The 57671-nt window shown below is 55.7% G+C and carries 40 protein-coding genes (1 of these 40 running past the window's edge); 30 read left to right on the forward strand and 10 right to left on the reverse strand.

Going from position 1 to position 57671, the window contains the following annotated elements; genetic code table 11:
* Nucleotides 1-181: 181 nt before the first annotated feature.
* Nucleotides 182-1099 (reverse strand): DsbA family protein, encoded by a 918-nt coding sequence (locus ACFFT4_RS14400; RefSeq protein WP_378048702.1) that lies wholly within the window; start codon nt 1097-1099, stop codon nt 182-184.
* A 134-nt stretch (nt 1100-1233) separates the two neighbouring features.
* Between ACFFT4_RS14400 and ACFFT4_RS14405 the strand changes: the two genes are divergently transcribed.
* The 5 genes from ACFFT4_RS14405 to ACFFT4_RS14425 all read left to right on the forward strand — a co-directional run bounded on the left by ACFFT4_RS14405 (nt 1234) and on the right by ACFFT4_RS14425 (nt 4975).
* Nucleotides 1234-1824, forward strand: coding sequence for a TetR/AcrR family transcriptional regulator (locus tag ACFFT4_RS14405; protein WP_378048704.1), 591 nt, complete (start codon nt 1234-1236; stop codon nt 1822-1824).
* 396 nt (nt 1825-2220) lie between these two features.
* Nucleotides 2221-3495, forward strand: coding sequence for a stalk domain-containing protein (locus ACFFT4_RS14410; protein WP_378048706.1), 1275 nt, complete (start codon nt 2221-2223; stop codon nt 3493-3495).
* Nucleotides 3496-3679: 184 nt separating this feature from the next.
* The gene (locus tag ACFFT4_RS14415) at nt 3680-3943 is read left to right on the forward strand and encodes a cyclic nucleotide-binding domain-containing protein (RefSeq protein ID WP_378048708.1); all 264 of its coding nucleotides are present in this window, start codon (nt 3680-3682) and stop codon (nt 3941-3943) included.
* Nucleotides 3913-4371 (forward strand): Crp/Fnr family transcriptional regulator, encoded by a 459-nt coding sequence (locus ACFFT4_RS14420; RefSeq protein WP_378048710.1) that lies wholly within the window; start codon nt 3913-3915, stop codon nt 4369-4371. The genes ACFFT4_RS14415 and ACFFT4_RS14420 overlap by 31 nt, the downstream gene beginning before the upstream one ends.
* 49 nt (nt 4372-4420) lie before the next feature.
* On the forward strand, nt 4421-4975 hold the full coding sequence (locus ACFFT4_RS14425; protein ID WP_378048712.1) for a peroxiredoxin-like family protein: 555 nt from the start codon (nt 4421-4423) through the stop codon (nt 4973-4975).
* 109 nt (nt 4976-5084) lie between these two features.
* On the opposite strand, the gene ACFFT4_RS14430 is transcribed toward ACFFT4_RS14425, so the two are convergent.
* Nucleotides 5085-5477, reverse strand: coding sequence for a hypothetical protein (locus ACFFT4_RS14430; protein ID WP_378048714.1), 393 nt, complete (start codon nt 5475-5477; stop codon nt 5085-5087).
* The gene (locus ACFFT4_RS14435) at nt 5474-6277 is read right to left on the reverse strand and encodes a DUF3891 family protein (protein WP_378048716.1); all 804 of its coding nucleotides are present in this window, start codon (nt 6275-6277) and stop codon (nt 5474-5476) included. Before ACFFT4_RS14435 ends, ACFFT4_RS14430 begins: the two co-directional genes overlap by 4 nt.
* Nucleotides 6278-6384: 107 nt before the next feature.
* Here ACFFT4_RS14435 and ACFFT4_RS14440 point away from each other — a divergent pair, with 107 nt between their 5' ends.
* The 20 genes from ACFFT4_RS14440 (at nt 6385) to ACFFT4_RS14535 (ending at nt 43024) form a co-directional block, all read left to right on the forward strand.
* Nucleotides 6385-8349, forward strand: a complete 1965-nt coding sequence (locus tag ACFFT4_RS14440) for a LuxR C-terminal-related transcriptional regulator (RefSeq protein ID WP_378048717.1) — start codon at nt 6385-6387, stop codon at nt 8347-8349.
* 221 nt (nt 8350-8570) lie between these two features.
* Entirely contained in the window at nt 8571-18053 is a 9483-nt protein-coding gene (locus ACFFT4_RS14445) for an S-layer homology domain-containing protein (RefSeq protein WP_378048719.1), read from the forward strand.
* A 181-nt stretch (nt 18054-18234) separates the two neighbouring features.
* Complete coding sequence (locus ACFFT4_RS14450) at nt 18235-19230, forward strand: ABC transporter substrate-binding protein (RefSeq protein ID WP_378048721.1); 996 nt, start codon at nt 18235-18237, stop codon at nt 19228-19230.
* Nucleotides 19231-19252: 22 nt separating this feature from the next.
* Nucleotides 19253-20587, forward strand: a complete 1335-nt coding sequence (locus ACFFT4_RS14455; RefSeq protein WP_378048723.1) for an NtaA/DmoA family FMN-dependent monooxygenase — start codon at nt 19253-19255, stop codon at nt 20585-20587.
* Between the two features lie 2 nt (nt 20588-20589).
* Nucleotides 20590-22266: a helix-turn-helix domain-containing protein gene (locus ACFFT4_RS14460; protein WP_378048725.1), complete on the forward strand. Its 1677-nt coding sequence runs from the start codon at nt 20590-20592 to the stop codon at nt 22264-22266.
* 86 nt (nt 22267-22352) lie between these two features.
* Nucleotides 22353-24113, forward strand: a complete 1761-nt coding sequence (locus ACFFT4_RS14465) for a Rieske (2Fe-2S) protein (RefSeq protein WP_378048727.1) — start codon at nt 22353-22355, stop codon at nt 24111-24113.
* Nucleotides 24114-24352: 239 nt separating this feature from the next.
* Nucleotides 24353-26584, forward strand: a complete 2232-nt coding sequence (locus tag ACFFT4_RS14470; protein WP_378048729.1) for a hypothetical protein — start codon at nt 24353-24355, stop codon at nt 26582-26584.
* Between the two features lie 22 nt (nt 26585-26606).
* Complete coding sequence (locus ACFFT4_RS14475; RefSeq protein ID WP_378048731.1) at nt 26607-27776, forward strand: HEAT repeat domain-containing protein; 1170 nt, start codon at nt 26607-26609, stop codon at nt 27774-27776.
* Between the two features lie 80 nt (nt 27777-27856).
* Nucleotides 27857-29257 carry a glycosyltransferase family 2 protein gene (locus ACFFT4_RS14480; RefSeq protein WP_378048892.1) on the forward strand — a complete coding sequence of 467 codons (1401 nt, stop codon included), beginning with the start codon at nt 27857-27859 and terminating at the stop codon, nt 29255-29257.
* Between the two features lie 11 nt (nt 29258-29268).
* Nucleotides 29269-30072 (forward strand): response regulator, encoded by an 804-nt coding sequence (locus ACFFT4_RS14485; protein WP_378048732.1) that lies wholly within the window; start codon nt 29269-29271, stop codon nt 30070-30072.
* A 27-nt stretch (nt 30073-30099) separates the two neighbouring features.
* Nucleotides 30100-31452, forward strand: coding sequence for a nucleotide sugar dehydrogenase (locus tag ACFFT4_RS14490; protein WP_378048734.1), 1353 nt, complete (start codon nt 30100-30102; stop codon nt 31450-31452).
* Nucleotides 31439-32368 (forward strand): hypothetical protein, encoded by a 930-nt coding sequence (locus ACFFT4_RS14495; RefSeq protein ID WP_378048736.1) that lies wholly within the window; start codon nt 31439-31441, stop codon nt 32366-32368. Before ACFFT4_RS14490 ends, ACFFT4_RS14495 begins: the two co-directional genes overlap by 14 nt.
* Before the next feature lie 16 nt (nt 32369-32384).
* The gene (gene glmM / locus ACFFT4_RS14500; protein ID WP_378048894.1) at nt 32385-33740 is read left to right on the forward strand and encodes a phosphoglucosamine mutase; all 1356 of its coding nucleotides are present in this window, start codon (nt 32385-32387) and stop codon (nt 33738-33740) included.
* A 3-nt stretch (nt 33741-33743) separates the two neighbouring features.
* Nucleotides 33744-34967 carry a copper amine oxidase N-terminal domain-containing protein gene (locus tag ACFFT4_RS14505; protein ID WP_378048738.1) on the forward strand — a complete coding sequence of 408 codons (1224 nt, stop codon included), beginning with the start codon at nt 33744-33746 and terminating at the stop codon, nt 34965-34967.
* Between the two features lie 223 nt (nt 34968-35190).
* Nucleotides 35191-36996, forward strand: coding sequence for a sensor histidine kinase (locus tag ACFFT4_RS14510; protein ID WP_378048740.1), 1806 nt, complete (start codon nt 35191-35193; stop codon nt 36994-36996).
* Nucleotides 36989-38071, forward strand: a complete 1083-nt coding sequence (locus tag ACFFT4_RS14515) for a response regulator (RefSeq protein WP_378048742.1) — start codon at nt 36989-36991, stop codon at nt 38069-38071. Before ACFFT4_RS14510 ends, ACFFT4_RS14515 begins: the two co-directional genes overlap by 8 nt.
* 114 nt (nt 38072-38185) lie before the next feature.
* Entirely contained in the window at nt 38186-39517 is a 1332-nt protein-coding gene (locus ACFFT4_RS14520) for an ABC transporter substrate-binding protein (RefSeq protein WP_378048744.1), read from the forward strand.
* Nucleotides 39518-39561: 44 nt separating this feature from the next.
* A complete protein-coding gene (locus tag ACFFT4_RS14525) occupies nt 39562-40446 on the forward strand; it encodes a carbohydrate ABC transporter permease (RefSeq protein ID WP_378048746.1) in 885 nt (294 codons plus the stop codon).
* Nucleotides 40443-41276, forward strand: a complete 834-nt coding sequence (locus tag ACFFT4_RS14530) for a carbohydrate ABC transporter permease (RefSeq protein ID WP_378048747.1) — start codon at nt 40443-40445, stop codon at nt 41274-41276. Before ACFFT4_RS14525 ends, ACFFT4_RS14530 begins: the two co-directional genes overlap by 4 nt.
* A gap of 32 nt (nt 41277-41308) precedes the next feature.
* Nucleotides 41309-43024 carry a glycoside hydrolase family 5 protein gene (locus ACFFT4_RS14535; protein WP_378048749.1) on the forward strand — a complete coding sequence of 572 codons (1716 nt, stop codon included), beginning with the start codon at nt 41309-41311 and terminating at the stop codon, nt 43022-43024.
* A gap of 102 nt (nt 43025-43126) precedes the next feature.
* Here the strand turns inward: ACFFT4_RS14535 and ACFFT4_RS14540 are convergent, their stop codons facing one another.
* Together ACFFT4_RS14540 and ACFFT4_RS14545 are read right to left on the reverse strand one after the other, a co-directional pair.
* Nucleotides 43127-44548, reverse strand: coding sequence for a sensor histidine kinase (locus ACFFT4_RS14540; RefSeq protein WP_378048751.1), 1422 nt, complete (start codon nt 44546-44548; stop codon nt 43127-43129).
* On the reverse strand, nt 44545-45231 hold the full coding sequence (locus tag ACFFT4_RS14545) for a response regulator transcription factor (protein ID WP_378048752.1): 687 nt from the start codon (nt 45229-45231) through the stop codon (nt 44545-44547). The genes ACFFT4_RS14540 and ACFFT4_RS14545 overlap by 4 nt, the downstream gene beginning before the upstream one ends.
* A 211-nt stretch (nt 45232-45442) precedes the next feature.
* Between ACFFT4_RS14545 and ACFFT4_RS14550 the strand changes: the two genes are divergently transcribed.
* The 5 genes from ACFFT4_RS14550 to ACFFT4_RS14570 all read left to right on the forward strand — a co-directional run bounded on the left by ACFFT4_RS14550 (nt 45443) and on the right by ACFFT4_RS14570 (nt 54262).
* A complete protein-coding gene (locus tag ACFFT4_RS14550) occupies nt 45443-50017 on the forward strand; it encodes a X2-like carbohydrate binding domain-containing protein (protein ID WP_378048754.1) in 4575 nt (1524 codons plus the stop codon).
* Nucleotides 50018-50080: 63 nt separating this feature from the next.
* Complete coding sequence (locus ACFFT4_RS14555; protein WP_378048756.1) at nt 50081-52714, forward strand: IQM protein middle domain-containing protein; 2634 nt, start codon at nt 50081-50083, stop codon at nt 52712-52714.
* Between the two features lie 233 nt (nt 52715-52947).
* The gene (locus ACFFT4_RS14560) at nt 52948-53274 is read left to right on the forward strand and encodes a PadR family transcriptional regulator (protein WP_378048758.1); all 327 of its coding nucleotides are present in this window, start codon (nt 52948-52950) and stop codon (nt 53272-53274) included.
* A gap of 35 nt (nt 53275-53309) precedes the next feature.
* A complete protein-coding gene (locus ACFFT4_RS14565) occupies nt 53310-53636 on the forward strand; it encodes a permease prefix domain 1-containing protein (protein WP_378048760.1) in 327 nt (108 codons plus the stop codon).
* Nucleotides 53558-54262, forward strand: a complete 705-nt coding sequence (locus ACFFT4_RS14570; RefSeq protein ID WP_378048762.1) for a hypothetical protein — start codon at nt 53558-53560, stop codon at nt 54260-54262. The genes ACFFT4_RS14565 and ACFFT4_RS14570 overlap by 79 nt, the downstream gene beginning before the upstream one ends.
* Here the strand turns inward: ACFFT4_RS14570 and ACFFT4_RS14575 are convergent.
* The 5 genes from ACFFT4_RS14575 to ACFFT4_RS14595 all read right to left on the reverse strand — a co-directional run.
* A complete protein-coding gene (locus tag ACFFT4_RS14575) occupies nt 54259-55704 on the reverse strand; it encodes a hypothetical protein (RefSeq protein WP_378048763.1) in 1446 nt (481 codons plus the stop codon). The genes ACFFT4_RS14570 and ACFFT4_RS14575 overlap by 4 nt on opposite strands.
* Nucleotides 55705-55752: 48 nt before the next feature.
* Nucleotides 55753-55890, reverse strand: coding sequence for an Rpn/YhgA-type helix-turn-helix domain-containing protein (locus ACFFT4_RS14580; protein WP_378048765.1), 138 nt, complete (start codon nt 55888-55890; stop codon nt 55753-55755).
* A 10-nt stretch (nt 55891-55900) separates the two neighbouring features.
* Nucleotides 55901-56425 (reverse strand): Rpn family recombination-promoting nuclease/putative transposase, encoded by a 525-nt coding sequence (locus ACFFT4_RS14585; protein ID WP_378048767.1) that lies wholly within the window; start codon nt 56423-56425, stop codon nt 55901-55903.
* 195 nt (nt 56426-56620) lie between these two features.
* Complete coding sequence (locus tag ACFFT4_RS14590) at nt 56621-57166, reverse strand: DinB family protein (RefSeq protein WP_378048769.1); 546 nt, start codon at nt 57164-57166, stop codon at nt 56621-56623.
* A gap of 73 nt (nt 57167-57239) precedes the next feature.
* A protein-coding gene (locus ACFFT4_RS14595) for a helix-turn-helix transcriptional regulator (RefSeq protein WP_378048770.1) crosses the window boundary here: on the reverse strand, nt 57240-57671 show its final stretch. 516 nt of this gene lie beyond the right edge of the window; 432 of the gene's 948 nt are visible here — the last part of the coding sequence; the start codon falls outside the window, past its right edge; it ends in the stop codon at nt 57240-57242.

A 57671-nucleotide genomic window follows, 5' to 3' on the forward strand; every position in this document is an offset into this window, starting at 1 on the left:
TGCTTTGGAGAGGCTTAAACGAGCTGCATACGGTACTCAAGCACCGTCGATATACCTCGTTTTAGCCCCTCCCATTTATTGGATTCACTGTGGGTCAAGCATAGTTCTCCAGGAGGTACATCCCCCTTCTTTGTCTATCGATCATCTTATGCCACTCTGCTTAGGGAACAGCCCCGTTGTATTAGTCCATTTTCACCGCTGTAAAATAGCTTTCGCCCAGAAGAGCTTTCGCTTGATAACGATCATGCGGCAGCTCTTTTGCCACGTAAGAGGCCACCTCCGACGGCTCGATCTCGTACATGACCTCGATTTCTTTGGAGAACAGCAGCTTTTCCTGCTCCAGCATATCGGCAAGGGCGCGGGGCGGTCTGGGCTGCAGCTCGTCCTGATTGAGAGCTTGTTTTAAGCCGTCGACATAGGAGGCGAACGGCCGGCCGCCGGCAATCTTTACGCCTTTATTTTCCTCGTTGATCATAATCAGAGTCGGAAAGCCTCTAACCCCCAATTTTCCGGCCAGAGCAAAATCTTCCTTCAACAATTGCTGGCCGACGGCCTGTTCGGCCTCGTTGACGATGGCTTTGCCGTCCAGGCCAAGCTGATCCGCAATGTCGATCATTACGGAGGGTTCCGCTATATTTCGATTAAATGCGAATAACGCTTCTCTTGCGCGGCGCAAATATTCGAAGGCTTTGACCTCGGAATGCTTGCTCTGAATGATCTTGAAGACGCGAGAGGGCGGATAGGACGATTGAACCGGATTGTCGATCATTAACGACCCGTCAATCGGCATTCTCGAATGCTGCCCGACCTCTCTCCAGTGGCCGGCAACGTCGGCCGGCTTATAGATTCCGTTGGCCGGATCGATCGGTCCGTCATGCCACTTCTCCAGCAAGCCGCCCATTACCGTATGCAGGTTATAATAATGGCCGTACTGCTCGATAAAACGGCGAAGCACCGGCTCGATTGCCCAGCAGTGAGAACAGATAGGATCGGTTACGTAATAGAGATGAACCGATTTTTGCGGCTGATTAAAATCGATAACTTCCATTTCTTCCTCGCCGGCTTCCCCGCATACGCCCGTTTTTAAATCGCAGATCATCTATTTATTCCTCCCAAGTTTGCTCGTATTCGAATTTTAAATCATAATAAAAGCCATCGACACCGATAGTTTTGCGGATCTGTCGTTTATCCGACACATTCAAGAACCTGTATAAAAAGTGGGGGGTTAACCGAATGACGTCATCCAAGACAGACCCTCGGGTGCTGCGTACTCGCAAATTGATTATGGATTCTTTCATCGAGCTTTCCGGGAAAAAGGAATTCAAGGAGATTACCGTAAAGGATCTCACTACGGAAGCGATGATTAATCGCGCCACTTTTTATTATCATTTCGAAGATATATACGACTTGTTGGAGAAGGTGCTGTCCGAGGTATTGTCGGTGAATCTGAATTACGATTTCTACGAAAACGACGAACTGACCGAGGAAGTCTTCGTTAAAATTTTCAAAGCGGTAACGGATTTTCAGAAGTCGCTCTCCTCGCGCTGTCATAGAGGTTACGAAGACACCATCGCCCGCATTATTAGGGAGCAGCTCGAAATCATTTTTTACAAAATGCTGCTAAAGCGGCATAAGGCCGAAAAGGACGACGCCCTGAAGGTTACGGCCGTGCTCTTAAGCTGGGGGATTTACGGGGCTTCCGTGGAATGGAGAAGGCAGGGGCTGAACATACCGCCGGGGGAATTCGTGAGATTGGCGATTCCCTATATCCAGCATGGCATTGCGAGGCGGAATGAGGAGGACGGCGAGCCTCGGCCGCAGTAGTCCGGAATAGAGGTTGTCCCGTAAGTAAAAGAGGCGTACTTAATGATGAGCGATGAATGGATGTCCAGGGGCGTCTATCTCCTTTCGCTGCTATACGATCCTGAAATGGGCATGGTAAACCCGTTGCAATGTGATCTCAGGACCGTATATGGCAGTCTTCAGGAGGTGGATGCCTCTTCTTTTTTCAACGGTTGCCTTGTACGTCCTACTTATGGAACGGTCTCTTTTATATACTTTCGTATAGTATCGAGGCTCAAATCGACCGTGTTATAACTGGTTTGAAGCCGCCGCTCCCGTTCCGTGCAGCGGAGGGGAGAACGGCTGTGCCAAGACGCTCCGGGCGACGGTTCGAGACGCTTGCCAAGTAAACTGTTTTTTACGGGAGGGAAACGCAAGATGAATTCATTCGCGATATCCGGATTTCGCAAAGCGGTCAGGACGGCGTGCCTGCTGCTGAGCGTCCTGCTGAGCGTTGCTTGCGTCGGCCGCGAGGGCGCGACAGCGATAGCGGCGGCGAAGACGGTGACGGTGTACTACAATAACCAAGAAATTGCCATGCAGGGAGGATCGCCGGTCATCCAGAACGGCACGACGCTTGTACCGTTCCGTCCTCTGCTGGAAACGCTGGGCTTCAAGGTCGGCTGGACCAAGCAGAACGGTCTGTCGATCGTCACCGGAACGAAGGAAGGCCTCGAGATCAGGCTGACGATTGACAGCCGCTCGGCTGCGGTTAACGGGCGGAGCGTCACGCTCGACGTGCCCGCGCAAATCGTGAGCGGACAGACGCTGGTGCCTCTGCGCTTCGTATCGGAGTACAGCGGGTACGAGGTGTCCTACTCCGGCCAGGGCAAATCCGCGGTCATTCGCATCTCCGACAAAGGAAAGGCGGACAATGCCGGGAGCGGCTCGGACGGGAAGAACGCGGGAACGGGGAATGCTGCGGGAGGCCCGGACGGGAAGGGTCAAGGTTCGGGGAACGGCGGAACCCAAGCCGGCGGGAACGGAGGGGCGTCGAGCGCGGGCGCCGAGCCCTATGTTCTGAAAGGGATCGTCGTCGATTCCGACGGCCATCCGGTGAAAGGCGCCAAAATTTACGCCGATAATCAACTGCTGTACAACAGCAACGAGGTGGGCGTCACGGATGCGAACGGGCGCTACCGGATCGAGCTGGAGAAGCTCGCGGCGACCTGGCACGCTTCCGGGGAGGCCACGGTCGAATTGAACGGACAGTCGTCCCCGGTTAAACTGACGCCGGACAATGACGACCCGTTCGCCGGCAACGCCGGGGCCGTACGGAACTTTACGCTGCGGACGGCAACCGGCTCCGTCATCTTTCATATGGCCGATCTGTGGAATCCGCAGGATATTACGCTTCCGCCGCCCGCCCAAGAGGACGTCGAGCTGACGCTGGTGCCGGTGGGCGACACTGCGGGCGGAACCGCCCAGCCTTACATCGGCCGCGGCCAAGTGACCAACGACGGGTTCGGAATGACCGGCGTGCCGATCGGCCGCTACAAAGTATCCGCGCGTTACGTGCCTGAAGGCGAGCCGGCGCAAACGATGCTCGTACGGCCGTCCAGAGGCGGAGAATACCAGGAAGCGATGGAGGCGGAGTTCGTCCATGTCATCGCCTCGTTCTACAAGATCGAGATCGAAGTGAAGCTGCCTTAGAGGAAGCCGACCGAGCAATCCCATACTCGCAATGGCGCGGAAGCCTCGTATTCCGCGCCATTGCCGTTGTCCGGCAGGGGAACGCTTCACCGGTCAAGCCCCATGAAGGAACCGCTCGGAGAAACGGAGAATAAATGGAGGTCGTCCATAAAACGAACGGAATGAGCAGAGAGGAGGCGTAGCATTGAAATATCCGAATTCGCAGCTGCTGGCGGCTTTTCCTTGTTTGCGCTCGGTTACCGCAGAGGAGTGGGCCGAAGCGCAGCCGAGCGTGCGAAGGTTTCCTGCGAAGGCCGCCATTCTTCAGCGTGACGACGCTGCGCTGTACGGCATGTTCCTGCTGAGCGGCACCGCGCGGATCAACCGAATCGAAGAGGACGGCAAGGAATCCGTCATGGGCATACTGGCGCCCGGCAAGTGTGCGCGCTGCTCGTGCTCAGCGGTCTGAGCGGCCGCGATTACCCGGGGACGATCCGGGCCGAGTCGGAGGTGGAGGCGCTGTTCGTCGCGAAGCGCTGCTTCCTCGGCTGGCTGCAGACGCACGATGACATTCGGACCGCGGTGTTCGGCGGCCTGCTCGACGGAATGCTTCGCATCGGCGGGCAGGCCGGGGAGCGGCGGTCCGAGCCGCTGGATGCGCGTCTGGCGAAAGCGCTGCTGCGAGCCGATTCAGAGCGCGGGCCGATGGTGCGCGTCACGCATCACGAATTGGCCGCGGAGATCGGTTCGGTCCGCGAAGTCGTCAGCCGCGCGCTGCGGCGTTACCGGGATCGGGGGTGGATCGAGACGGGGCGGGGCTGGGTGCGGATTGTTCGCCGCGGCGGATTGGAAGCGCTGTTGGGTGACCAGGTCACGGAAGCGCTGCGAACCTCCTGATAGGATGGGATAGAACCTATCCCATCGCACATTTTAGGAGGAATGATCCATGATTCGTCAACTTCAACCGGGGATGGCCGCCCCCGCATTTGCGGCCGTCGACATCCATGGCGGCCCTGTAACGCTCGAGAGCTGCAGAGGCCGCAAAGTGCTGCTCTCCTTTTTCCGCTTCTCCGCCTGCGCGCTGTGCAATTTGCGCGTGCACCAATTTATCGGCCGATACCCGCAGTGGCAGAGCCGGGGCATGGAGGTCGTCGCCGTCTTCGAATCGCCGCCGGCCAACATGAAGACCTATGTGGGCGCGCAGAACGCTCCGTTCGCGCTGGTCGCCGACCCCGAGTCCGAGCTTTACGATCTGTACGGCATCGAGACGTCGGAAGAGAAGGTGCAGGCGACATTGGCCGATGCCGGCACGAAGGCGTATATTGCCGAGGCTGCGGTCGCCGGATTTAAGCTGACCCCCGAGGAGGGCTCGAATTTCCACCGAATTCCGGCCGAATTCCTCATCGACGAGAACGGGATCGTGAAGGTGGCGCATTACAATCGGCTGCTCACCGATCATCTCGACTTGGCGGAGATTGACCGCTTTGCCGCGAACGAGTAGCTGATCAAAAGGGCAAAACGCGGTTCAAGCGCAAGCAAGGGGCCGTTCCGTATGAAATCAGGCAGCAGCGTCTGATTTGCGGAACGGCCCCAAAGCGCCCGTGCGCATTTTATAGCGGGGAGTGGAGCTGAAGCATCGGGAGGAAGTAATCCCGGTAAGCGAGCATCAAGTAAAGCTCCATGCCGACGAGCAGAACTCCGACGCCGATCAGCGGCTTATCGTGCAGCAGATGCATGAAGAAGATGTTGACGACGATCGGGGCCAGCAGCGCAATGCCGGCCGGAACGAACTGTCCGGACAGCAGCAGGATGCCCGCGGCCAGCTCGGTAATTTTCACCAGCGGATAGAGGTAGCCGGCGCGGATCAACAGATCGGTCGCCTCGCGGTTGACCGGCATGAACGGCTTCCGTCCGGCCAGAATCAGGAAGCCGTTGACGGCGCCGGCCGCGAAGACGGCTCCGAGCAGAAGGCGCACGATCGCGACGGAGACGAGGAAGCTCAAGCGGACCCGCTCCCTTCGGGCAGCACCTGAATGCTTGTCTCCGCATAAGGGCTTTCCTGCCAGGCATGAAGCAGGCCGAGCTCCGCGGTTCGCCGCACGGACAGCTCCTTGCGTTTCCAGGACAGCGTCACGGGGCCGATCCAGGGGTAAGGCTCGACCCGGACCGTCTGCCGCGCCGACCAGCGAAGCCGGAACCCGTCGTGCAGGAAGCCCTCCTCGGTGCTGCCGAACATCAGCCGGTAAGGATCGTTGTCCCCGGACGAAGTCTCGTCGAACTGCTGCGTGCTTATCCATAGCGACATGCGGTCAAGCGCCTGCAGCAGCCTCAGATGCTTCTCGAGCAAGCGGATCCCCTCGGCATCCAGGTCCAGCCTGCCCAGCATTTGTTTCTCGCGCTCCTTGGCCGCCGCGATGACGGCGAACGTCTTCGGCCCGATCCCGCCGGCCGCTCCTTGCACCGCGTTCGGAGGAATTGCGGTATAGTGCATGCTGCACAGCAGTCCGGCGTATTCGCTGATGCTCGCGACTTCCTCCAGCCCTTTCAAGTAATGCGGCAGCCGGATTGGCATCGGATAATCGGAGACGGAATACGGTCTGGAGGCTCTGTCGTTCCAGACAGGCGCCTCGTCCAGCCCGATCCAGGCTCTGTCGTGCTCCGTCACGGCGTATACGAATTCCTCCCGCCGATCCTGCTCCGGGAGCGCGGTGCCGCCCAGCATTCCCGCGAGCTGTCCGGCCATTCGGGCGTGGTCGTCGTTCGTCGTTAAGACGTACCGCCCGTCCCTCTCGGCTACGATCATAATGAAACGCCTCCTTGCAAAATGGATAATTCTACAATATCATCGCAAATCATCGAGAGATAGTATACGATCGTATATAAGCGATTGGAAGAGCGGAGGGCGAGGGCGTGAACGATTGGCAGGCGGAAGAGGAACGTTGGGAAAAGGCCGGTTTTGTCGGGAGAGAGGCGGAACGGGAGCAATTCCGTGCATGGCTGAGCGATCCGGATCGCCGGGCCCGTCTGCTGAACGTTTATGGCGTCGGCGGCATCGGCAAGAGCCGTCTGCTGCGGATGTGCGGTACGCTGGCCCGCCGCGAGGGGGCCCTGTTCGTCTTGATCGATTTCCGCGATATGGCTCCGTCCCCGGACGCCTTCGAGACTCATCTGCGGCGCCTGCTGCCCTCCGAAGCCGACAAGCCGGACGATACGCTCAACCGCCTGGCTGCCCGGACGAGGATCGTATTGGCGCTGGATTCCTATGAACGGGCCGCTTCAATCGACAGTTGGCTGCGGGATTCGTTTATTCCCCGGCTGGATTCCGATATTCTGCTCGTGATCGCCGGGCGATACGAGTTGGACGGGGGCTGGCTCCGGTCGGCCTACTGGCGCGGCCGGACGGCCAAGCTGGAGCTGGAAGGCTTCTCGGAAGCGGAGGCGAGGCGATTCGTCGCCCTTCATCAAGGCGAGGAGGACGAGGCGTTCGCAGCCAAAGCGTACGTCTGGTCGGGCGGACTGCCGCTGACGCTCAGCCTGCTCCCGCCGGGCGCGTCCGCCTGGCAGAGGTGGCCCGATCTGGCCGAGCTGTCCGGCCATTGGCTATGGGAGACGGCCGACGAAGCGCTGCGGGCAAGGATGGAATATGCCTCCTCTGCGCGCGTGTTCAACCAGGAGCTGTTGGGAAGCATGTGCGGCGCCCCCGTGACCGACGCGGAATTCGCGGCGCTCGTCAAGCTGTCGTTCGTCTCCTCGACCCGCCGGGGCTGGTATATCCAGGAGGGCGTGCGGGAGGCGATACGGGCGTCGTTCCGCAAAAGCAAGCCTGCGGCTTACCGCGACAGCCTGCGCTCCTGTACGAGCTACTATTTGGAGCTGCTTAAGGACGCGTCCGAGGAAGAACGGGGATGGGTACTGCAGGAGCTGCTGTATTATTTGTCCGATTCGCTGCCCCGTTCGGTGCTGGCGGTCGCCTCCGCCGCCTCCGAGAACCGGATGGAATCGCTGAACGAGGCAAATTATCCGGAGGTGCGCGCGTTCCTCGAGGCAAGAAGAGCGTTTCCCCGCTTGAAAAGAAATCGTTATTACGATCGCGAGAAGGATGTCGTCTACACGCTGGAGATGACGCAGCGGCAGGACGAGCGGAGAGCCGAACTGGTCGATCCCGCCGATTGGCTGGCGCTGGGCCTCGATTCGGTCAAGCTGATGCGCGACAGAATCGGCAAGCCCGTCGGATTGCTCGCGGCCATTCCCATTCATCGCAATACGCTGGAGATGCTCGCGACCCGTCCGGTTACGCGCGCCTATTTCTCCACGCTGTCTCTGGACGAACGCTTGCAGCTGGCCGCTGCGCCGGAGCGGCCGGCCGGCTGGTTCATCCGGATGATCGACGTCGCCGATCCGGGAGACGCCAAGGCGCGGGCCGAGCTCGTGCATGCGGCGATGGGCTACGTTGCCGCCGGAGGCCGCATTCTGGTCAGCACGCATCTGCCGTTCTATCAGGAGCTGCTGCGGAGGCTGGGCTTCGAGGAGGTGCCCGGGGCCGAGCATGTCGATTACGGAGCGGACAGTCCTGCTCCGACCTACTTGCTGGACCTGAGCGGAACGAGGCTGATCTCCTGGCTGGGACGCATATCGCCGGCCGGGCTTCCGCAGGGGGACGGCGAAGAGGAGCCGGACCTGCGGTTGACGGAGCGCGAGAAGGATATTGCCCGCCTGCTGCTGCAGGGCTGCTCCAACCCGGAAATTTCCCGCACGCTGTTCCTGAGCGAAATCACCGTGAAGAAATACGTCTCGCAGATGCTCGCCAAGGCAGGCTGCAAAAACCGCACCCAACTGACGCAGGTGCTGCTGAAGCTGCGATCTCTGGAGCCGTAAAGCCCGGGGAGACGTCTCCGGCTTGCATGCGGCGCTTTACAGGGTTTGTCATGTGACAAAAATCAAGACTTCCTTCTCTTTGCGCTCGATTAGCCGGGCGATAGAATGAAGCAGATGCCGAATCTTCATGGATAATCGGCTGATTGCGCATGGAGAGGGAGAAATGAATGAAGCCATTCGTTCGATTCCAAAAATTCGTAGCTAGTTTGTTAGTATTTGTGATGATAGCGACAAGTTTCACGTCGTCGGCATTCGCTGCAACGCCCGGGGAAGGACGCGGCGCCGACTACAATGCGGAGCTGCTTCGTCTGTTAACCGAGGAGTATGGAGCGGAGCAGGCGCCAGCGATGCTGGAGACGCTTCAGAAGCTTGGTCTGGCGGATGCGAACGGGCAACTGCTGAGCTACTCTATTCTTGTAAACGACAAGATCTATACATTAGAGGAAATGAAACAGCTATTGGCGGACGAGAGCGTCGATTTGACGCAAATCGCCGAAGTCGACGGCGAGCCGATTACGCTTGCGGCGCTTAAGGAAATGATTGCGATTGAAGAGCGGTTGTCGAGCCTGCTGCCTGCGGGAGAAGAGGGCGGAGCGGGCATATCTCCCGAGCATCTGGACAGCCTCGATTCTATTCTGGCGCAGGTTGAAGAAGAGGGCGGGCTGAGCTTTGTCGACGAGAACGGCAGCCCGTTGGCCGGGATGACGGCAGGCCCGCAAGGAAGGATGCTGTTCGCAAGCCCTGCAGCCAATTATGAAGATACGGTTTATGTCACCGTAACGCAGTATGCAATCGTGAATAAAGACCCGAAAATCACCTTCCAGCTCAATAAAGCGCAAAATGTCGCGGTGTCCTTCGACTACGAGCAGATTGCAGGCACGCAGGGGGCCGTTCCGGGTCCAGTCAACCCAACGGGGACGGTGACGTTTAATCCCGGAGAGACGACGAAGGAAGTCACGTTTGCAACTCGTACCGTTAACGAAGCGGCGATTTGGAACTTTCCTTGCCAGAGAACAGTCGGAAACCCTGCCCAAATCGTATATTGCACAGAAGAGGAAAAACAGCCGGATCAATTCCGCGATCAGGTATGGGCCGAATACGCCCGTGCCGATTATCTTCATTTTTACCATTTCAAAAACCTCGATTATATGGATTTCAACTTTACCTATGGCACGATGAAACCGTTCACGCATTCGTATAACGGCGGCGCTTATCTGGCTTTTGCCTCCAAAGCGGGCAATGACGGGGGAGTTGCAGGAATTGGCGCGATTCCGAATTTCTTCGAATATGCCATGCGAAATGGGGTTCAAAACCGTTACTTGGCCCTCAATTCCATATTGCAGGCCTCCTCTACAGGCGGCTTCTATACGACAGGGCAAATGTTGCCGATCCAGATCCTATATAGTCAATCGGTCATCCATTCCAGTCCCGGCGGCTACGACTTTCAACCCAGGCTGGTGCTGGACAACAATCTGATTGCACAGCCTGCCCTTGTTGTGCCTGCGACCCGACAGCAGTTCGGTTGGGGGGCCATGTCCTACAGATACGATTATCAGGCCGTGCTGGACAAGTCTACGGTTGCGGCTTATCGGCAAGCGACCCAAAGCGGAGAAGCATACAAAGGATTAAATGTGAAGCAATCCGATGGCGAGAGTACGCCGAATTATTACGTCATCTCCGATGAAAACTACCGGGCCAAAGAGCCGACAGAGTTTCTTCAAGACCGTTATGGCATAATGTCCTGGAACCAGGATTATACGAATGTGCCGAACATTCAACTGGACTATGCGCGTTCCGACGTATTCGGCTCGATTGCGTTGGATAAATCGGCTTATCTGATTGGCGATACGGCTACGGTAACGGTTAATCTGGTAACCGGCGACAATCAGGAGGATTGGCTGATTGACGGAGCTACGGTTCCCGAAGAGATTGCCAAACGGGTCAAGGCATCTCTTGGAGATCGTTCCGTTGGCGTCATCGATCTGGATTGGAAGACGGGAGAAGACGGGCTTCCGATTTCCCCGCCCGCTCTGGAAGGCAAATTGCAAATTACGCAAGCGATATTCGACGCGCTGACGGACGCAGATGCAGCGGCGGACGGCAAGCAATTGCGCGCGAAAATTTTCTATAACCGCAATACGACTCCGGGCGCGTTATCCGTCGGCAGCTCCGAGGATATGGGGATGCTGTCCGATCAGTTTGCCTATTTTGAGATCACGACACCGAAATATATCGATTCTGCCGATTTGTCGATCGTCTACCCTGCAGCCTGGCCGTCCGGCACGCCTTATGTGGTGAACCTGATCGATGCGACGGCAACGAAGCTGGGGTTCGCTTATCCGCCGAATGCGACCTATACAACGCCGGATCAATTCGAATGGCGCAGCGACGACGCTGCGATCGCGGGAATCACGGCCGACGGAACCGTTCTTCCCAGGACGGCCGGTACGGTTACTTTTACGCTGGCAGCCAAAAACAACGGAGAAGCGGCGGAAGCGACGGTGACTTCGCAGACGATTACGATTAGCGCGGACGGTTCCGCGGCCGTGGTCGTCCCGAGCTTTGCCAACCGCGTATACGTCAACAAAAACAAGGACGCGAACATCCTGTGGTCAACCAATGTGATGGATCGCTATAAAGAGCTGGCCGGAGCGGGAGGGGCCGTACAGGACGCCAACTTCAAGCTGGAGCTGTACGATGGCTTTTACGACGAGGCGCAGCTTGCCGCGCAGCAGCCGACGCAGAGCTGGGAAGCTCCGACCGCCGCCGAGCTGATCAACGCGACAAGCTTTAAGATTCCGGGCTCTTATATGAAGGACATCTCGAGCGGCAATGTGCCGAGCTACACGGTTCGCATCCGTACGATGAATCCGGAAAATGCACAGTCCACGCTGTCCGCGCTATCGTATATCGTCGTGAGATCGGAAGCGGCGACGGTGACGCTGGACAAGTCGATGGGCCAGTTTGTAGTCGATTCCGTCGGCTCGCTGCCGATCAGATGGACGCTCGACAACTTCGATCCGGTCAATCGGGGCGAATTTGAGTTTCAGATTACTAAAAATGGCGTGCTTATACCGGACAGCCGCATCGTATTCGATCAAACGACAGGCCAGTTCAGCGACGGCAATGTGACGGCGACGGGAGGCAGCTACAGCTTAAATCTCGCCTCCGTAACCGGAAGCAAGCAGATCAAGGACGTATACGCCATTACGCTGGCTGTGAAGAACAGCACGGATGCGACCTGGTCGTACGATTCGTTGTATTTGCAGGTGTACAAGAACGATGCGGTGCAAATCCAAATCGACGGTCAACCGGCGACCTCTTACAAGATGAGCAACGTCGACCGCATCAAGCAGATGACAAGCGATCAGATTATCGCCTTAAAGCGGAATATTTTGCTGAACAACGAGCTGGGCGTCAACAACAAGGACTACGACGATCTGGGAGAGATTACGGATCAGATCGCCTGGAAATCTTCCGACAATGACGTGGGCACCATCTATCATCGCAGCGACGGCTATGTCGAGGATATCGAGAAATTCAACAATTCCTCGTATCAGCCGAAGCAGAAGTTCCTGCTCGGCGGCACGAACGACGGCCGGACGACGATTACCGCCACGCATGCCCGCACCGGCATGAAGGCCGAGCTGGATCTGACCGTCGAGACGCTGAAGGACAAGCTGTATTTGTTCCAGCTCTATCCGAAGACGGAAACGACCTTGACGTACACGAACGGCGCAGGCGCCGAAAAAACGGTGAAGAGCGATGCCAACGGACAATTGGCGCTGTACGATGAGAGCGGCATTGCAAGCGATGCGTATGTGACCTCCGTATTTGACGGCTCGACCTATACCGGCGTGTTCAGTCAGGACAGATTGCTGTCGCAGGAAGGGAATCCGGCGCAGCTCGAGCTGTATCCGATTAATATTTTGCAGCTTCGGCAGCTGTCGAAGGTCGAGCTGTTCTTCAAGACGCCCGACGGCAAGCCGTACACCGGCAAAGTGACCTATCGCGGCGGCGTGTACAAGAACGGGAATTATGCCGAAGCGACGGAGATCGGCGGCGCGGGCATTACGGAGACGCTGGCTGCCGACGGCAAGCTGGAAATTATTTTCGATACGACGGACTTTTATTCCGTGGCCGCCGGGGAGAAGAATGCCGCGGATCTGTCCGCCAAGGACAAGCTGGAGTTCATCGTCGAAACCCGGTTCGAGGACGACCGCTACAATCCGAGCTTGGTCGCGCTGAACGGCGATGCGAGCCCGATCGACCGCATCCTGATCGGCGACAAGATTGCGCAAATGATCGGCAATGCGAGTCAGCGGCCGACGCCTGTAATCGTGAATCAGTTCGTCGCAAGCAGCGATAAAGGCGTCAAAACCGATATTCGCGATTATCGCGGCAAGTACGGCCCTAACAATGCGTACCCGAGCATTCAATTGACGACCGAGCTGCTATGGTGGGGAGAAGAGGCGGATCAGGAAGCTTATGCCATTTTGGAAAATAGCACAGGCTTCGCTCCGCAGGGACAATCGTATCAGACGCTCAAGTATCCGTTCTCGGACCTGTGGGTGACGCGCCATGTTCAAGTGCTGAATAAAGATACGATCTGGCTGGACAAAGCGCAATCGGGCTCGGTTCATTTCAAGCTGTACGACAAGCCGGACAGCTTCCGCAAAAGCTTCACGTCGACGGCCACGATCGTCAATATGATCGGCGCTTCCGAGGTCAGCGCTGCGGAGCTTCGCTCCGGTCTTCAGAAGCTGAAAAGCGATATGAACGGCACCAACGGAAGCACGAAAGGTCCGAGCAATAACGACAAGGTCGTTCTGGAAACGCTCAGCCTATTGGGGAATCTGAAAATGGACGTCGGTCCGCTCTCCATGAGAGTGTATCCGACGGACGACCCGATGGTGTTCAAAATGATTATGTCGGCTTCGCTGGACAAGATGGCGTCGACGCAGGGCAGCAGCGATGTGCAGTTCATGAAATCGGATAACAACTTTGCGCCCGGAGCCGGCGACCTGTACAAGATCGCGATGGGGCAATATGTGGCGGATCAGAAGAGCTCGTTAATGAAAAGCCTTGATGGGCATTCCGGCAAGAGCATCCCGTTCAGCGCAGGCGGATACTACATTGGAGAAATCAAGTACAATGTGAAGACCGACGCTTGGGAAGCCGTCGTGCATGGCGGCGGATTTAATGCGGGCGGGGGCTTCGAATATTCGTGGTCCTGGAACGTTCAAGCGGGCTTCGTACCGTTGACGTTCTCGTTAACGATTGGCGGCGGCCTTGAGGTTGGCTTCAGAGCTTCCGTCCTGTTCGACGAAGTGCCGGGCAATCCGTGGAGCAATCCGCAACTGGACAGCGTTAACGATTATTTGACCTCGCTGCGCATCATTGCTTATATCGAAGCGTTCGGCGGCGTTGGTTTCGACTATTCGGTTATCGCCTTCAAAATCGGCGTATTCGGCAAAATCACGCTGGAGAACACAAGCACATGGCTGAATCGGGACTATTTGCAAAACGGCAGCGATCGCGTGCTGTACGGCAACAAGCTGACGCTGGAAAGCATTGTCGGCGTGCGTGTGGTCATCAAGTTTCTGTTTATCTCGATTCAGCATGACTTCGCTTCTCTGCGTTACAGCCATACGTGGCTGTCGAAAAACTGGAACAACATTCAGGATTACTGGAAAGAGCATGCGACGGTGCCGCTGATGGCGTCCAATGCAGAGGTTGCCATTCTGGCTTACATGAGGTCTATCGGAGAAGATCCGATGCAGGTGTTCAATTCGCAGACGCTGGAGGATCGCAGCTATCTGAACGAATACGATCGCGCATGGCAGCAAGCGCCCTCCAGCGCGAGGAGAAGCTTGCTGGCCGCAGCGCCAAGCGAACCACAGGTGCTGCAATCCAATGCGTATCCGTATTCCAATCCGCAGGCAGCCGCGGACGGCTCTCTGTTCGTCTACCTGTCCGACAACAACAGCGCGAATGTAGAAGATACGGTCGCCGCTTGGGCGATTCGGGACGGTCAGGGCGGCTACGATCCGCAAGGGGAGATCGTGACCGACGCTGCGCTTAAGGGCTATGGAGATACGGGGCTGCAGCTTGCCGGGGAGGGCAATCTGCTCGCCGCCGTCTGGGTCAGACAGAAGGACAAGATCGGCAAGGAAGCCGGAGAAGAGCTGACCGGCACGGACATGCTGCTGATGAACAACAGCGCCGAGGTGATGGCTTCGATCTATGACGGGACGAACTGGACGACGCGGCGGCTAACGGACAATCAAAGCCCCGATATTGCGCCGGTCGTCTCGGTAGGCGGAGGCAAAGTCGTCGTCGCTTATCGCAGCGTCTATTCGTCCAACATCGACAACCCGCTGGATTTCTCCGAATCGGACAGCATTGTGTACACGGTATACGATACGGCCAGCGGCGTGTGGAGCGATGCCGAGACGCTGTATAACGGCACGAACGGCACGGTTATGGGGATGTCGGCGGAGACGCTGGACGATGGAACAACGGCTGTCGTCTATACGGTTAACAAGGGCAATACGCAGCAAATTCCGGCGGACGAGTACGTCGCCGGGACGGATAACGAGATTGTGTATGCGGTCATCGATACATCGGCAGACCCGACAGCCGCGACCTCCGGTTGGAGGACCAAGGGCGTCGTGAAAAACCTGCAGGTGACAAATGACCGCAACGCGAACGAGAATCCGCAGTTGACGAGCGTTATTTTCCCGGATGGGGCGGAACGTTTTGTGTTGGCCTGGTATACGACAAGCGGCGAGGACGAGAGCGCTGCGGAAGATATTCGGATGCTGGCGGTCAATCGGGACGGCGAAGTTTACCCGGAATTTGTGGACAGTCTGAGCGCGGTGAAGGCGTACAATAACGTTCGAATTCATCCGAACTTTGTATTCGCGAAGATGCCGCGGGCGGACCGCAAGCTGGAGCATCTGTCGCTGATCTGGAAGGAGGCGCAGGTCGATACGACGTCCGGGGATGTCGTTAGCCGCGATGCGCTGAAGGCGGTGAAGCTTGGCCTTAGCGGCGGGGAGCTGTATCTGTCGGGCGTCATGGAACTGGGCGCGATGCCGGACGATACCGCGATTGATACGATTGCGGCGTATGTCGGCAACGGCTCGGGGACGGAAATTCATGCGCTGCTGCTCGGTACGACGTATACGACAGATACGGAGGTTGTGGGCGCGATTACGCCGAAGCAGGAAGGCCAAGCGGGAGGAGACGCCATTCCCGTTACCGTGTCCAAGACGGTCAGCGCCATGTATACGGCCAGCGCAACGTACCGCAATCAGTTCAATGCGGATCAGGTCGTCTATAATCCCGGCGAGATCGTAGCCGGCTACGACCTGCCGATTCAGTTCAATGTCGTGAATCAAGGCTTGTCCGCGATTCAATCGGTGGAGATTACGATTAACGGGGAGCTGACGAGCTACGACAATCTGTCGCTCGTGCCGAACAGCGCTCAAGGTTTGATCGCCTATCATACCGTACCTTCGCCGATTGCGGATGCGGCGTATCAGGTCGAGGTTGTTTTCGCCGACGGGGAACGGCAATCGATGGCAGGCACCTTGCAGCTGGACGTGCCGGATACGGGAATTTCGAAGATTAAAGTGATGCAGGAAGAGGGCGGCAAGCGGATCCTGTCCATTCCGGTCTACAACAAGAACGGCACGACGTCGAGCGGCAAGGGACGTGTCGTCAAGCTGGCGCTGTATGAGGATAACCAGTATACGGACGATTCGCGGATTGGCAGCGTCATTGCGATTGCGGATGCGGACGCTCTGAGCTTGATCGATCAGGGCGCATATGTCGAGACGGTGGAATTCGATGTCGGCGCTTATCTGACCAAGCATTCCTTGCAGGAAATTCCGGAGCACGGAATCATGATTTATTTGCGTACTTGGGCGGAGGATGCGCAAGGAGAGCCGCTCAAGGAATTTGACGGGTCCGACAATGAAGCGAAAGTGCTGCTCGACAATTTGGCGCTGAAGTACAAGGAGAACCGTGTGCTGCTGACGCTGGAACAGACGAATGCGGCCTCCGGCACGAGCGTGAACCTGACGATGCAGAATATGAAGATGGCGCCGATCTCCTCGGGCAACGTGCTGCTTAATCTGCTCGATGCCGAAGGTAAGGTTCTGGAGACGAAGTACGTGGCGACCGATGCGACAGGGCTGCTGTCGTTCTACGCAGAGGAGAAGAAGACGACAACGGTACCGTTCAGTCAGGCGGGGCATTCCGTTCAGGCCGTGTTCTTCCAGGAAAGCGCGGATGCGCTCGATGCAACGTTAAGCACGGTCAGAATTAGCGGCGTGGCGCTGGACTTCGATCCGGGCCGGACGGCGTACGCGCTGCAAGCGAGCGATCTGAAGCGGGCGCAACTGGTGGCGGCGGCGTCCAACAGCGAGGCGACCGTGTCGCTGCTGGACGACAGCGGCAAGACGATCCGTTCGGGCAAAGGCTTCGTATCCGTCGATCAACCGCTGCAGTCGTCATCAGGCGGCGCTGTCAACGATCTGAAGATTTCCGTGCAGCCGGCGAGCGCGTCGGGTACGGCGACGACCTATCAATTCAGCGTGACGAATACGCAATCGTCCAAGCCGCAGCTTGAGCTGAAGGTGAAGGGGACTGCGGGGGCAGACGGCAAATACGCCGGCAATGTGGAAGTATCCCTGTCTCCCTATGTCGTAGACGACTTTAAGATCGATAAGGCGATGTACAAGGTCAATGACGACAATTGGACGCCGATCGCCTACGACGGCAAGACGGAACAGAAGCTGACGACGTTGTCGAAGGAAGGCTCCTATAAGGTTGCGGCCAAGGTCGTGCTGGCATCGGGCCTGGAATATGAGGTGGATGCTGCCGGATTTGCCATTGGCGGCTCGACTACGCCGACGCCAAACCCCGGACCGGGAACAGGCTCGAATTCCGGCGATAACGAGGGCAACGGCGGTAACGATGGCAACGGCAGCAAGGAGCCGGGAGCGGAAACAGCGCCGGAAACGCCATCTGAACCGGAGTCGACGTCGATTTTCAACAAAGGTCTGATCCAGTGGGAGCAGATGCTGCAGGCCATTAAGGAGCGATTGGCCACGGCGGACCTGAATCAGGCGGCGTTTGCCGACACCGCGGCGCATTGGGCGCGGCAGACCATCGACAAGCTTGCAAATCTGAAGGTTCTCGTCGGATATCGCGATGGCAGCTTTAAGCCAAGCAAGCCGATTACGAGAGCGGAGTTTGCTTCCGTCATTGCCAGACTGTTCGTGTTCGCGCCTGCGCAATCCAGTTCGTCGTCGGCATCCTTCGCCGATCTGAATGGGCATTGGGCGCAAGAGAGCATCGCCGAACTCGCCAAGCACGGCATTGTCGCAGGCTATGGCGACGGAAGCTTCCGGCCGGATGCGACGATTACCCGGGAAGAAATGATCGTCATCCTGATGAGACTGGTGAATGAAGCGGCGCTGCCGCAGACGAATGAGGCGGACTTCACGGACATGGCCGATGCCGGGCAATACGCGCGGCAGTCGATCCTTGCGGCGGCGCAGGCAGGATTGGTTCAAGGGTACAACGGCAAGCTGCAGCCGAAAGGCAAAGCCACTCGCGCGGAGACGGTGACGATGCTCTGGAAGCTGCTCACGCTGGACCCGGAACTAAAAACGATTTTGGAGCAGTAGACACGATGAAAGGCGTCCCGATCCCCCTGAATGCAGGGGGGCGGGACGCTTCTTTTTGAAGTACGCACGGCGGACGTGACGCTTTTATCCCCTATTAATGTGACGCTATTCTCTATTGTTTGCGGAATTCTCCATCCCTATAATTGATAATGATAATCGTTATCTACGAAGGAGAGTCAGAATGAATCGTTCAAAAAAACCGTTTGTCATTTTTTCGCTCATGTTAATTGCTGTACTCGTATTGTCCGCTTGCGGTGCGGCCAACGACAAAGAGAATGCCGCTCCAAGCGCTAGTGAAGCGGTGAGTACGCCGCCCGCCAGCGGATCGGAGGAGTCCAATGCTTCATCAACAAGAATCTATAAAGACGCGCTGGGGCGCGAGGTTGAAATTCCGGTTCAGCCGAAGAGGGTAGTCGCGCTATGGACGGTCGGCGAGATTCTGGCACTGGGGGAAAAGCCGGTCGGCTCTACGGCGAACCTGCTTCGTTTCTATTCCGCAGAGGATCAGGCGGACATCGAGATTGTAGGAGAGGGAGTCGCGGGGGACTATGAGAAAGTGCTGTCCTTGGAGCCCGATCTCATTATTATGTACGAGCTGGCTAAGCCGGAAGAACTGGAGCAGTTCGGCAAAATCGCTCCGACAGTGACAACGAAGTTCTTCGGAGACCCCTATGAATCGCTGCGGTCTATGGCCGATATTATGAATAAAAAGGACCAGGCGGAGCAGTGGATCAACGACTATAAAGTGCGCGTAGAAGAAGCCCGTAAAAAAACGGAAGCGTTAAAGCTGCAGGAGCAAACCGCGCTAGTCATTCAATTCGCGCTGAAAAACGTCTACATGTACAAGAGCGATACGTTCCCTACCGTTTTTGACGCCTATGGGCTTAAAGTGACAGACAAGCAGATTGAGTTGGAAAGCCAGCCAAACTTCCAAAAGGAAAGTCTCTCGCTGGAAATTCTGCCTGAGTTTGAGGCGGATCATCTGTTTGTCTTTATCAATGACGACGAATCCAGACAAGTTTTCGAAGACATGAAGAAAGAGGTCGTCTGGAAGAACCTTACTGCGGTGAAGAAAGGGCAGATGTACGAGATCAGCCACCGGATCGCGATCAAGGATGTGACCACTTTGGACTGGGCGTTGGACGAAGTGTACGCGCTATTGACCAAGTCCAAGTAGGCGAAAGGATAGGGTAAGCGAGATGACCGCTAAGCGCAAACAACTGAAATTGGCCACAACGCTTATCGCGCCGAGGGCGGCCAGCGGCGGATGGAGACACCCCGGCGCGGAAGCGTACCCCAACGCCCCTATTTCTTATTATGCCGAGCTCGCTCGTAAAGCGGAGGAAGGCAAGCTGGATTATTTGTTCCAGCCGGATCAGTACCGCGTATCGGCTACGACCGACCATGAGTTTCAGCATATGGTCAATGTGTGGCCGGAGCCGGTGACGCTGCTGACGGCGATGGCCGCTCTGACGGAGCGGATCGGCTTGGCGGCTACAATATCGACGACATACAATGAGCCTTACCATATTGCCCGGATGATGGCGACGCTCGATCAGCTGAGCGGCGGCCGCGCCTCATGGAACATTGTCCAGTCCGTCGGGGAGCTGGAAGCGCCGAATTTCAAAAACGATCATCGCCCCAAGCAAGAGGAGCGGGAGGCGCATTCGGTCGCATTTGTCGACATCGTTAAAGGATTGTGGGATAGTTGGGAAGACGAGGCGATTATCGCCGATAAGGAGTCGGGTATTTTCGCCGATCCGCGCAAGGTTCATGCTATCGGGCATGAAAGCAGATGGTTTTCCGTGAAGGGACCGCTGAATATCGCTCGGCCTCCCCAAGGGCATCCGGTGCTGATTCAGGCCGGTCAATCCGACAGCTTTAAGGAACGTGCCGCGCAAACCGCCGATGTGGTCTTTACGATGTTGAACGATCTGACGCAAGCGCGGCAGTTCTATCAGGATGTGAAGCAGCGATTATCCCAATATGGGAGAACCTCCGAAGAGCTGTTGATTATGCCGGGATTGCATCTGCATGTCGGAACGACAATGGAGGAAGCGCGGGAGAAGCAGCGGTATTTAACGGAGCTGGAGCGTATGGATATTCGGCTGGACCGGATTTCCCATCTGCTTGGCATAGAGGTTGCGGAACCTATGCTGGACGGTCCGCTGCCGCTTGCGCAAGAGGGCTCCGCTACGGCAAAATATAAACGAAACAAAGAGCTGGCCGATCGCGAAGGCTGGACGACCGTTCGGCAGCTTTATCAACATTTGGAGAAGAGCTTCGGACATTTGACATTGGTCGGTACGCCGGTGCAAATTGCGGATCGGTTGGAGGAATGGCTTGCGAATGAAGGGGCGGACGGTTTTACGTATATCCCGAATATTCTTCCGAGCGGCCTGGACGACTTGGTCGATCTCGTCATTCCGGAGCTGCAAAATCGGGGGCTGTTTCGCGAGGGGTACGAGCACACGACGCTGCGGGGCCATCTGGGACTGCCGCGTCCGCGAAATCGTTATGAAAAGGCTGATTAGCTATGACAGAATCGTTCGGCAGCAAGCGGATAGACTCGCCGCTGTTATTTTGTCTGGACCAAGCGGAGCGGCTGGTCTTGGCGCCGGAAGCCGCACAAGATTATGGGAACAGCAGCGATTATTGCTTGCTTACGGTTACCAAAGGCAAGGTTTGGGTCGCATCCGGAGAAGGAAACAGGCAATTGTCCAAGGGAGACAGCATAGTGCTGTCTCCCTCTGATCCGTTACGGATTACGGCGGCTGCAGACGGCTGCGAAGGCTACAGGCTCTCGTACCGGCTTGTTGAGCCGAGGGGCGCCGGTTATCGCACAACGCCTCCCTGGGAAGATTGCGGCAAACGTCCGTTTCGCATTAAGCCCTTCGCCCGACTGGCGGACGAGCTTGCGGAGCTGTACCGCAGCCTGAACGGAACGACGCCGATGGAGCAATTCAAGTCGCAGCTCTTATTTCAGCAGATGCTGTATCGCGTGCTGGATCAGTACCGTTCGACGGACGACGAAGGAACTTCGCTGGAGGCGGTAAACCGGTCGATCGCCTATCTTCAGACGCACTATGCCTCCGACTATACCGTCACTCAGTTGGCCGGTCAAGTCAATATCAGCGTCCGTCAGTATACGCGCTTGTTCAAGCGGATTACGGGCAAAACGCCCATCGATTATTTGAACGATTTTCGCATTAACCGCTCCAAGGAATTGCTGCTGCAGACGGATGATCAGCTCAGCCGAATTTCCAGCAGAATCGGCATCAAAGATGTACATTACTTTAATCGCCGTTTCAAACAAACGGTAGGCTGCTCGCCCAAGGAATATGTAAGGAAACGTCAACTCGATTCTAAAATCGTAACGATGCATTATGCGGGTGAAATGCTGGCGCTTGGCATGAGGCCGATCGGCACGCTGGATGTCACTTTGGAGCAGCTGCAGGAGGACATCGCCGGCATCGTCAGTATAGGCGAAACAGAGTACAGGACAAGCGAGCTTCTGGAGCTGAAGCCGGATCTGATCGTGGCATCCGACTTTATGTCCCGCGAGCAGCTCACCCATCTCGAAACTTTGGCTCCGGTGATCGTCGTTCCTTGGGATACGCTGCCGATCGAGCGGCTGAAGCAGATTGCCCGCGTCTTGGGCAAGCAGGACGAGGCCCAGGATTGGTTCGATCGCTATACGCGAAAAAAACAAGCGGTGCAGAGCTGGTGCAAGGGACGGTTGAAGCCCGATGAGACGGCTGCGGTTCTTAGGCTCGACGAGCAGAAAGTATGGGTGCATGCGTCGCGTTTTTTTCCTGTATTTTACGATGTAATCGGATTTCGTCCCTCTACTCTTATGAGTCTTACAACAGAGCGGAACGCCGAGAATAGACGGGTGGAGGTTCCATTCGATCGGCTGGCAGAGATAGAAGCGGATCGGCTGTATGTCGTAGAGGGCAGAGAAAAGGAGTTTAAGCGCTGGCTGGAGGAGCTGGTTCATACGAAGGGCTGGAACGAATTAAGCGCGGTTAGAAACAAACAAGTGTATGTCATCCGGCAAAAAGGCGTGTCCAACAATGCCAGCAGCCTGGAGTGGCAGCTTGATCAAGTGGAGCAATTGCTCGGAGACTCGTCTGCGGAGCCGCGAGCCGGCGGTTTTTTTGCGGGGAACATCCGTAATGTACGCAAGCAAGGGCAATCCATTCCGGATTAACACGCTCATTGGTATTGTTTCCTATTTCTTATTAGATTAGAATTAATATAAATAAGGATTGAACCGAAAACGAAGGAGGAAAAGCAATGCGAACAGAGGATTGGATTTCCGCCGGCACGCTGGAGCAACTGAAGTCGGATGGCGCTAAAGTCATCAAAGGGGGAATCGCCGTATTTGCCCATGAAGACGGGGCGGCGGCCGTGGACAATCGCTGTCCGCATCTCGGTTTTCCGCTTCATTTGGGCAGTCTCTGCGACGGAATATTGACCTGTCACTGGCATCACGCGCGGTTTGACGTCTGCAGCGGCGGCACGCTTGACCCTTGGGCGGACGATGCGCTGGCTCATGACGTCAAGATCGAGAACGGGGAAGTCTGGGTCAACGCAGACTCGCGACAAACGATGAGCATCGAGAAGTTAAATCAGCGGCTGCGGGAAGGCCTGGAGCAGAATATCGGCATCGTTATCGCCAAAGCCGTCGTCGGCCTGATCGAAGCGGGCGTATCCGAGGATGAGATCGCGAGAATAGGCATTCTGTACGGAACGTCGCAAAGCGACGGCTGGGGCAGCGGTCTGACCATTCTCGCCGCCATGCGCAACGTGCTTCCGAAGCTGGATAAGCAAGGGCGTATTCTGGCGCTGTACCACGGCCTGGTCCATGTGGCCCGCGCCGGAGCCGGCCGCGCTCCCCGCCGTCTGCTCGGTCCGTTGCCGTCCGCGGGCACATCGGCCGAGCGGCTTGCCGATTGGTATCGCAGCTGCGTGGAGGTGCGCGATTCGCAAGGGGCGGAGAAAGTATTGCTAACGGCCATTGCCTCCGGCAGCTCGCCCGATCGGCTTGCGGAGATGATGCTCGTTGCCGTCACCGATCATTTCTATCTGGATGGCGGGCACACGTTCGATTTTCACAATAAAGCGTTCGAAACGCTCGAAGCGATCGGACCGGATGCGGCCCAATTCATTCTCGCCGCGCTTACGCCCCTGATGAGAAACCCTTCGCGCAGCGAAGAGCAGCATCACTGGCAATCTCCGGTCGACCTGGTCGCGCCGCTGAAGCGGGCATTCGAGCGGCTGCCGCGCGATAATTCGCCCAGTCAAGCCGCCGTTCTCGACTCGCCGTTCGATGAAGGCGCTTTCGTGGAGCGACTGCTTGGCGACAAGCCCCTTGCCACGATTCAGCTCCTTTCCGACGCGCTGCAGGGCGGCATCGCGCCTGCCCGGCTGGCCCGTCTGATTGCTCTGGCGGCCGCGGAGCGCATCGCGCGCTTCCATACCCAGAACGACTTCGGGGATTGGCTGGCCGTCCTGCATACGTTCACTTATGCCCATGCCGTTCACGAAAGACTGCTGCGCTCGCAGGAGCCGCTGCTGTATCGGGCTTTATTTTACGGGGCGATCGCGATTTATCACGACCGTTTCCTGAACGTGCCGCGCGCTCCGAAGCCGAAGCAGGACGAGTACAAGGCGGGCATCGCCGAAGCGCCGACGGACGACCTGCTGTCGCTGCTGGATCGGCGCCAACAGGTGGAGGAGGCGGCCGGCTGGGTTGCCGCGTACCTGGATTCCGGCCGCGATCATGCGCCGCTGCTCAATACGCTCGGCCACTGTCTGCTGCGCGAAGACGCGGAATTCCACTCCTTCCAGATGTACGAGGCCGCTGTCGCCGAATACGACCATTGGCGCGCCTTAGAGGGGACCGAGGCGTTAGCCGGCCGCGCCGCGAACACCATGCTGATCGCATGCACCCGCTATCTGGCCGCCCATGCCCCGACGGCGAGAGAGATGCCGCATACGGCGCGCATCGCCTGGCGGCTGCATCGCGGAGAGCGGTTATTCGAATCCGAATAACGCGCCCGTAAACCTGTCAAGGCTTCCGCGACAAGCGTCAATTCGCGCTCGCGATTTTTAAAATGAGTTAATGTTGCAGTTTGTAGGCTTGAGTCGCAATTAAAAGCTATCTCCCGCTCTTTTACGGGGAGATAGCTTTTGCTTTGATACGGGATTCGAGAGAGGAGCTTCCTACTATTATTAAAGTTCTAAAAAATAATTAATGCCGTTCGGGCAGGGGGATGTGCTAGATTAGTGCAATGAAAAAGTTATGGAAAAACGGCTTTGTCAGACTGGGGCTTGTTGTCGTCATCGTGGGCGGAGCGGTCGCTTATTGGCTGATGCCGCCCGTGGCCAAGGTGGAAAGCGCCGAGATCGGCAGCGGCGCCAAGGTGAAATTCAAAACGAACGGAACGCAAATCGAACAGTTTCAAAATCATACATGGAACGCTTATTTTGCCAAAGGGGTGAATATGGGGGCTGCCGTTCCCGGGCATTTCCCCGGCGAGCTGGAAATCGCGAAAGACGATTATATGCGATGGTTCGGAATGATTCAGGAGATGGGCGCCAACGTCATTCGCGTGTACACCGTCCTGAAGCCGGAATTTTACGAATCGCTGGTTCGATACAATGCGAAGCATCAGGATAATCCGCTGTTCTTCATTCAGGGAGTATGGAGTCCGGAAGAACAGCTGATCGAAGGCCAGAACGCCTTTGATCCGAAAGTCAAACAGAGGTTCGAAAAAGAAATTCGCGAGGCCGTAGAGGCGGTGTACGGAAATATCGATCTCGAAGCCGAGGCGCATTCCGGCAAAGCCAGCGGGAAATACCTCTTTAACGCGGGGCCCTACCTCATGAGCTGGATCGTCGGTACGGAATGGGATCCCGTGATGGTGGTCAAAACGAACAAGAACAATCTGGACGTCGCGGATTATCAAGGCGAGCACTTCCAAAGCAAGCCGGAGGCCAGTCCCTTCGAGAAATGGCTGGCCGAGATGGTCGACATTACGGCCGCAACGGAGGCCAAGCATGGGTGGCAGCATCCGATTGCCTTCTCGAATTGGGTGACGACCGACCCGCTCGAGCATCCGGGCGAGCCCTTGGTCGCCGAAGACATGGTCAGCGTCGATCCGACGCATATCGCGGCGGTCGATTGGGAGGCCGGTTATTTCGCCTCCTATCACGTGTACCCGTATTATCCGGATTTCTTTACCTTCGACGAATCGTTCCGGACGATGACGAACGATAAGGGGGAAGCGGACAGCTACAAAACCTATCTTCACAAGCTGAAGAAATACCATGACGAGATGCCGGTTATGATTACCGAGTTCGGCGTTCCCGCCTCGCAAGGCATTGCCCATACGGGCATGCTGGGCCGCAATCAGGGAGGGCACGACGACAAGGCGCAAGGGGAGATGGACGCGGATATGTTCCGCCAGATCCACCAGGAGGGTTACTCCGGAGCGATCCTGTTTACTTGGCAGGACGAATGGTTTAAGAAGACATGGAACACGATGCACTACGACATTCCCGACCGGCGGGCCTATTGGTATAACGCGCTCACGAACGAATCCCATTTCGGCGTACTCGGCATGTATCCGAGCAAAGACGATGTCATTCACATCGACGGGGATGCGGCGGACTGGAACAAGCTTGACGACGGGGATAAGACAAAGCTCGACTTGCGGATCGAAGGATTTAACGAGATATGGGCCGCGCATGATGAAGGGTATCTGTATCTCCTGCTCGATTTATCCGAATCTTTGGATTTTTCCGATCAATCGATCTACCTGGGCTTCGACACGCTTCAGGGAGGCAACCGCCACGCGCCGCAGCTCCAAGGCAAAACGCTGGACGAAGGCCTGGAGACGTTAATCGAGCTTGGAAACGAGGATAAAGGGCGAATAATGATCGCCTCCAATTACGACTTCCATACCCGGTACTATGGCCATCTGTCGAAAATATTGGCTTACGATCCGCAAGAGCTGCAGGACGACAGCGGAATCTTCAAGCCCTGGAAGCTGGTCGTGAATTATTTGCTCGAGCACCCGGACGCCCGTTTCGAGCATCCCTTCGGCGATATCGAAGTCGGGGATTTGCAGAGAGGAACGAGCGATCCGCAAGATCCGAATTATAATTCCAAGGCGATGTGGCAGGTCAAAGACAACAAGCTGGAAATCCGTATCCCGTGGATGCTGCTGGGATTCAGCGACCCAAGCTCGCTCAGCGCCATCAGCTATACGGACACCGGAACGAAGGAATTCGAATCCGTGAAGGTCGAGGGCGTTCGCCTGGTTCCCTGGATCGTCCGCACCGACTCGAAAGAAGCGATCGGATTGGAAGGCAGCGCCCCGTATCCGGTATCGAAGCTTCCGGTGTACACGTGGGACCGGTGGGAGGATATCGACGTCGATTATGTGGAACGCCCGAAACAAAGCTATTACGCGATGCAAAAAGCGATGCGCGAAGTAAATCAACCGGTATCCGAGTAACGATGAAGGAGTGGCTCTATTTGTGTATATCAACCTCGAAGTGGCGATCAAATTTTTATATGCGCTAATTCTAATGAACGTGGTATTCGCCGTCGTGGTGTATGCCATAAAACTCAAAAATCTAAGAAGAGCAAGAACGGAACGCAGGTTCGAGACCAAGATCAAGGATTATCTCACTTATGTGCTGATCCATATCGAAGGAACGGAGCCGTTAAACGTTCCGCCGTTTTCCCTGAACAAAGTCGAACGGGAAGCGCTGCAGGAACGCCTGAGCGAGATGATCGAAAACTTTGCCGGAGCTCCCCGCGACAAATGCATCGAGCTCTGCGAACGAATGGGACTGGTGCGGCGCCATCTCGATCGTCTGAATAAAGGCTTCTATTCCGCGAAAATCGATGCGGCGTATCATCTGGGCGGCATGAGAGTCCGGGAGGCCGTTCCGGCTTTGCTCAAGCTTCTGCGAACGCATAAACGGAATTCTTCCCTCTTCGTCGTCGCCCGCTCGATTGCAAAATGCGCCCGGGACGAACGGGATGTCGAGGAAATGACGGAGATTCTTCTGAAGCATAACAAAGGCTTTTACGATCTGCTTGTCGACATCATTAAAGAAGCGGACATCGATCACGGGGCACTGTTCGCCGATTTCATTCAACGGGAAAGCTATGAATTCATCCAAATCGGTCTGTGCGGATTGCAGGAGTACACCGAGCCTACGGTGGCATCGGCCGTCTATCGTCTCCTCGATTCCCCGGACCGAGCCATTCAACGCAAAGCCGTAGAGATTTATCTGAAATCCGTCCATTTTATTCCGAGAAACGTCGTTCAAAGGCTGCTTCGGCATTCGCTGGACGAAGTGCGCGTCCTTGCGGTCCAAGCGGTCGTCGATCTGAAGCTGGTGCCGTATATCGATGTCCTGAGAAGCGCCTTAATGGACGAGAGCGCACGAGTATCCGCCGCGAGCGCAAAAGGGCTGCTGCTGCTCGGAGAAGAAGGAGCCGCCCAATTGTGCGGAGCCGCCGTACAAGCAAGAGGGTCGGAGCGGGGGGAATATCTCCGAACGCTGATCGAGGAACAGATTCAATCGCTCTCGGATCGGCTCCACGACCCGGACCGGCTGACGCAATACAATTCGTTGGTCTACCATTACGACAAAGCCTTCGACGAGAACAAACGAATCTATCGCGTCGTGTAGCCGGCAGGTTGAGGCGAAAGCTTTAGGAGGAAACCGGGATGAGGATATTCGACTATTATTTGCAGCGAATCGTTGACTTCTTGCGCGACTTTTTATTGGGATACGGCTACTTTGCCATGTATTACGCCTTGGCGATCACGTTTATTTATTTCCTGATCTTCGCTTTATCGATCCGGCATATCTCTCCTCTTCAAAGAGGGATTCGGTACAATCGCATACGGAAGCTGTCCGGCTCCGAGCACCTGCCGCCGGTGTCCTTGTTGGTCCCGGCGTACAACGAAGAGGTTACGATCAAAGAAAACGTACGATCCTTATTGGCCTTGAACTATCCGGAATACGAGGTCATCGTCGTGAACGACGGCTCCAAGGACGATACGGCCCGAATTATGATCGAAGAATTCCGGCTCCGGGAGATTCGTCCTTTCGCTGCCCAACATACGAAGACGGAGAAGGTCAGAGGCTATTATCACAACCCCGACTATCCGAACCTGTATTTCATCGATAAAGAGAACGGAGGGAAGGCGGACTCCTTGAACGCCGGAATCAACCTTTCCCGTTACTCCCTGATTTCTACGATTGATGCGGATTCGCTGCTGGAGAAGGATGCTCTGACCCGCATCGCCAGAGTGTACATGGAAAATCCCGAAGAGACCGTGGCCGTCGGAGGCAACGTCCGAATCCTCAACAGCTGCACGGTAGAGGACGGGAGGGTCAAGAACATCAGATTCCCCAAGCAATGGTGGCCGGCTCTCCAGAGCGTGGAGTACATCAAAGCCTTCTTGGGCGGTCGGATCGGCTGGAGCGCTGTTAACGGATTGATCATCGTATCGGGCGCCTTCGGCGTGTTTCAGAAGGATAAAGTCATTGCCGTGGGCGGCTACCGCGGCGGATACCCGGGCGAAGACATGAACATCGTCATCAAGCTGCACCGCTACTGCCTGGAGAACAAAATTCCTTATCATGTCGCCTTCTGTCCGGATGCCATCTGCTGGACGCAGGCTCCCGATACGTACCGGATTCTAAGCAGCCAACGAATGCGTTGGGGCCGCGGCAACTTGAAGAACATGATCGAGGAAGGCATTCATATGGTTTTCCGTCCCCGGTACAAAGTGTTCGGGCTGCTCACGCTTCCTTATAATATTCTGTTCGAAACGTTAAACCCGTACTTCCGGCTGAGCGGCTTGCTTGCCATGATCGGCTACTGGCTGCTGAACATGGCGGACTGGAGGACGGTTGCCGTGTTTATGCTGGTGAATTTCTTCTCCTGCTTCATTTTGAGCCTTGGCGCTTTATTCATCGAGGAAAAAGCTTTTAGTCGTTATCCCAAGCTGAGCGATCTCCATAAAATGATGCTCTACTCGGTCCTTATGTTTTTCGGTTATCGTCAGATCGGCGTACTGTGGAGGTTCTTGGGACACATCGACTTCTTCCGCAACAACAATTCGTGGGGAACGATGGTTCGAACCAATTTTAATAAATAGGAGTGGAGAACATGGCCGTCGTGATTCGCAACAGCATCCAGGAACTCACGTTGCAGCTTCTGCAATACATTCATCGGGGGATCGCGAAGGGCGGTTCGTGCGGAGTCATTCTGGCTCCATGCGCGAAGCTGAACTCCGGCATGCTCGAGCAGGCGCAAGAGCTTATGGGCAACAAAGAAGCCTCATCTTCGGCTCAATTGTTCTATGACGATTCGAATCAGGTTCTATGCGCCGTATTCGAAGGCGGAACCTTGGGCAGCACCCATTATGCATCGCTTATCTTAAAGGATTTTCTCCAGCCCCAGCATCTGCTGCAAGGGCAGTTGAAGGTGTCCGGTTTTCCGGAGAGCGCCCAACCGACCGAGTCCGCAATCGCGGACTTCATTCAGCAGGCGATCCGCAGCAGAGGGGACGCCGTCGACATTCGCTTTCTTACGGCTGCCGAAGCTGCGGCTTCCGTGCTGATTGCCGATCCCGACGATATCGTTCGCCAATTCATCAAGATCCGGCTGCAGTTAAAGGGGTATCGCGTCTATGAGGCCCAAGACGGACAAGAGGCGTACGAGCTATTCCTTGGACGGCTGCCGGACCTCGTCATTACCGAACTGAATCTGCCTATTCTGGACGGGTACCAGCTCATTCGCAGCATTCAACGCCATGAATCCGACGAAGGCAAGGTGATCGTGCTGACGGACAACCATCTTGCGGATAACAAGAGCCGCGCGTACGAGTCGGGGGCTGCCGATTATGTGACCAAACCGCTGTCGATCTCCGAATTGGAATGGAAAATCAAGAGACTGACCGGGACCCATTAACTTGCGAATTCGAGGAGCGGATAACCGATGAAATACAACATTTTGAAAGAAAACCTGCAAAATAAAACGGCGAAGGTAGGCGTCATCGGTCTGGGATACGTCGGCCTGCCGTTGGCGATGGAAATGGTGAAGGGCGGTTTTACCGTCTACGGCATTGACCTGGACGAGCGTAAAGTAGAGGCTCTGCTTCACGGAGAATCCTATATTCAGGATGTGACCAATTCCGCGGTGAGCGATGCCGTGAGCGGCGGGAGATTCGTGCCTACGAACCGGTTCGAAACGATTCGCGAATTGGATACGATCAGCATCTGCGTACCGACTCCGCTCAGCGAGAACCAGGACCCGGACACCTCCTTTATCGTAAGCGTCGTGAACGAGATCAAGAGCTATCTCAAGAAAGGAACGTTGATCGTCCTCGAGAGCACGACGTATCCCGGAACGACGGAAGAATTGATCGAATACGAGCTTCAAGCTCTGGGATTAACGGCAGGCCGGGACTACTTCCTCTGCTTCTCTCCGGAACGCGTAGATCCGGGCAATCCCAATTACAATACGTTTAATACGCCCAAGGTCATCGGCGGAACGACCGAGAAATGCAAGGAGCTCGGAGTAACGCTGTACAACAATGTGGTCAAAACGGTCGTCCCGGTGTCTTCCCCCAAAGTGGCGGAAATGTCGAAGCTGCTTGAAAACACGTTCCGCAGCATCAATATCGCCTTCGTTAACGAATTGGCCATGATGTGCGATCGCATGGCGATTGACGTATGGGAGGTCATTCGCGCGGCTTCCACGAAGCCGTTCGGATTTATGGCTTTCTACCCGGGGCCGGGAATCGGCGGTCACTGCATTCCGCTGGACCCGATGTATCTGTCCTGGAAAGCCAAGGAATTCCGTTTCTACAGCAAGTTTATCGAATTGGCCCAATCGATCAACGATAATATGCCGGAATACGTCCTGAACAAAACGGCGCAGGTGCTGAACGAGTATGCCAAATCGATCCGCAATTCGAAAGTTCTGATCTTGGGCATGTCCTATAAGCCGGACATCGACGATCTGCGCGAATCTCCCGGCCTGGAAATCTATGAATTGTTCAAAAAAAGCGGAGCGAAAGTCGATTATTACGATCCGTATGCGACCTCGTTCCAGGACGAGCAGGGGGGCAGCGTGCATACGGTAAAATACGATCCGGATGCGTTCGCCCAATACGATTGCATGGTATTGGTCACCAATCATCGCAGCTTCAGCTATCACGAGCTGGCGGAGATGGGCGTTCCGATCATCGATACGCGCAACGCTTTTGCGGACATCAAGTCGGATAACATTCACAAGCTGGGAACCGGAATCCATCACGAAGACGCGAAAGTTCTTGTCGGCGCTTAAGCCCGCAGCGGCAAGAAAGCTATCCGCTCCGAAAATCATTCTGATCGCCCTGCTGATCGGCGCGGCGATCGCAACGGTTCTTATGCTGAAATGGAAATCCGAAAAGCCGCCCGTACTGGCCACCTGGGTATGGGATACGACGACGTTAACGAAAGACACGGGGAAAATGCTCGCTTTTGCCAAGGAGCAAGGAGTGAACGCGATCTTCCTCCACGTCGACCGCGAAGCCGAAGATTTCGAACCGTATCGGGCCTTCATCCAGAAGGCGCACGGATTGGGAATCGAGGTCGAGGCGTTGGGGGGAGATCCGACCTGGGGATTAACCGATTATCGGAAGGAAATCGACTCCTTCATCGAATGGATGGAAGACTACCGCGGCGCCGTGGGCGGACAGGCCGCATTCGACGGCATCCACATGGACATCGAACCTTATCTGCTCAAGGAATGGGAGCGGGATCGCGACGAGGTCGTCCGCCAATGGATGGACAATGTGGAGTATTTGGTCGGCAGGGCGAAGCAGGACGCATCCCTGCGAATATCGGCCGATCTCCCTTTCTGGATCCATAAAATCCCCGCTCGCCGTAATGGGAACTTGGGGGCATGGATGATCGAACGGCTCGACCGCGTAGTGCTTATGAATTACCGGAATTTCGCCATCGGGGAGAACGGAATTATCGCCAATGCTCTGCCGATGATCAAAGAGGGAACCAAAGCGGGCAAACCGGTGATCGTCGGGCTGGAAACGGGACCTACGGAGGAAGGGGAGCACGTCACTTTTTTCGGGATGGGCGCCTCCAGCCTGCGGCGGCAAATCCAGCTCAGCCATTGGGTCATGCGGTGGCATGCCGGGTACGAAGGCTTCTCCATTCATGACTACAAAAATTGGCAAGCAGCCTCCGAATCCGACCCGCAATAAGGAAAGGACGATACGTATGGGAAAATATTTCGGTACCGACGGGGTACGCGGCGTAGCCAACGGGGAGCTGAGTCCCGAGCTGGTCTTTCGCTTAGGCCGATCCGGGGGATATGCGCTGACCCGGAACAAGCAGGGGAAGCGTCCTACCGTCCTGATCGGACGGGACACCCGCATTTCCGGAGAAATGCTGGAAGCGGCTCTTGTCGCGGGCTTATTATCGATCGGCGCGGACGTTTTCCGTCTGGGCGTCATCTCTACGCCGGGGGTGGCTTACTTGACGAAGGCCAGGAAGGCGGATGCGGGCGTAATGATTTCCGCTTCCCATAACCCTGTCGAGGATAACGGGATCAAGTTTTTCGGCGGCGATGGCTTTAAGCTGTCGGACGAGATGGAGGCGGAGATCGAATCGTTCCTGGACGCGGACGATGTCCGGATTCCCCGCCCGGTGGGCGCCGACGTGGGCGCGGTACAGGACGATCTCGAAGGCGGACAAGCCTATCTTTCTTATTTGAAGTCGACGGTTCCTCAGCGGTTCGAGGGGCTGAAGGTGGTCTTGGATTGCGCCAATGGGGCGGTATCGCGGCTCGCGCCCTGGCTTTTCCGCGAATTGGGCGCGGATACGGTCGTATTGGCTCATCAACCGGACGGGTTGAACATTAACGAAGACTGCGGCTCCACGCACCCCGAAGCGGTTCAACGGGCGGTATTGGAGCATCGGGCCGACCTGGGTCTTTCCTTCGACGGGGACGCGGACCGGCTCATCGCCGTCGACGAGAAGGGAAGAATCGTGGACGGAGACCACATCCTCTTTATCCTGGCCGAATTCATGAAGAAGAACCGGCGGCTGCCGAACAATACGGTAGTGTCTACGGTGATGAGCAACCTGGGCTTCTACAAGGCGTTGGAGCAGAGGGGAGTCGAGACCAAACAAACCCGGGTCGGAGATCGCTACGTCCTGGAGGAAATGCTGCAGGGCGGATATAAGCTGGGCGGGGAGCAGTCGGGTCATATCGTCATGCTGGACTATAGCACGACCGGAGACGGCATGCTGTGCGCGATTCAGCTGCTGAACGTGATGAAGTCCGAAGCGGCGCCTCTGAGCGGGCTTGCCGAAGGCATGACCAAGTATCCCCAGCTTCTGGTGAACGTTCCAGTGGAGGACAAGTCGAAGCTGGCGGGCAATGCCAAAGTCGAAGCGGCCATCCGCTCGGTCGAGAATCGGATGAACGGGAGCGGGAGAGTGCTCGTTCGCCCTTCGGGGACGGAATCGATCGTGCGCGTGATGGCGGAGGGCCCGAATGAGCGGCAGCTTGCGGGTTTTGTCGATCAAATCGTCGATGCGATTAAGGCCGAATTGGTATTCGGGCAGTAGATGATGAAGAAATGGCTGGTCTGTATGGGGATTATCGCCCTGACTGTGTCGCTTCTCGCACCCGCCGTTTTTGCGGTCTCCCAAGTCCAAGTCGTCGTCGATGGCGAGAAGCTGGTTTTCCCGGACGAGCCTCCGTATGTCGATCGCGAATCCAACCGTACGATGGTTCCGGCGAGATTCGTATCCGAAAGACTGGGAGCCAAGATGCAATGGGACGGAAAAGCAAACCGGGCGACCTTCTCGCTGCAGGATCGAACGATCCTCGTGACGATAGGCCGGAATGACGCGCAAGTGAACGGTAAGACCGTAACCGTCGATCCGCCAGCGGTGATCCAAAACAACCGGATGATGATCCCGCTGCGGCTGATCGGCGAAATTTTTCAAGCGCAGGTGGAATGGGATGCGCAGCGCAAGCTGGCCGTCGTGACGACCCCGCCGATTTCCAAAGGAACATGGGTATGGGATAGCCGCGTCATCGAAGACGATCAAGATCGACTGATCAGCTTTGCAAGCGATCAGGACGTGAATGCCCTCTATCTTCATATCGATAGGGATATTGCGCCCAAGGCGTACGCCGACTTTATTCGCGGCGCCAACGAACGGCACATCGCGACGGAGGCTCTGGCAGGCCGTCCCGATTGGGCTTTGGAGAAGAACCGGGACCAGATTGGCGCGTTTATAGCCTGGACCCTGCAATACAACGCGTCCGTCGGGCCGGAGGAGCGGTTCGAAGGGCTGCATTTCGATATCGAACCCTATCTCTTGCCCGAATGGGACACGAGCAGGAAGAAGATTCTGGAGGAATGGATACATAATCTGAGGTTTATCAAGCAGGCAGCCGAAGGAAGCGGCTTGAAGATAACGTTGGATGTCCCTTACTGGCTTCATGACGTCAAGGTACCCGACACCGAATACAGCTTCAGCGCATGGCTGTTGGAGAAGTTCGACTGCCTTGTGATCATGGATTATCGCAATCATGCGTCAGGGAAGAACGGGATCGTCGACAATGCCCAAGCCATGTTGAGGGAAGCCTCCGCTCTCGGCAAGTCCTTGATCGTTGCGGTGGAGACCGCCAGGAGCAGGGAAGGCGAGCGCGTATCGTTCTACTCCAAAAGCGCGGACTTCATGGAACAAGAATTGCTAACCGCTCATCGCGAGCTTACCCGATATGCCGGTTATGCCGGAATGGCGATTCACGACTATCGGAGCTGGGTTGTCATGAGGTAAGGTTCGTCCGGTCGCGATGACGTTGTCCCCATCAATATTGTACAATCCACCGGATTAATAGAATCGAATGAAGGGGCGTCGGCGATCGGGTATACTGATAGGGCTCTTCCGGTAAAAATTGTGAAAGCGTTAACAAAAAGAAAACGGCAGGAAGACGCTTTACGACGGTCGAAAAAAAAGACGACCGAGTATTTCCCCGGCAGGCCGGGAGCAGGAGGAGACTATGCCGTTTACAGGAATCAGCATCCGCTTCCGACTTATGCTGCTTATGATTTGCTTAACGACGCTGCCCGTCATTACGGTGACGTGGCTGGCGACCAATAACACGCGGGATTCGGTGGAAAAGGAAATGATCGACGCCAACCAGTCGCGCATGCGCTGGGCGAGTCAATATTTGGACGAATTGATCCAGCAGCTCGATACGCTGTTTTATTCACTTCATATCCAGTCGGAACTGATCGAGGAGTTGTCCGGCGTGGATGCGCTGGAGGCGAATGAACGTTATCCGCTTCAGAATCGGTTGTTCGGAACGTTGAACACCGCTTTTTATTCGTTTTCCCGCAAAATCGATCATTTGACATTATATATCCATTCCACCGGCAGAGCTTATTCCGTCAACTACGCAAGCAGCGGCCTGACGCATTCGCTCGATATCGGACAAGGGCCGTGGGGCCGCATGCTGAAAACCCCTGTCGGCATTTATTTCAAAGCGTCGGGAGACGCGCTTAGCGCCTATCACTCGATGAACGAGTTTAAGGGGCAAGCGCTGATCGGCGGCATTTCCGCGCGGATTAACGGCAAGGTGTGGGAGCAAGCGGCGGCCATCCTGCAATCGGAGCCGGAGAGCGCGATTTTCCTCGTCAACGACGAAGGAGAGGTGCTTCCCGGCTCTTCGCCGTTATTCACGCCCGAGGAGCTGGCGAGCAGTCTGGCCGGATTACGCGAGGAACCGGAGTCGGTGCTGTTCGACCAAGCGCGCGAGCATTACGTATTCGCCAGGCGGGTAAGCGGCGGCCAACTGTACTTGGTGAAGGCGATTCCGGCAGCGACGATTAATCAAAGCGCCGAAAAAACGATTGTGGCGGGGCTGTGGACAGGCGCAATCTTTACGGCGGCATCGGTGCTGCTGTCGATTATCGTGTCGCTGCGCATCAGCCGCCCGATCGTCAGCCTTGCTCGCACGATGCGCAAATCGCATATTCACGATTTCGAGATGAAATCGGTGCAAAACCGCGATGAAATCGGGCTGCTTGAGACAGGCTACAACTTTATGATGGGCCGCATCAAAGCGTTTATCGAAAGCGAATATCAGCACGAAATCGAGGTCAAAAATGCGCAGTTGATCGCGCTTCAAGCGCAGATTAATCCGCATTTTCTGAATAATACGCTCCATATGATCGGTGGAATGGCGCTGACGAAGGGTTCGCCGGAAATCTACCGCATTACGCAGGTGATCGGAGATCTGCTGCGTTATTCGATCAGCGCGGAAGGCGATCAGACCGTCATTCTGAGCGAGGAGCTTAAGCATACCGCCAACTATTTGTTTATTCAGGAGCAGCGGTTTGCGGGGCGCTGCGAGGTGGTCGTCTCGTCCGACGATCGAGCGGGCGAGGTGCGGATGCCGAAGTTTACGCTGCAGCCGATTGTGGAAAATGCCTTCGAGCACGGCTTGCAGCGCAAGGAAGGAAAATGGCGGCTTGAGGTGCGCATTCGCATGATCGGCGAGCGGCTTGTTCTGATGGTTCGGGATAACGGGCTCGGTATGGATGCCGCTCGGCTGGCGCGCCTGCGGGCGGAGTTGGGCCAACCAAGCGGCGAGCGATCGCCGGAACCCGAGGCGGAGACGCGATCCGGCAGCGGCAGAAAAGGCATCGGCCTGCAAAACGTGCACGCCCGACTGACGCTGCGCTTCGGGAAGAAGTATGGGGTACGGCTGTTCAGCCAAACCGGGGCGGGCGCGCTTGTCGTCATTACGCTGCCGATCGCCGGCGGCCAGCCGGATGCGGAAAAGGGGGAGCGCCATGTTTAGCGTACTCATTATCGACGACGAGCCGTGGTCGCGGGAAGTGGTGAAGGCGCTTGGACCGTGGGCGCGTCTGGAGCTGCGGATCGTCGGCGAGGCGGAGGACGGCAACGAAGGGCTGCGGAAAATCGCGGAGCTGCGTCCCGACATTGTCATTACCGATATGCGGATGCCGGGAACGGATGGCGTGGAGTTATTGGAGGCGATGCGCGGCCGTTGGCCGCAGCTCAAAATTATCGTGATGAGCGGTTACGACGATTTTATGTATTTGAAGCAGGCGATTCGTTCCAAGGCGATCGAATATTTGTTGAAGCCGATCCGCCCCGAGGAGCTGGAAGCCGCGCTTGAGCAGAGCAAAAAGGAGCTGGAAGCCGCCGCGCGACGACCCGGGGCGCAGCAGTCGTTATCCCCGTTATTCCCGAATAGGGAGGCGCTGCAGCGGTATGCGGATTTGCGGGAGCGCTTGTACGCCAGCCTGCTGGGGCTGAACCGGGAGCGGGCGGAGGAGATGTTCGGCCGGCTGATGACAGGCGTGGAGGAGAGCGGGGCAGGAGCGGATCAAGAGGCAAGAGTAGCGGCGGATTTGCTGCTGATGCTGGAGCGGTTTCTGTCGCAGCAGTCGCTGACGCTTGAGGAACTGCTGTCGGCGGATTCCGCACGGTTCTCTCCGGTTGACGGCGATCGAGCGGGCGAAGCGCTGCGGGCGGCGCTTGAGCTGTACGGGCGGGCGATCGACGCCTTGCTGGCGCTCCGACATTCGCGCAACCGTCTCGATCTGGCCGACGTGATCGGCTACATCGACGCCCGCTATCAGGAGGCGATCTCGCTGGAATCGGTCGCGGGACAATTTCTCGTCAGCAAGGAGCATCTCAGCCGGGTCTTCAAGGCGTCCACGGGAGAAAATCTGTCGGATTACATCGTGCGCAGGCGCATGGAGAAGGCGAGAATGCTGATTGCGGACGAAGGGGTGTCGATTAAACATGCGGCGCAATTGATCGGTTACGAGGATGTCGCTTACTTTTACCGCGTGTTCAAGAAGCATTTCGGCATGACGCCGGGAGAGCTGCGCAAGGATGGGTAAGCGGCGCGCTTCCAAGATCAATATTGTGCAACATACAAAGTTAAAATCCTCGAAAGAAAGCGCTTTACCCCTCCGCTATACTGAAGCAGCAACTTACCATAGGGGGAATCGAACATGAAGAGAGCGCTTTATTTATTGCTGGCACTGACGATGACCGCTGCGCTGGCGGCATGCAGCTCGGGAAATAACAGCGGAGGAGCCGGCAGCGGCGACACGGCGTCGCCGTCCGCAAGCGGGGCGACTGCAAGCGAGACGCCTGCAGAGACGGCGAAGCTCGATCCGACCAAGGTCGAGCTGAAAGTGTTTATGAGTTTTCCTCGCTTCAAAGATCAATTCGAAAGCTATTTCGCCCAGTTCAAGGCCAAGCAGCTTGCGGAGAAAAACATCGACGTCACGATCCAACTGGAGATGCCGAACGCCGATCAGGCCAAGCAAATCCTGCAATCGCGGCTGTCCTCGGGCGACGCGCCGGATCTGTACACGCTGCATGCCAACGATATTCCGACTTACTTCGATGCGGGCTACGTCGCCGATCTGACGGGACAGCCGTTTGTCGGCAAGCTGTACGAGGCCGTTGCCGAAACGGTGAAGTACGAAGGCAAAGTTGCGGCACTTCCGCTGGAAAGTCTGTCCTGGGGTTATCTCTACAATAAAAAAATATTTGCCGACAACGGGCTGACGCCGCCGCAAACGCTGGACGAGATGAAAGCCGCAGCCGAGAAGCTGCAAGCGGCCGACGTCAAGCCGTTCCTGCTCGCCTTCCAGGAATCGTGGATTCCGCAACTGATGATGGCTCTGTCGCTTGGCGGCACGGTGTCCTCGGCTCATCCCGATTGGATCGACAAGATGAACGCCGGCGAAGCGTCTTACGCCGACGTCCGGTCCGTCTTCGACATTATCGACTTGATTATGGCTAACGGCACGGACAAACCGTTCGAGACGGGCAACGAAGCGGGCTCCGCCGAGTTCGCCAGCGGCGGCGCGGCGATGTGGGTGCAAGGTCCGTGGAATGCGGAGACGATTCTCAAGGTTAACCCGGACATGGAGTTTGGCGTTGCTCCCCTGCCGGTCAGCAACGATCCGGAAGGCACGATGATCAATCTGGCCACCTCGACGTCTCTCGCGCTTTCGCCAACGAGCAAAAACCAAGAGGTCGCGCTCGACCTGCTTAACTACATTTTGGATGACAAGGATTCCTCCGCGCTGTTCGAAGAGCTGAAGTTTAACCCGATTGCCACGGTGCATACGTACGAGGTGTTTCCTTGGGTAAACGAAGCGAGCGAATACGTGTCCCAAGGCAAGGCGTATCTCGACCTCAAGCTGCCGAACGGCGTGACCGACGAGACGGCCAAGCTGCTGCAAAGCTATTACGCCAAAGACGTCACGCAGGACGACATCATCGCTTCGTTGGACAAAGTATGGCGGACGGCCGTCAACAGCAATTGACGCAGCGCGCGCCATACGCGGCGCCCGGATCGGGAGTGAATACAATGGCAACAACCAGACGATGGAAACCGACCGCCATGCTGCTGGCCTTCGTTTTTCCCGCGCTTGCGTTTTACGCCGCATTTACCCTTGCCCCCGCCTTCGGGGGCATCGGGTACAGCTTGACCGACTGGAACGGACTGAACCCCGCTTACCGTATGGTGGGGTTGTCCAATTACATCGAAGCGATGAACGACCGGTTTTTTCTGAAGTCGTTGGCTTTTACGGCGAAGTTTGTGCTGTATATGCTGGTGCTGCAGAATGCGCTGGCGATTTTGCTGGCGGTGCTGATCGAAGCGATGGGGCGGAGTAAAGTATGGTTTCGGACGATCTTTTTTATGCCGAACATGCTGAGCCTGATTATCGGCGGGTTTATGTGGATGTTTATTTTTACGCGCGTGTTTCCGTATTTGGCTGACAAGACGGGCTGGCAGCTATTGGACCAGTCTTGGATCGGGGATTCGCGGTATTCCTTTTTCGCAATTCTTGCGCTGTCGCTGTGGGGCGGCGTCGGGTATTTAATGGTTATTTACATCGCAGCGCTGCAGGGCGTGCCGCAGCATTTGAAGGAAGCGGCGGCGATTGACGGAGCCGGCTCATTGGCGATCTTCCGCCACGTGACGCTGCCGATGATCTATCCGGCGCTGACGATCGGCGTTTTCCTGACGCTGAACGGCTCGTTTAAAGTGTTCGATGCGGTGTATTCGCTGACGGGCGGCGGCCCGGGTCGGGCGACGCAGGTGATCGCGCTCAATATTTTCGAGGAGGCGTTCAGCTTCGGCAATCGTTACGGCTACGCCAGCGCCAAAGCAATGATCCTGTTCGGCATCGTTGTCGTCATTACGATCGTCCAGCTGGCGATCATGAAGCGGCGGGAGGTGCAGGCATGAGCCGGTTGAGCGGACGGTTGGGCTTCTGGGCCGCGTTTCTGTTTTTGTTGGGGGCGGCGGTTGTCACGTTGTTTCCGATCTATATGGCCTTGCTTAATTCCGTTAAGACGCAAGGCCAGATGTTGACGCATATTTTGGCGCTGCCCTCGTCGCTGGAGCTCGGCAATTATGCCGACGCGTTTCGAAAAACGAACTATTTTCGCAGCCTGTGGAATACGGTTGTAGTGGTCGTTGTAGGACTGTCGGGCATTATCCTGTTTGCATCGATGGCCGGCTACAAGCTGTCGCGGACGCCGGGCAGGCTGAGCGGTTTTCTGTTCGGACTATTGGTCATGTCGACGCTGATTCCGTTCCATTCGATCATGATTACGCTGGTCAGAATCAGCAAGGAGCTGCGGCTTCAAGGCTCGGCGGTCGGGCTTGGTCTGCTGTACATCGGTCTCGGCGTGGCGGTGGCGGTGTTTCTGTACCACGGCTTTGTGAAATCGGTGCCGAAGGAGCTGGACGAAGCGGCGGTCATTGACGGCTGTGGCGAATTTCGGTTGTTTTTTACGATTATTCTGCCGCTGCTGCTGCCGATTACGGCGACGATCGCCATTTTGAACACGCTGTGGATGTGGAACGACTTCCTGCTGCCGCTGCTGATTTTGACGGATTACAAAAGCTACACCCTGCTGCTGTCGACCAACATGCTGTTCGGCGAATACAACAACGACTGGTCGGCGATTTTGGCGTCGCTTGTGCTGGCCATGCTGCCGGTTATCGCGCTGTATCTCGCGCTGCAGAAATTTATTTTGCACGGCATTGCCGAGGGGGCGATTAAAGCTTGATAGACTCGGAGTTGGATGGGGGAAAGGTTCCATTGTCGTATGGAAGGAATAGCGAGGTAACGGGATTTGTCAGGGCCGACGGCCGCAAGCTGCGCAACGGCGCGGGAGAAGAGCTGCTGCTGCGCGGCGTCGGATTCGGCAGCTGGCTGCTTCCGGAAGGGTATATGTGGAAGTTTCCGAAGGAAGGCGATCGTCCCCGCCGCATCGAGGCGATGATCGAGAGGCTGATCGGCAAGGAGAAGGCGGAGCAATTTTGGGACAGCTATTATAATCGTTATGTCGCCGAAGCGGATATCGCCCGCATTGCCGAGGAAGGGTTTAATTCGGTACGGCTGCCGATTAATGCCCGTTTTTTGCTGGATGAGAGGGGAGCGGCGAACGGCGGCATTCCGGCCTATCGCGAGGAGCGAGTGGGGCTAATCGACCGCGTGATCGACTGGTGCCGGAGGCATCGGCTTTATGTGATTTTGGATTTACACGGCGCTCCCGGCGGGCAAACCGGGGCGAACATCGACGATTCGGAGTTCGACCGCCCGGAATTGTTTACGGTGGAGGCCAATTGGCGGCAAACGGTGGAGCTGTGGCGGATGCTGGCCGACCGCTACAAGGACGAGTGGATCGTAGCGGGGTATGACTTGCTGAACGAGCCGCTGCCGGAATGGTTTTCGTCGTTGTACGGCAGAGTGATGCCGCTGTACCGGGAGATTGTGCGGGCGATTCGCGAGGTGGATCGGCGGCATATGATCATTCTGGAGGGCGTGCATTGGTCGACGGATTGGTCGATCTTCGCAGAGGCGTTCGGCGACGAGCCGCTGGACGACAACGTGCTGCTCCAATTCCATAAGTATTGGAACAATCCCGATACGGAAAGCATTGACCGCTATTTGCAGCTTCGCGACAAGTGGAACGTGCCGATTTTTATGGGCGAGGGCGGCGAAAACAATAAAGATTGGTACACGGGCGCCTTCCGGCTGTTCGAGGATCAAGAGATTTCGTGGAATTTCTGGACGTGGAAGAAGCTGAGCGCGACCAACTCTCCCTGCTCGATCCGCACGCCGGAAGGCTGGGGGCTGCTGGTCGATTATTTGCAGGGCGGGTTTAAACCGTCCGCCGAGACGGCCGAACGCATTTTGGGAAGCTACCTGGACAATATGCGGCTGGCCGATTGCGAGTATCGGCCGGAGGTGGCGCGCTCTCTGCTGCGCCGTGCGCCGGTGCGCATTCCGGCCGTTTTCTACGGGTACAAAGGCGAGGGCGTCAGCTTTGGGTGCGCTTCCGGCGAGTCGGAGGCCGGAGTAGGCGCAAGAGTAGGATCAGGAGCGGAGCAGGGCATAGACGTAGGCTTCCGAACGGGGGATCGCACCGCGATCCGATTTGTCGACAGCGAACGGACAACCGCGACGTTTGCGCATGGCGGCGGCGAGGAGTGGGAGCCGGATCAATGGTTATGTCTGGAGCTGTCCGCCGGAGACTGGTTCGTCTACGATTTTATCGGAGACGACCGCGATCCGCAGGCAGAACTGGCCGTTCGCTTGAAGCTGCAGGCGGTCGGCGAAACCGGTAAGCTGGCGGCGGAGTTGGACGGCCGAGCGCTGGGATGCGTCGACGCGCAGGGCGAGGAATGGCGGACGTACGGCGAGGTCGATCTGGGCGCTGTGGGACCGGGCGATCACAGCCTGAAGCTCCGTTGCGCGGAAGGATCGTTGCGTCTGATATGGCTGGAGTTGCTGTCCATAGCACGACAATAAAACAAGCGAGATTGCGGCCGAATGCTCCGGGCAGTAATCTCGCTCTTTTTTGTTGGCTCATGCTCGAGAATGGACCTTTTCATTTGAACTTCAACCGGAAAATTAAGCCGTCCCCCCATGCCCGCGAGGCAGCGAAATCCGAAACGCCGTCTCCACATTTGGCGTACTGCTCATCTCTACGCTGCCCTGGTGAGCTTCGACGATTTCTTTGACAATCGCCAGGCCGATTCCCAACCCTTCTCCCTGCCTTCCGCCGTCCACCCGGTAAAAGCGTTCGAAAACATGCGCTTGATGCTCCGGAGGTATCCCTTTTCCTTTATCCTTCACGATAATATTTACGGAATGATTGTCCGCCGTCAGTTGGAGGCCGAGATATCGCCCGTCTCTGCCATACCGAATCGCGTTATCCATAAGATTTCGCACGGCTCTTTCGATCAGAGAGGCATCGATCGAGAGGTGAATGTCCTCGTCCAGAACCTCGATATCGAGATGAATCTGATCTCCATCGAGTATCATGATATATTCGACGGCGATCTTGCGAACGATCTCGGATAGATTATGATCCGCCGCACGAAGGGTCAGATCGTCCGCGTCCTGGCGGGAGATGTCCAGCATTTGATCCAGCAGCTTGTCCATATATCTGCAGCGCTGCAGAATGATTTTGGCTCGCGATTGAAGCTCGGCTGCATCTTTATAGTTTCCGGTGCGAATCATTTCCGCGCAGCCGAGCATCGTCGTCAGCGGCGTGCGCAGATCGTGCGACAGGTTGGAGAGCAGCAGCTTGCGCTTGCTCTCGAACTGCTGAATTTCCGCGAATTGGGAGCGGATGCGATGCGCCATGGAATTGTAATGCTGCGTGAGCTGGCCGAGCTCATCCTTGGAGGAATCCGCCAATTCCACCGCCGGAGAGTCGCTCTGGATGTTCAGTTGATTCAGGGCATGGTTGAGCTTCCGAATTCTTTTATTAATGGAGGAAAACAACCAGATAGCCAGTAAAAAAGGCAGCGAGAACGACAGGATAAGCGGAACGACCAGCGTGAGCAGCGATTTCAGCGTGCGCACCATAAAATACACTTCGCCCTGCTTCATCTCGGAGGCCGGAATGCCGAGGAGCAGGAAATACGTCTGTCCGTCTCTTGTCGCCGGCGTAAGAATATGAACATCGTCATCCGTCAAGTATCTCTCCGGCATGTTCTGCATCAGCGCCGCCAGATCGCGGAACGTAAAAGTCGGGTTGAGCCCGGCCGTATCATACATGGACCGGCCCTGATCGTCCAGCCATATCCAACGAATGGCGGGATGCTCCGCATGCGCGCGGTCCAGAGTTTGTCTAAGCGTATCTTCTCCGAATTCAGGCAGTTCCTCGATCGCATCCACAACGGATTCTGCAAGCGGATTAAGCTGGAACAGGGCGTAGCCCTTATTCGCGATTTTTCCGATCCAGACCGAACTATAACCGAACAAAACCATACTGATCGCGGTACTCACGACAAGCAGCAGCCACAGCTTGGTGCGCAGCTTCATATTCCGGCTCCCGTCAGCCGGTAGCCGACGCCGCGAACCGTTTGAATTTCCCAGGTGGATTTCCCGCGTTCCAATTGCTTGCGCAGCCGGCTCATATAGACGCTTAGATTGTTGTCGTCATAGCGCTCGTGCTGCCACACCTGCTGATAGATTTCGAGTTTCGTCATCACTTTGTCGGGATTTTGCATGAAGAGCTGCATCAGGCCGCATTCCACATAAGTCAGCGTTATTTTCTCGCCATCGACGAGCATCGTATAGTTATCGACATCCAGGATCAGACGATTTAAGCGAATGACCAGGGAGGGATGATTGGAGACCGGGTACCGTCTGCGCAGAACGGCTCGTATGCGGGCCATTAGCTCCATCGGACTGAAGGGCTTTGTCATATAATCGTCGGCTCCGAGTCCGAGTGTGACGATCTTGTCCTGCTCCTGTCTTCTGGCGCTGACCACGATCGTCAGCGTGTCCAATCTGCGAGCGTTCAAGTAGCCCAGCACCTCGAAACCGTCGCGATCGTCCATCATCAGATCCAGAATCAGGACATCTATGCGCTCCGATTCCAGTCGTTCGATTGCCTGGCGCCCGGACCCGGCCTCGACGGCGCTCATTCCCGCTTGTTCGATATGGGCACGGATCACTTCTCGGATTTGGGGATCATCATCCACTACGAGTATTTGTTCCATTGTATAATCGTCACCGTCTCCAAATTTGAGTTAGCTTGATCATAGCACGATTTATCGGGAATTTGTTTTTTTCAGGAGGACGACGCCGAATCCATTAAGATTTCATTAAGATTTTCTATGAGGAACTGCTGATATAATCCCATCTATATGGAAGAAACGCAAATCTGCGCCAGTAGGGCGTGATATTCCGCGCAGTGAAGGAGCTGGGTCAATGAGTTACCAATGTAACCGTAAAAAAACGAATATAAAGTGGATCAACATAGGGATGGCTGTCATTCTGGGGTGGCTGTGCGCGGTTCCCGTTGCGAAGCCGGCAGAGGCGGCTTCGCCCGCTACGGTTAAAGTGACTCAGATCGCAGCCGCTCAGGATAATTCCATCGCTTTGAAATCGGACGGCACCGTCATCGTATGGGGAACCAAGATCGACAGTTGGGCCAAGCCTCCTGCGGGGCTGAAGGACGTGGTCGAAGTTTATGCGAAGGACACCACCTTCATGGCTCGCAAATCAAACGGCACGGTTGCGGTGTGGGGAGGCAACGACGCAGGCGAGACCAATGTCCCTCCCGGTCTGAACAAGGTCATCTCCATGGCGGCGGCAGGCAAGCACACCTTGACGGTCAGGGAAACATCGATTCTGCCGGGCGCTGGCGAGGTAATCGGATGGGGGCTTAATGGCAATGGACAATCGACGATCCCGGATGCGGCGAAAAGCAGCGTTACTAAAGTAGCCGCAGGCGCTTATTATTCGATGGCTTTGAAATATAACGGCACGGTCGTCGATTGGGGAACGAACGGATCGGGGGCGACGAGTATGCCTGCCGGTTTATCCGGTGTGGTTGCGATTGATGCCGGATACATGTATGCCTTGGCGTTAAAGTCGAACGGCACAGTTGTCGCTTGGGGCAAAGAATATAACGGGAACGGAATCCTCAACGTTCCGGCTGGGCTGAACGATGTGGTTGCGATATCGGCCAACGAAGCTCACGCCTTGGCGTTGAAAGGAAATGGCACGGTTGTCGGCTGGGGCGACAATCAGTATGGAAAAGCAATACCTCCCGCCGGGCTTGAGGATGTGATTGCCATATCGGCTGGTCGTAATCATTCCTTGGCATTGAAGCGGGACGGCACCGTCGTGAGTTGGGGCCTGCAAACCTCTGTGCCGGGCGACAATGAATTGATCGGTTTGACGCTTGCGGAAGGTGCGTCTTCCCCTGCATTTTCTCCATCCGTGACTTCGTATCACTATGACATCGCCCCGGGGGTATCGAGCGTTCATATCAAGGCGGATTTGAAAGATTCCGCTTATTCCGCACTATATATCAATGACCAGCTGCAGCCGAGCGGCCAATCGGTCGAAGTTACGGTTCCGCCTACCGGATCCGTGATCAAGGTTCGCGTGGAACCTTATATGAAGCCGCCCAAGACGTATACGCTAACGGTATCTCGCGATCGGGAGCCGCCTGTTATTCACTTTGATCCTGATGGCAGCGCTGTGCCGTTAAGAACGATTACGACCGCTGTTCAGGTCACGGATGCGACGAGCGGCATCGATGCGTCTACGCTGGAGTATGCTTGGTCGGACTCGGCATCCGCTCCTGTAAGTGGATGGGACGGTTTCTCTCTCCTTCCAGCCACGCAACTCGCGCAATTTACGCACACCGGCGCGGATGGGAACTGGTATTTGCACGTCCGGGCCAGAGATTATGCAGGGAATTCGGCGAGCAAAACTTCAGCGCCATTCTTGATTGATAACTCGCCGCCCGTGGTCAGCGTGACGATGAAGACGGAGGACGACAATGCCGTTTATCCGGAGAATACGTGGACAGGCAAGAACGTGGTTATAACCGCCACAGCGACAGATTCGCTAAGCGGCATCGCAACCTTAAAGTATACGCTTGATGGGGGCAAGACGTGGTCGGATTATTCTGATCTTGAACCGGTCACTCTGACCGAATCCGGAGTTCATACGATCATTTTCCAAGCGAGCGATGCAATCGGCAATGTGAAACTCGAGAGTCGCACTGTAAACATCAGCAAGGGGAACTTCAAGCTGACGCCCACGATGAATAAGGTAAATCCGGATGGATCGGATGGCGACGCCTATAAGAGCGGGGAATGGACGAATGGAAGCGTTAAGGTGCTCGCTGCGGCAGAAGCCTTAGAGAATGGCCCCCCCATTGTAACTTGGTCGTTGAACGGAGAGGGGGAAAATCCTTTTGGTCTGGATGCCGTATTCTGGCAAACAGGAATGAATACGGTCGTGTTCAAGGTGACCGATCAGCTTGGCAATAGCAGCTTAAGCATCCCGCTTGCGATCAATATCGATAAGACGCCGCCAACGGTTGCCTTCAGTCCGGATGGCAACGGAACATCTGCACGGGCAGCTTCGGTAACGGCAACGGTCTATGACGCTGGCGGCAGCGGTCTGGTGATCTCCACGTTGGAATATGTATGGACGCAAAGCAACACGACTAAACCAACAGACGGTTGGCAGTTGTTGAGTAATGGCAGTCTGCTGACGAAAGAAGGCGTGGATGGAGATTGGTACTTGCACGTTCAGGGGAAGGATGCGGCAGGCAATGAGGTTCACGCGGTATCCGAGCGCTTCGTGCTGGATAATTCGGCGCTGAACAGCACGATCAGCCCGAGTACAGCCGATTTCGATAAAAATACGACTGCTCAAGCGGATATCGCAATAACGCTGTCGCTGAACGGCAATACATTAACCGGCATTCGTAATGAATCAGAGGAGCTTGTGCGAAACACCGACTACGCGGTCCTCGGAAATACGGTGATGATCTCCAGAAATTATCTGGCGACACAGCCGGTCGGTACGACAAGCTTAACGTTTTCTTTTACCGGAGGCGTCGAGCGGATGTTGACCATTGCGGTCAGCGATACGACTGTTATTCCCGACGAGAATACGCCGATTATTAGCTCGGCAACGATCAGTCCGAAAGCTGTAAGATACGATCTGGATTTCCCCGGCGATATAAGCGCCAAAATTACTTGGAACAGTGCAGCTAGCGTAACGAATGTTGTCTATGGCCATGTGCTGCTGACGACGCCCGCCGACTATAGTGTGAGTGGAGAGGTGCTGACCATCAAAGACAGCTATCTTGCGGCGCAGAGTTTCAGCGAAGGGGACGAAGTGAGCTTTACGATTTACTTCGATCAGGGAAATTCTGCCGAGCTTACTCTGGATGTCGTAAGGAATTACACGCCCGGAAGCAACGCCGACCTGAGTATTCTGACTGTAGGCGGCAGTAGGATAACCGATTTTGACCCTGATGTGCTTACCTATCACGTGGAACTGCCTTATGGTACTCTGCCCGGCAGTATGGCGGCGACAGTAGGCGCAGACGCAGACGATAGAAAGGCTGCCGTAACCATCACGCAAGCGGCGTCCCTGCCCGGAAGCGCAACGGTGCAGGTTACTGCCGAGGATGAGGTAACCTTCAAGGACTATACCGTCAGCTTTACGCTGGCTGATGCCGCGCCAACGCCGGGAACAGGAACCGGCACGGGCGGCGGTGGCGGCGGTACAGCGCCAACTGTGACGAAGCCGGAGATCGATCTGAACGGCAAGCCGTTTGACCCGACCGGCATCGACACGTCCAAACCGTCGGTGACGCTGGAAGTGGAGCCGAGGGGCGGATCGGCCTATGCCAGCATACCCGTAAGCTTGTTGGCAAGCTTCGCGGATCAGAACGCCGCCTTCATCATTGAGATCAAGACGCCTTACGGAAGCTATCGCCTTCCTGTTCATCTGGCGTCGCTCATCCCGAGCCTGAAGGAGCTGCTGGTGAAGAACAACCTCACAGTCGAAGAGGTTAGCTTCAAGATCAGCTTGACGGATAAGTCTGGCGACAAGGGACTGCAAGCTGCATTGGCGGACGGGTTGCCGAACGGCAAAGTGATCGGCGCGATGGTCGATTATCATCTGGAGATCGTGAATACGAAGACAGGCCGGACGATCGGGACGGCGGATCAATTCTCACAGGCAATCATCCGAATCATCCCGATGCCGGGGAACGTTACAGCCATGCCGGAGCAATGGGGCGCATTTCGTTACAACGGGACGACGAAGAAATTCGAGTTTGTCCCTGCCACGGCTGTGAAGCTGGACGGCATGTGGTACGTGATGATTCACTCGTATTCCAATAGCGTCTATATGGTGGCGGAAAATGCCGTGAGCTTTGCCGATGTGCAGGAGAAGCATTGGGCGAAGTCGGATGTGGAATTGGCGGCGGCAAAAGGGCTTGTCGAAGGGGTTGGCGAAGGACGTTATGATCCCGGTAAAGCGGTGACGAGAGCGGAGTTTACGGTGATGCTCGTTCGTGCGCTCGGACGCGGCGGCGCATCGGCCAACGACGGCGCGACATCTGCCGGCGGCAATGCGCCTTATCGCGACATTGGAGCCGGCGCTTGGTACGCGGACGCTGTGGCGAAAGCTAAAGCGCTTGGGTTGCTGGACTTCGCGAAGGGCGGCAGCTTCAAGCCGAATCAGGCGCTGACTCGTGAAGAAATGGCAAGTATGCTGGCGGCTGTCGTCGCTCTGGATAAGAGGCCGACAGCAACGGAAGAGGTTAACGCGAATGATAATAGCTACAAGGACATGGAAATCGTGAATCCGGCCTATCAGGAAGACGTTCGATTGATGATCCGGTTGCAAATTATGACGGGAGTATCGGCGGATTCTTTCGACCCGCAAGGTCAGGTGACGCGCGCGCAGGCTGCAACGGTGTTTATCCGAACTTTGCAGGCGCTGGGGATGGTGGATTAGTCCCGAATCCGGCTAATCGTGTGATGAACTAACCGCAAGTATGCTGATGATCGGAGGTTACCCATGCCCAGAGAACGCAGTAACGCCGTCTCTTCGAAGAATACGCCTTTTATCGGAGCCAAGCCGTCGAAAAAGCCGATTATCGGCTCTCATCGCACGAAGTCGCTAATCGGCGGACACCGTACGCAGCAGGTGTTGGATATGCAAGAGATGATTGGGAATCAGGCAACGCAGAGGTTTGTGCCGACAGTGCCCAAGCCGACGCTTGGCTCGCATCGGATCAAGACGCAAATCGGCGGACACCGCAAACAGCAGCTCCCGAAGCCGCAGAACATCACAAACGTTCCCGAGAACAAACCGGAAACTCCAAAGTCGAAGCCGTTGCCGCCGGGGTATGTGCCGTATGAGGATGGCGAGTCGGCCAGCGATAGCTCCAGCTTTGACTGGAATATTGGCAGCAGTTCCACGACAAGTCCACAATCCAAGCCCCTGCCGAAAGGTTATGTACCGTTCGAGGACGGCAGTGAGTCGACCAGCGATAGCTCCAGCTTTGACTGGAATATTGGCAGCAGTTCCACGACAAGTCCACAATCCAAGCCCCTGCCGAAAGGGTATGTACCGTTCGAGGACGGCAGTGAGTCGACCAGCGATAGCTCAAGCTTTGACTGGAATATCGGCGGCAGCTCCACGACAAGCCCGCAATCCAAGCCGCTGCCGAAAGGTTATGTACCGTTCGAGGATGGCAGCGAGTCGACTAGCGGCAGCTCAAGCTTTGACTGGAATATTGGCAGCAGTTCCACGACAATCCCGCAATCCAAGCCATTGCCGAAGGGGTATGTACCATTCGAGGACGGCAGCGAGTCGACCAGCGGCAGCTCAAGCTTTGACTGGAATATTGGCAGCAGTTCCACGACATCGTCAGGGCCGAAGCCTCTGGCGAAGGGATATGTGCCGTTTAAGGAGAACGATAACGAGTCGGATGACGATGACGATTTTGACTTTGACTGGGACAGCAAGAGCAGCAGTACGCTCCCGCCTCCGCAGTTGTCGAACAACAAATCGATTTCCTCTGCGGTAGGGGCTGTTACCCCGGAGCAAGGTGTGTTTCCTGCTCGGGTGAGGGAGGATTTATTCGAGGATAACGATGATGATTTTGACGACGACTCGGATGATGATACGGAGGACGCTAATCAGGATAGTTTGTCCGGACTGATCGCTCCATCCCTCCAGCCGGCTGCGGCGGGGTCGAGATTCGCTCTGGAAAATAACAAGGAATCCGAATTTGATAAAGAGATGCTGTACAGGGGCGGCATCCGCGGCGTAGACCTGGATTCGACGACCTTCTATGCGAATGAATCGCAGCGAGCCTCCTATGCCCGGGGGTTCGACAAGTCCGGTAAAATGATCAACGCGACAGACGGCAAATCGCTGGATACGATAGGGGCTTTAGAATCGTCGACGGTGGGAGCGAAGGCAGACCGGCACATTTTCACGATGAACGCTTTGGGCGAATTTCATTCTATGGATGCAGTCAAGGAAAATTCGGATCGTTCCAAGCGCGTCCATGACCAACGCAAACAGGATTTGAAAGATTTGCAAGAGACGCCGGAGCATCAAGCTTCACTTCGAAATATGCAGCTTCCTTCGATGGAGAGAATCCACCATTCCACCTTTAATGCCGGGGATGATATCGCCGGGGCTGGCGAGCTTCAAGTTCGCGATGGACAAATTGAGCTGGTTTCCGATGCCAGCGGCCACTACAAGCCGGGTTCGAAGCAGATGGTGCAGACTGTGCAGCAGCTTGAGAACAACAATGTTCCGATTGAACAGTTGGGCGTGGAGTTTGTAGGAAAGCCTGAATTCCAGTATGAAACGGACTATTTGACAGGCAAAGACAAGGTCGATTCGACAACGGGGAAAAAGGTGCGCAGACGCGATATCGACGGCAATTTTATGCCTAAGATGCAGGGGAGCAGGCAGGCGTTTACGAAAAATATGCAAGTGTCTGCGCTGGAATTGCTCGGATATGCCGACCATGCGCCCGATGCTGCCGAAGAACGGATGCGCGACGCGCACGACCAGAAAAACCAAATGCTCAGAGAACTGCTCAGGAAGACGGAGCGTCACGATCCGATCGCCTACGATTATCGCGGCGATGTGCAATCGAAGCATGGCAACGTAATGAAGGAATTGCTGGCGAAACGCAAAGAAGTCGCGCCTGTTCCGGATCTGCCGCAGGAGAAATATTTTGGCTACGGTTCGATAAGTAATGTGCCTGGGAAAAAGCTGGTAGTTGATGAGAACGAGCGCAGTTCCCGGAAAAGCCTGCCCCTTGCCGGAGACAACAATATCAGGACATCGAGCGACGAAGACGAGGTTTGGGGCGCCCCGGCAGGCAATACCGCTGCTTTGACTGAAGAGAGCAAGGCGAAGACAGGCAGTAGCAGCAGTAGCTACAAAAAAGCGTCTATATCGGGAGGCAGCGATGCTTACAATAACTCGACTTTGCTGAATGGCAGCGACGCTTACAATAACTCGACTTTGCTGAACGGCAGCGACGCTTACAATAACTCGACTCTGCTGAATAACCACATGTCCTACAATAAAAGTAACGGTTATAATATGCCAAAAAGTTTGGGTTACACCGGGTCTAAACCAATTAGCTACAAAGATTTTGATGAAGATTTCGATGACTAGTGCCAGGCGCCCAATGCTGACGAGGGGCTATTGGAAGACCGGCATTGTTGCGGCGATGACTTTACAGATGGAGCGGCGAATGTGCCGCTCTATTTACTTTTTCTATGACGCGAGCGGAAGTCGTCGCCATGCGGTCGTTTCATTGTTTTCAAACAACTACTTCATCTGTCGTAGTAATTATGTTATACTTCAACTACTACGACAGGTGAAGTAATCAAGAGGGGATGCCAATTGTGATCAGCAGCGACGTGATACGCGGCTACAATGATACGCTCATTCTCTACATGTTGCTGGACGGGGATTCCTACGGGTACGAGATTTCCAAGAACATCAGGCAGCTGACTCAGGAGAAGTACGTCATGAAGGAGACAACGCTGTATTCCGCATTCACCCGGCTGGAGAAGAACGGATATATTGAATCCTTCTACCGGGATGAGAGCTTTGGCAAGCGGCGCACCTATTACCGAATGACTCCGCTGGGCCTTGCATACTACAAGGAGAAATGCGCGGAATGGAAGGTTACGCAAGAGGTAGTTAACCCATTTATTAGAGAGTGGTAACAGGGCATGGAGACGATAGCGTATATCTGGATAATATGTTTGCCGGTCTGCCGAGAAACCCGGAGTTGATGCGTCTGAAGCAGGAGCTTTTAACCGGAATGGAAGAGAAATACTTGGAGCTGAAGCGGGAAGGCAAATCGGAGAACGAGGCGATCGGAATCGTTATTTCGGAATTCGGCAATATCGAAGAGCTGACGGCAGAGCTCGGCATCGATGCGGCTGGTGCGAAGTCGGCTCTGCATGTCCCTGTGCCTATGCTGTCGGAAGATGAGGCTTACCTTACATGGCTGCCAAACGCGGCTCCGGATTATGGACCGGTCTCGGCATTGTTCTCGCTGCTTGCGGGGTGGCGCTGCTGCTGATTCTGGATACGATATTTGAAAACAAATCTTTATTCACGGCTAACGAGGCCGAAAAGGGTACGATGCTGGGACTGATCGGGATGTTCGTGCTTTTTGCCGCAGCGGTCGGAATGTTCATTCACAGTGGAATGAAGCTTAGCCGGTTCGACAATCTGGAGCGGGATTTTCGGCTGCCCTATGCATTCAAGGCTGCGCTACAGCGCACTCAGTTCCATTTTGCTCGGACCTATCGTTTAGCGCTGATTACGGGAGTCTGTCTATGCGTGTTGTCGCCGATTTTTATTTTCGCGATGAGCTATGTCGACGACGATCTTACCCCGTATGGAGTATCCGCTTTTCTGGTAAGCGCGGCTGTGGCGGTATTTCTATTCATCTATTACGGGAATATCCAAGGCGCTTATACGAAGCTGTTGGAGGAGCCGCATATAACGGAAGAGAAGAAGGAAGGGGAACGGGTCATCGGGGCCGTAAACGCTCTGTTGTGGCCTTTGGCGACAGCCGTGTTCCTGTTCACGGGCTTTGTCTATCAACGTTGGGACGTCAACTGGGCCGTATTCCCGATCACCGGCATCCTGGTTGGCATGTCCAGCAGCGTCTACCAAATTTTGAAGCGCAAAAACGTCTAGCGCTGCGATATCGCGAATACGCTGCCGTACGTTCCTTTGAAGACGGGCTCGCCGAATGCCTCGACCCAGCCGTTGTACAGCTTCCAGGAGGAATCGCGGCGGACGATTACGTAATCGGGCTTGTCGTAGGAGACGATTTCCGGCAAGTAAACCGAGAAGCCGTGCATCGAGCGCTCGAACGCGTTCCAGCCGAGCGTTCCTTTGGACGCTTCGGTTATAAAGGGATCCTGTCTGCCGTCGGTCAGAATGTCTCCGCCCCGGAACATGACGTAACCGGAGGTGCCGTAGGTGGACAGCACTCTGGGGCGATGATCATCCGGTGCGCTCGCCATAATGTAGTTCATTTCCTCGACCGGATAATTCTTTGCATCTACCTGCGGCGTCTTGACGAATACGACAGCGCTGTTGACGGCCAGTCCGACTGCGAGGCAGATCAGAATGACCGGCATGCGCAGCTGCGGCCGCCACGACCGCAGCCATGACGGAGCCGCGTCCAGTGCGGCTGCGGCGAAATAGGGAATGAGCAGCCACATGAACAGGTTTTGCTTGAAATTGGCGATGCTCAAATACAAAATTCCTGCAGCCAGGAAAAAACGAAACGGCTTGCCGCGCAGCGCATACGGCAGCGTCAGAACAAAAAACAGGAGCAGCAGCACAATCGGCAGGCTATCCAACTTGTTGAACTGAATCGGCTGCCATTCGTTGATGAGCATGTTGAAATCGTTTTTCGTCACGGTCAGAATGAAGAACAGACTTTTGAGACCTCCCGGATTCAGCAGTCCGACAAGCCAAATACCCACAAACGTCCAAATGCGAGGCTTATCCAGTTGTCTGTTCAGCAGCGACTCCAGGAGCGCCATGCCCGTAAACACGGCGATGACAAGCCAGACTCCCGTATGGATATTCGCAATGAGCAGGGACAGTGCCATCAAGGCGACGGCGGGCTTCCAGCCGACCCGCAGCTGAAATTCCCGCAAGAAGACGACAAACCAGACGATCAGCCCGGCGGAAATCATCTGCGGCCTGATTTTAAAATAACCGTAATAAATCCAGCAGGCGACAAGCAGCACGAACAGGAGCATCAGCGGATGATCCTCCTCCATGCCCAACTCCTTGCGCGATACGCGGGCAAGGCGAAGCAGCCCCGGAACGAGCAGCAGCAGGCTGAGCGCAGTCAGCAAATAAGCGCCGGGCCAGCCGAACGCCTGATAGAACAGCGCCGCTAAAATCTGAAAGCCGAACTCGTGCGGAATATAGGGCAGCTTGTCTTCGTAGAACGTATGGATGGCATGATGGAGGATATGCTTGTGCTCAAGCATATAGCTCCCCAATTCGATATGCCAGAACGTGTCCGGGTCGTTAAAAGCATACTTGGGCAGCATAAGCAGCACGGCGACGATAACGACGATGCCGTAGATCATGGGAAGTTTGGATGATTTCATATACAGGTATTAAACCATAATTCGCGGATGAAAAGAAACATTGCATCGTCAATCCGACTTGAACTGCGCCTCCGTCAGCCCGGTCGCTTTTTCGATTTTGTCGATATCGATGCCCAAATCCAGCAATTTCTTTGCAGTTTCGAGCAGCGCTTTTTCAGCGCCCTTCCGAATGCCGGCGTTAATCAAGCTCGTACGTTCATACAGCGCTTCTTCGCGCGCTTCGTAAAGCTGCCTTGTTTTCTCGTCGCTGCTTAACCATTCCAGTCGTTCCTCCGCGGATTTGATGGAAGCGTCCATCGCAATCAACTCCTGTACTGTGAAAATGCGCTGACGGCAAAAAATCGAAGTCGAGAATATTAATGGCGATCGTTTTCTTTAATTGCGCGTAGTCGTTTCCTTCTTTAATGGAGCCGGTATACATCGTGCCGGCATAGAACAAAGACCGTTTGTCCATCGCAAGCTCCCGTTCGATCTGTACCTCCAGGTTGATCTGTTCGCTGCGATCCGATTCGCACCGCACGTCCAGCCGCCCGCTTTTGCCGTCGAGAACCTGCTTTACAAGCTCCTTGTTGTCGATAACCGTGACATCCGCAATGGAACGGCGGCTTGTCGCTCCCAGAATCGCATTAAGCAGCGGAATCAGCAGATGCTTGCTGTCCGATTCCCCGAACAGTCTTTTGAAGAGGAAATCGTTTTTAGGCTTAAGCCGATGTGCCGACATGCGACGTTCTCTCCTTTAGTATACCATGCTTGCTAGAGCGCGTGCAGAACGCAAAAAAGCCGCACAGCCCTCCCAGCGGAAGGCAAATGCGGCGTGTTCTTCACGACCGTATACATAAGTTGACTAACCAAGCTGCTGATGTAAATTTCATTTTAACAGATAAATTAGCGGTTTGCGAGTCCGCTTCTTACATCGTCATTCATACGTTATTTCCCAGAAATCTTTTAAACGTTCCAACTGCAATAAATGGTGCCTGTAATGCATTTCAATAAGCAAAAACCACTCGTTGGCGTTTAGCGCGCCGAATCCGGGATGAATAATTTTTCTGCTCTCCGGCACTTTACTCACAGCGGATTCCGTACGTTTCGTCCGCTCCACGACACCGAGCAAGCCTTCCTTAAGCTGCTCCTTGCTCTCCGGCTGTTTCGGGGTGTATTGCGGTGAATCGGGTACCCGTATCCGCACGGGAGGAAAACTTCCCAGCTCGAAGGCTCCTTTGCCCCTCTCCGTTTTTTCCTCCGCAGCGTCTACTGTCGCTTCGCTTCCGGCCAAACATTGATCAACATTGTTCAAATGCATGAATTGTGCCGATTGAATGAGATGCATATACATTTGACCAATCGACCATTCCTCCTCGTTCGGTTTTTTTAGCAGCTGCTCCATATCGAGGCTTTCCAGTTCGCTTAAGTAACGTCCTACGACTGTCTCAAATGCCTGTAACGCTTCCGCTGTACTTCTCATGAATCAAACAACTCCTCGTTATTCCTTCTTGGATACAATCCCAATTTAACAAAACGCTACTGACAATAGCGTGTCAGTAGCGTTCTAAGATTTTTTCGGCCTCTTCCCGCATCCGCTGTCGAAGAGATTCCGGTTCCAGCACTTTGACATCCCCGCCCCAGCCGAGGAGATAAGTCAGCAGTTCCTCCGGCTGTCGGACTAAAAAGTTGACGATCAGACCGTCCTTCCGCTCCTCGGTCGATTCCATATAATAATGACAAGTCTCGGCGATTTTATCCGCAATTTCAGGATTAGCCAGAACCGCCACCCGTTCGTTACGGTCGTCCGACGGACGGTAGTTGTTAAGATTAAATCCGTTTGGAACGAGAAAGCGATCCTCCAATACGGTCAGCCCCGTCATCCGCGACAACCGGAAATGCCGAATTTCTTGCCGCAGCTCGCAATGTGCAATCAAAATCCAATTTCCCCGAATCAACGCCAATCCGTATGGAGCGACATCGCGCGT

This window comes from Cohnella cellulosilytica (assembly GCF_042431195.1).
Taxonomy (GTDB): domain Bacteria; phylum Bacillota; class Bacilli; order Paenibacillales; family Paenibacillaceae; genus Cohnella; species Cohnella cellulosilytica.

Coding starts and splice junctions, on each gene's coding strand:
- ACFFT4_RS14555 (WP_378048756.1), top strand. CDS start 50,081: ATGCCCAGAGAACGCAGTAACGCCGTCTCTTCGAAGAATACGCCTTTT.
- ACFFT4_RS14425 (WP_378048712.1), top strand. CDS start 4,421: ATGATTCGTCAACTTCAACCGGGGATGGCCGCCCCCGCATTTGCGGCC.
- ACFFT4_RS14550 (WP_378048754.1), top strand. CDS start 45,443: ATGAGTTACCAATGTAACCGTAAAAAAACGAATATAAAGTGGATCAAC.
- glmM (WP_378048894.1), top strand. CDS start 32,385: ATGGGAAAATATTTCGGTACCGACGGGGTACGCGGCGTAGCCAACGGG.
- ACFFT4_RS14410 (WP_378048706.1), top strand. CDS start 2,221: ATGAATTCATTCGCGATATCCGGATTTCGCAAAGCGGTCAGGACGGCG.
- ACFFT4_RS14585 (WP_378048767.1), bottom strand. CDS start 56,425: ATGTCGGCACATCGGCTTAAGCCTAAAAACGATTTCCTCTTCAAAAGA.
- ACFFT4_RS14545 (WP_378048752.1), bottom strand. CDS start 45,231: ATGGAACAAATACTCGTAGTGGATGATGATCCCCAAATCCGAGAAGTG.
- ACFFT4_RS14525 (WP_378048746.1), top strand. CDS start 39,562: ATGGCAACAACCAGACGATGGAAACCGACCGCCATGCTGCTGGCCTTC.
- ACFFT4_RS14405 (WP_378048704.1), top strand. CDS start 1,234: ATGACGTCATCCAAGACAGACCCTCGGGTGCTGCGTACTCGCAAATTG.
- ACFFT4_RS14565 (WP_378048760.1), top strand. CDS start 53,310: ATGTTTGCCGGTCTGCCGAGAAACCCGGAGTTGATGCGTCTGAAGCAG.
- ACFFT4_RS14540 (WP_378048751.1), bottom strand. CDS start 44,548: ATGAAGCTGCGCACCAAGCTGTGGCTGCTGCTTGTCGTGAGTACCGCG.
- ACFFT4_RS14510 (WP_378048740.1), top strand. CDS start 35,191: ATGCCGTTTACAGGAATCAGCATCCGCTTCCGACTTATGCTGCTTATG.
- ACFFT4_RS14520 (WP_378048744.1), top strand. CDS start 38,186: ATGAAGAGAGCGCTTTATTTATTGCTGGCACTGACGATGACCGCTGCG.
- ACFFT4_RS14505 (WP_378048738.1), top strand. CDS start 33,744: ATGAAGAAATGGCTGGTCTGTATGGGGATTATCGCCCTGACTGTGTCG.
- ACFFT4_RS14450 (WP_378048721.1), top strand. CDS start 18,235: ATGAATCGTTCAAAAAAACCGTTTGTCATTTTTTCGCTCATGTTAATT.
- ACFFT4_RS14590 (WP_378048769.1), bottom strand. CDS start 57,166: ATGAGAAGTACAGCGGAAGCGTTACAGGCATTTGAGACAGTCGTAGGA.
- ACFFT4_RS14465 (WP_378048727.1), top strand. CDS start 22,353: ATGCGAACAGAGGATTGGATTTCCGCCGGCACGCTGGAGCAACTGAAG.
- ACFFT4_RS14435 (WP_378048716.1), bottom strand. CDS start 6,277: ATGATCGTAGCCGAGAGGGACGGGCGGTACGTCTTAACGACGAACGAC.
- ACFFT4_RS14530 (WP_378048747.1), top strand. CDS start 40,443: ATGAGCCGGTTGAGCGGACGGTTGGGCTTCTGGGCCGCGTTTCTGTTT.
- ACFFT4_RS14490 (WP_378048734.1), top strand. CDS start 30,100: ATGAAATACAACATTTTGAAAGAAAACCTGCAAAATAAAACGGCGAAG.
- ACFFT4_RS14570 (WP_378048762.1), top strand. CDS start 53,558: ATGGCTGCCAAACGCGGCTCCGGATTATGGACCGGTCTCGGCATTGTT.
- ACFFT4_RS14445 (WP_378048719.1), top strand. CDS start 8,571: ATGATAGCGACAAGTTTCACGTCGTCGGCATTCGCTGCAACGCCCGGG.
- ACFFT4_RS14515 (WP_378048742.1), top strand. CDS start 36,989: ATGTTTAGCGTACTCATTATCGACGACGAGCCGTGGTCGCGGGAAGTG.
- ACFFT4_RS14575 (WP_378048763.1), bottom strand. CDS start 55,704: ATGAAATCATCCAAACTTCCCATGATCTACGGCATCGTCGTTATCGTC.
- ACFFT4_RS14485 (WP_378048732.1), top strand. CDS start 29,269: ATGGCCGTCGTGATTCGCAACAGCATCCAGGAACTCACGTTGCAGCTT.
- ACFFT4_RS14460 (WP_378048725.1), top strand. CDS start 20,590: ATGACAGAATCGTTCGGCAGCAAGCGGATAGACTCGCCGCTGTTATTT.
- ACFFT4_RS14470 (WP_378048729.1), top strand. CDS start 24,353: ATGAAAAAGTTATGGAAAAACGGCTTTGTCAGACTGGGGCTTGTTGTC.
- ACFFT4_RS14455 (WP_378048723.1), top strand. CDS start 19,253: ATGACCGCTAAGCGCAAACAACTGAAATTGGCCACAACGCTTATCGCG.
- ACFFT4_RS14400 (WP_378048702.1), bottom strand. CDS start 1,099: ATGATCTGCGATTTAAAAACGGGCGTATGCGGGGAAGCCGGCGAGGAA.